This is a genomic window from Mesorhizobium sp. M0062, assembly GCF_040323125.1.
Taxonomy (GTDB): domain Bacteria; phylum Pseudomonadota; class Alphaproteobacteria; order Rhizobiales; family Rhizobiaceae; genus Mesorhizobium.
The window spans coordinates 1-46,281 of sequence record NZ_JAMYUO010000036.1; the positions used below are offsets into that span (position 1 = coordinate 1).

At 64.4% G+C, this 46,281-nt stretch carries 47 protein-coding genes; 24 read left to right on the forward strand and 23 right to left on the reverse strand.

The window, feature by feature from the left end:
- Nucleotides 1–749: 749 nt before the first annotated feature.
- The 4 genes from NKJ64_RS28060 to NKJ64_RS28075 all read right to left on the reverse strand — a co-directional run bounded on the left by NKJ64_RS28060 (nt 750) and on the right by NKJ64_RS28075 (nt 2,611).
- Entirely contained in the window at nt 750–1,298 is a 549-nt protein-coding gene (locus tag NKJ64_RS28060; protein WP_352463698.1) for a dihydrofolate reductase family protein, read from the reverse strand.
- Nucleotides 1,299–1,484: 186 nt separating this feature from the next.
- Nucleotides 1,485–1,754 (reverse strand): PilZ domain-containing protein, encoded by a 270-nt coding sequence (locus NKJ64_RS28065; protein WP_023726509.1) that lies wholly within the window; start codon nt 1,752–1,754, stop codon nt 1,485–1,487.
- A gap of 59 nt (nt 1,755–1,813) precedes the next feature.
- Nucleotides 1,814–2,023, reverse strand: a complete 210-nt coding sequence (locus NKJ64_RS28070) for a hypothetical protein (protein WP_023671091.1) — start codon at nt 2,021–2,023, stop codon at nt 1,814–1,816.
- A 201-nt stretch (nt 2,024–2,224) separates the two neighbouring features.
- A complete protein-coding gene (locus NKJ64_RS28075) occupies nt 2,225–2,611 on the reverse strand; it encodes a hypothetical protein (protein ID WP_352463699.1) in 387 nt (128 codons plus the stop codon).
- Nucleotides 2,612–2,741: 130 nt separating this feature from the next.
- On the opposite strand from NKJ64_RS28075, the gene NKJ64_RS28080 reads away from it, so the two are divergent.
- The 4 genes from NKJ64_RS28080 to NKJ64_RS28095 all read left to right on the forward strand — a co-directional run bounded on the left by NKJ64_RS28080 (nt 2,742) and on the right by NKJ64_RS28095 (nt 5,383).
- The gene (locus NKJ64_RS28080; protein ID WP_023671089.1) at nt 2,742–2,930 is read left to right on the forward strand and encodes a hypothetical protein; all 189 of its coding nucleotides are present in this window, start codon (nt 2,742–2,744) and stop codon (nt 2,928–2,930) included.
- A 259-nt stretch (nt 2,931–3,189) separates the two neighbouring features.
- The gene (locus tag NKJ64_RS28085; protein ID WP_352463700.1) at nt 3,190–3,942 is read left to right on the forward strand and encodes a DUF4142 domain-containing protein; all 753 of its coding nucleotides are present in this window, start codon (nt 3,190–3,192) and stop codon (nt 3,940–3,942) included.
- A gap of 32 nt (nt 3,943–3,974) precedes the next feature.
- Entirely contained in the window at nt 3,975–4,580 is a 606-nt protein-coding gene (locus tag NKJ64_RS28090) for a general stress protein (protein ID WP_023825510.1), read from the forward strand.
- A gap of 182 nt (nt 4,581–4,762) precedes the next feature.
- Complete coding sequence (locus NKJ64_RS28095; RefSeq protein ID WP_352463701.1) at nt 4,763–5,383, forward strand: hypothetical protein; 621 nt, start codon at nt 4,763–4,765, stop codon at nt 5,381–5,383.
- 47 nt (nt 5,384–5,430) lie between these two features.
- On the opposite strand, the gene NKJ64_RS28100 is transcribed toward NKJ64_RS28095, so the two are convergent.
- From NKJ64_RS28100 to NKJ64_RS28110, 3 genes are all read right to left on the reverse strand, one after another.
- Entirely contained in the window at nt 5,431–6,579 is a 1,149-nt protein-coding gene (locus NKJ64_RS28100; RefSeq protein WP_352463702.1) for an extracellular catalytic domain type 1 short-chain-length polyhydroxyalkanoate depolymerase, read from the reverse strand.
- Nucleotides 6,580–6,787: 208 nt separating this feature from the next.
- A complete protein-coding gene (locus tag NKJ64_RS28105) occupies nt 6,788–7,774 on the reverse strand; it encodes an aldo/keto reductase (protein WP_352463703.1) in 987 nt (328 codons plus the stop codon).
- Nucleotides 7,775–7,999: 225 nt separating this feature from the next.
- The gene (locus NKJ64_RS28110; protein ID WP_352463704.1) at nt 8,000–8,740 is read right to left on the reverse strand and encodes a FadR/GntR family transcriptional regulator; all 741 of its coding nucleotides are present in this window, start codon (nt 8,738–8,740) and stop codon (nt 8,000–8,002) included.
- A 2-nt stretch (nt 8,741–8,742) separates the two neighbouring features.
- Here NKJ64_RS28110 and NKJ64_RS28115 point away from each other — a divergent pair, with 2 nt between their 5' ends.
- From NKJ64_RS28115 to NKJ64_RS28135, 5 genes are all read left to right on the forward strand, one after another.
- Nucleotides 8,743–9,768: an NAD(P)-dependent oxidoreductase gene (locus NKJ64_RS28115; RefSeq protein ID WP_352463705.1), complete on the forward strand. Its 1,026-nt coding sequence runs from the start codon at nt 8,743–8,745 to the stop codon at nt 9,766–9,768.
- Between the two features lie 110 nt (nt 9,769–9,878).
- Nucleotides 9,879–10,286 (forward strand): hypothetical protein, encoded by a 408-nt coding sequence (locus NKJ64_RS28120; RefSeq protein ID WP_352463706.1) that lies wholly within the window; start codon nt 9,879–9,881, stop codon nt 10,284–10,286.
- 12 nt (nt 10,287–10,298) lie between these two features.
- Nucleotides 10,299–10,979 carry a hypothetical protein gene (locus NKJ64_RS28125; protein WP_352463707.1) on the forward strand — a complete coding sequence of 227 codons (681 nt, stop codon included), beginning with the start codon at nt 10,299–10,301 and terminating at the stop codon, nt 10,977–10,979.
- 62 nt (nt 10,980–11,041) lie between these two features.
- Nucleotides 11,042–11,623, forward strand: a complete 582-nt coding sequence (locus tag NKJ64_RS28130) for a hypothetical protein (RefSeq protein ID WP_031242731.1) — start codon at nt 11,042–11,044, stop codon at nt 11,621–11,623.
- A gap of 281 nt (nt 11,624–11,904) precedes the next feature.
- Nucleotides 11,905–12,789 (forward strand): AraC family transcriptional regulator, encoded by an 885-nt coding sequence (locus NKJ64_RS28135; protein WP_502902894.1) that lies wholly within the window; start codon nt 11,905–11,907, stop codon nt 12,787–12,789.
- A 319-nt stretch (nt 12,790–13,108) separates the two neighbouring features.
- Here the strand turns inward: NKJ64_RS28135 and NKJ64_RS28140 are convergent, their stop codons facing one another.
- Nucleotides 13,109–13,903, reverse strand: coding sequence for a FadR/GntR family transcriptional regulator (locus NKJ64_RS28140; protein ID WP_023750112.1), 795 nt, complete (start codon nt 13,901–13,903; stop codon nt 13,109–13,111).
- A gap of 3 nt (nt 13,904–13,906) precedes the next feature.
- Complete coding sequence (locus NKJ64_RS28145; RefSeq protein ID WP_023828360.1) at nt 13,907–15,349, reverse strand: FAD-binding oxidoreductase; 1,443 nt, start codon at nt 15,347–15,349, stop codon at nt 13,907–13,909.
- Between the two features lie 161 nt (nt 15,350–15,510).
- Here NKJ64_RS28145 and gloA point away from each other — a divergent pair, with 161 nt between their 5' ends.
- The gene (gene gloA / locus NKJ64_RS28150; RefSeq protein ID WP_023691899.1) at nt 15,511–15,921 is read left to right on the forward strand and encodes a lactoylglutathione lyase; all 411 of its coding nucleotides are present in this window, start codon (nt 15,511–15,513) and stop codon (nt 15,919–15,921) included.
- A gap of 74 nt (nt 15,922–15,995) precedes the next feature.
- Here gloA and NKJ64_RS28155 read toward each other — a convergent pair whose 3' ends face one another.
- The 4 genes from NKJ64_RS28155 to NKJ64_RS28170 all read right to left on the reverse strand — a co-directional run bounded on the left by NKJ64_RS28155 (nt 15,996) and on the right by NKJ64_RS28170 (nt 20,690).
- Nucleotides 15,996–16,964: an ABC transporter permease gene (locus NKJ64_RS28155; RefSeq protein ID WP_023828359.1), complete on the reverse strand. Its 969-nt coding sequence runs from the start codon at nt 16,962–16,964 to the stop codon at nt 15,996–15,998.
- 4 nt (nt 16,965–16,968) lie between these two features.
- The gene (locus tag NKJ64_RS28160) at nt 16,969–18,471 is read right to left on the reverse strand and encodes a sugar ABC transporter ATP-binding protein (protein ID WP_023671076.1); all 1,503 of its coding nucleotides are present in this window, start codon (nt 18,469–18,471) and stop codon (nt 16,969–16,971) included.
- A 5-nt stretch (nt 18,472–18,476) separates the two neighbouring features.
- Nucleotides 18,477–19,460, reverse strand: a complete 984-nt coding sequence (locus NKJ64_RS28165; RefSeq protein ID WP_023733555.1) for an ABC transporter permease — start codon at nt 19,458–19,460, stop codon at nt 18,477–18,479.
- A gap of 159 nt (nt 19,461–19,619) precedes the next feature.
- On the reverse strand, nt 19,620–20,690 hold the full coding sequence (locus NKJ64_RS28170; RefSeq protein WP_352463709.1) for a sugar ABC transporter substrate-binding protein: 1,071 nt from the start codon (nt 20,688–20,690) through the stop codon (nt 19,620–19,622).
- A gap of 304 nt (nt 20,691–20,994) precedes the next feature.
- Between NKJ64_RS28170 and NKJ64_RS28175 the strand changes: the two genes are divergently transcribed.
- Nucleotides 20,995–22,590, forward strand: coding sequence for a GMC family oxidoreductase (locus NKJ64_RS28175; RefSeq protein WP_023740876.1), 1,596 nt, complete (start codon nt 20,995–20,997; stop codon nt 22,588–22,590).
- A gap of 459 nt (nt 22,591–23,049) precedes the next feature.
- On the opposite strand, the gene NKJ64_RS28180 is transcribed toward NKJ64_RS28175, so the two are convergent.
- On the reverse strand, nt 23,050–23,187 hold the full coding sequence (locus NKJ64_RS28180) for an endonuclease/exonuclease/phosphatase family protein (RefSeq protein ID WP_352463710.1): 138 nt from the start codon (nt 23,185–23,187) through the stop codon (nt 23,050–23,052).
- 186 nt (nt 23,188–23,373) lie between these two features.
- Here NKJ64_RS28180 and rsgA point away from each other — a divergent pair, with 186 nt between their 5' ends.
- A complete protein-coding gene (gene rsgA / locus NKJ64_RS28185) occupies nt 23,374–24,387 on the forward strand; it encodes a ribosome small subunit-dependent GTPase A (RefSeq protein ID WP_502902895.1) in 1,014 nt (337 codons plus the stop codon).
- 60 nt (nt 24,388–24,447) lie between these two features.
- Here the strand turns inward: rsgA and NKJ64_RS28190 are convergent, their stop codons facing one another.
- From NKJ64_RS28190 to NKJ64_RS28220, 7 genes are read right to left on the reverse strand one after another with little or no spacing between them, the layout of a single operon-like run.
- Nucleotides 24,448–25,239 carry a sugar isomerase domain-containing protein gene (locus NKJ64_RS28190; protein ID WP_352463711.1) on the reverse strand — a complete coding sequence of 264 codons (792 nt, stop codon included), beginning with the start codon at nt 25,237–25,239 and terminating at the stop codon, nt 24,448–24,450.
- Nucleotides 25,240–25,276: 37 nt separating this feature from the next.
- A complete protein-coding gene (locus tag NKJ64_RS28195) occupies nt 25,277–26,047 on the reverse strand; it encodes a GntR family transcriptional regulator (protein WP_023683130.1) in 771 nt (256 codons plus the stop codon).
- A complete protein-coding gene (locus NKJ64_RS28200; protein WP_023825523.1) occupies nt 26,044–26,919 on the reverse strand; it encodes an ROK family protein in 876 nt (291 codons plus the stop codon). The genes NKJ64_RS28195 and NKJ64_RS28200 overlap by 4 nt, the downstream gene beginning before the upstream one ends.
- Nucleotides 26,916–27,656 carry a PIG-L deacetylase family protein gene (locus tag NKJ64_RS28205; protein ID WP_023698618.1) on the reverse strand — a complete coding sequence of 247 codons (741 nt, stop codon included), beginning with the start codon at nt 27,654–27,656 and terminating at the stop codon, nt 26,916–26,918. Before NKJ64_RS28205 ends, NKJ64_RS28200 begins: the two co-directional genes overlap by 4 nt.
- Entirely contained in the window at nt 27,653–28,510 is an 858-nt protein-coding gene (locus tag NKJ64_RS28210; protein WP_023698619.1) for a carbohydrate ABC transporter permease, read from the reverse strand. The genes NKJ64_RS28205 and NKJ64_RS28210 overlap by 4 nt, the downstream gene beginning before the upstream one ends.
- A complete protein-coding gene (locus NKJ64_RS28215) occupies nt 28,507–29,439 on the reverse strand; it encodes a carbohydrate ABC transporter permease (protein ID WP_352463712.1) in 933 nt (310 codons plus the stop codon). Before NKJ64_RS28215 ends, NKJ64_RS28210 begins: the two co-directional genes overlap by 4 nt.
- A gap of 49 nt (nt 29,440–29,488) precedes the next feature.
- Nucleotides 29,489–30,763, reverse strand: coding sequence for an extracellular solute-binding protein (locus NKJ64_RS28220; RefSeq protein WP_023686514.1), 1,275 nt, complete (start codon nt 30,761–30,763; stop codon nt 29,489–29,491).
- 316 nt (nt 30,764–31,079) lie between these two features.
- On the opposite strand from NKJ64_RS28220, the gene NKJ64_RS28225 reads away from it, so the two are divergent.
- From NKJ64_RS28225 to NKJ64_RS28235, 3 genes are read left to right on the forward strand one after another with little or no spacing between them, the layout of a single operon-like run.
- Nucleotides 31,080–32,372 carry an ABC transporter substrate-binding protein gene (locus tag NKJ64_RS28225; RefSeq protein ID WP_023686515.1) on the forward strand — a complete coding sequence of 431 codons (1,293 nt, stop codon included), beginning with the start codon at nt 31,080–31,082 and terminating at the stop codon, nt 32,370–32,372.
- Nucleotides 32,372–33,262, forward strand: coding sequence for a carbohydrate ABC transporter permease (locus NKJ64_RS28230; RefSeq protein ID WP_352463713.1), 891 nt, complete (start codon nt 32,372–32,374; stop codon nt 33,260–33,262). The genes NKJ64_RS28225 and NKJ64_RS28230 overlap by 1 nt, the downstream gene beginning before the upstream one ends.
- The gene (locus NKJ64_RS28235; RefSeq protein ID WP_023671061.1) at nt 33,259–34,122 is read left to right on the forward strand and encodes a carbohydrate ABC transporter permease; all 864 of its coding nucleotides are present in this window, start codon (nt 33,259–33,261) and stop codon (nt 34,120–34,122) included. The genes NKJ64_RS28230 and NKJ64_RS28235 overlap by 4 nt, the downstream gene beginning before the upstream one ends.
- Before the next feature lie 6 nt (nt 34,123–34,128).
- Here the strand turns inward: NKJ64_RS28235 and NKJ64_RS28240 are convergent, their stop codons facing one another.
- A complete protein-coding gene (locus NKJ64_RS28240) occupies nt 34,129–35,313 on the reverse strand; it encodes a Gfo/Idh/MocA family protein (protein ID WP_352463714.1) in 1,185 nt (394 codons plus the stop codon).
- A 289-nt stretch (nt 35,314–35,602) separates the two neighbouring features.
- Here NKJ64_RS28240 and NKJ64_RS28245 point away from each other — a divergent pair, with 289 nt between their 5' ends.
- The 8 genes from NKJ64_RS28245 (at nt 35,603) to NKJ64_RS28280 (ending at nt 44,941) form a co-directional block, all read left to right on the forward strand.
- Nucleotides 35,603–36,490 carry a MurR/RpiR family transcriptional regulator gene (locus NKJ64_RS28245; protein WP_352463715.1) on the forward strand — a complete coding sequence of 296 codons (888 nt, stop codon included), beginning with the start codon at nt 35,603–35,605 and terminating at the stop codon, nt 36,488–36,490.
- A gap of 79 nt (nt 36,491–36,569) precedes the next feature.
- Nucleotides 36,570–37,352 (forward strand): SDR family oxidoreductase, encoded by a 783-nt coding sequence (locus NKJ64_RS28250; protein WP_352463716.1) that lies wholly within the window; start codon nt 36,570–36,572, stop codon nt 37,350–37,352.
- A complete protein-coding gene (locus NKJ64_RS28255; protein WP_023698627.1) occupies nt 37,349–38,884 on the forward strand; it encodes a mannitol dehydrogenase family protein in 1,536 nt (511 codons plus the stop codon). Before NKJ64_RS28250 ends, NKJ64_RS28255 begins: the two co-directional genes overlap by 4 nt.
- 22 nt (nt 38,885–38,906) lie before the next feature.
- Nucleotides 38,907–39,821, forward strand: a complete 915-nt coding sequence (locus NKJ64_RS28260) for a sugar phosphate isomerase/epimerase family protein (RefSeq protein ID WP_023807220.1) — start codon at nt 38,907–38,909, stop codon at nt 39,819–39,821.
- Between the two features lie 78 nt (nt 39,822–39,899).
- Nucleotides 39,900–40,934, forward strand: coding sequence for an ABC transporter substrate-binding protein (locus tag NKJ64_RS28265; protein WP_023704174.1), 1,035 nt, complete (start codon nt 39,900–39,902; stop codon nt 40,932–40,934).
- Between the two features lie 266 nt (nt 40,935–41,200).
- Complete coding sequence (locus NKJ64_RS28270) at nt 41,201–42,751, forward strand: sugar ABC transporter ATP-binding protein (protein WP_023714099.1); 1,551 nt, start codon at nt 41,201–41,203, stop codon at nt 42,749–42,751.
- Nucleotides 42,748–43,719: an ABC transporter permease gene (locus tag NKJ64_RS28275; RefSeq protein ID WP_023669686.1), complete on the forward strand. Its 972-nt coding sequence runs from the start codon at nt 42,748–42,750 to the stop codon at nt 43,717–43,719. The genes NKJ64_RS28270 and NKJ64_RS28275 overlap by 4 nt, the downstream gene beginning before the upstream one ends.
- Nucleotides 43,720–43,960: 241 nt before the next feature.
- Nucleotides 43,961–44,941 carry an ABC transporter permease gene (locus tag NKJ64_RS28280; protein ID WP_352463717.1) on the forward strand — a complete coding sequence of 327 codons (981 nt, stop codon included), beginning with the start codon at nt 43,961–43,963 and terminating at the stop codon, nt 44,939–44,941.
- 289 nt (nt 44,942–45,230) lie between these two features.
- Here the strand turns inward: NKJ64_RS28280 and NKJ64_RS28285 are convergent, their stop codons facing one another.
- Nucleotides 45,231–45,671, reverse strand: a complete 441-nt coding sequence (locus NKJ64_RS28285) for a lipid-binding SYLF domain-containing protein (RefSeq protein ID WP_023825535.1) — start codon at nt 45,669–45,671, stop codon at nt 45,231–45,233.
- Between the two features lie 476 nt (nt 45,672–46,147).
- On the opposite strand from NKJ64_RS28285, the gene NKJ64_RS28290 reads away from it, so the two are divergent.
- On the forward strand, nt 46,148–46,281 hold a 134-nt coding region (locus tag NKJ64_RS28290), incomplete at its 3' end, for a transposase (RefSeq protein ID WP_502902896.1).

Genomic DNA, 46,281 nt, shown 5'->3' on the forward strand with positions numbered 1-46,281 from the left:
GATAGTGGACTGATGTCCGCGACTGACTGGAGTTGATCGAGTGTCTGGTGCTTCATGACTGCCTCCTGTTGGTCGTTCCAATCCCAAGGCCTTTGCTGCAGGATTGGCTCACACGCTAAGCCGCCTCGTAAAGGAGCGGCGGCCGATCAGGTGTTGCCACCAATCGCCCACAGGCACCACGCGGCGGCATCTGCAGCGACCCCAACTGCATTCCTTCGCCAATGTTCCAGCGGGATGAAAAAAACTGTGCGGCCGGCCGACCCGACGGACCCGGCTGGCGCACGCAGGATCCTGAACTGCTGGACGATGATGACGCAGGCCTGGAAAGGCGGCTAGGTTGGACCTTGCTTTTCAGGCTTGACCATGATGTTTCACTACCCGCTCGGTCATCGCGGGAAGGCCAGGAGCAGAGCCGCTGGCAACGGTGAGTTGCGGACGAGGGCGGGCGGTGGAGGACGACGCCCTTGGGCCGCCAGGTCACTGAAGGACCAACCGAAGCGGCGCTTCGGGCGTAAAAGCGATGTCCTTGTAGGTCTGCAATGTCTGCTTATGGAGTAACGGCGGCAAGGCCTCTTTGACCGGCATGGGGCGCATTGCTGACCGGCAGATTTTCGGCCGACAGCAGACCCTCTGCTGCTTGGGTACCCAGCACGCAAGCTGACATGTGAGACCTCGGTGCGAAGGCCGGGACCAGGCCCACTGCGAACGTACGTGTTGGTTCGCATGTTGGCGCTGAAGCGCCTTATCGTTCAGCCTCGCGGCACATAGATCATATGAACCGTATCGTGATCGATCAATGTGCTCGACACCAGTTGCAGCGGAGGCCTTGCCTCGTGGAAGAAAGGCTTGCCCTTGCCGAGCACGAACGGCCTCACGTGCAGGTGATATTCCTCGATCAGGCCCAGCCCGGTCATAAGACCGGCCAGTTCCGGACCGGAAACGCTCAGGATACCCTCCGTGCGGGCCGCGATCTCGCGAATCTGCGTTTCAATATCGCCGGAGATGAGGGTGGCGTTCGGGCCGACCCGTGAAAGTGTGCGCGAAACGACCCATTTGGGCAGCTTGCGCCAGAGTGTCGCGAACTGGCGAAGCGAAGCATCCCATTCCGCGCGATCATCGTCCCAATAGCGCATGACCTCGTACATCCGGCGGCCATACACAGCGCCGGCATGGTTGCGAATCGTCTCGATCCAGTACTCGAAGTGCTTCTGGCTTGGTGCGCCCATGACCAGATTTCCGGCAAGGTCATCGACATAGCCATCGATGGAAACGTTCATTCCCAAGATAAGTTTGGCCATAAGCAGCGCCTTCACATAGTCGGTTCACGGATTAACCGCTTGTAATTTGCAAGCAGTGAGACGCTATAGCAACTGATTGCAAATCGCAAGCAGCATGGAAAGAAGCGTTCGTGCCGCAAACGCGCCCTGCCTTGTCCCATCAACCCTGGACTTGAACAGCTGGGTGATCCGTCCGGCTACCGCCATCTACGCCTGCCTTCCCGAATCAAGCTGCACCCCAAGTCGCTCGTTCCGTCTCCACCGCACCACGGCGCGATAGCTGGTATGATCGACCGGCACGTGAAGCACGAAACGGTCGGGGATTGCGATATCGGCCTTCACCCGCAGCTCCGCACCGTGGGCGTGCTGGTTGCAAACCAGACAATTGATACTGGCGTCGCCAACGCGGATTGTCGCTTCCTTCAGAACAAGATCACGGATATGCGACCGTCGCTCTATCGGTGGGTCAGCCGGCATTGCCTTATCCCTCTGATTTGACGACCTGAAACTCTTCTGAACCCGGAATGGAAAGCGCGCTACCGGCCCAGCGGTTGCCTCGAAAGACTGACGAGCTCGGCTTCGTCGACCACGCCGGCCATATAGTTCGCGATAATCCGGGATGCGATGGCGTCGCGTGCTTCGGGCGACTGACCGTCGCGCTTAAGCTGCTCGAATACACGGCCCAACAGCTCGAGTTCGGATGGCTGCAAAACGCCGGCCTCGGTGGCTTTGCGTCGAATGGGCATTTGTGATCCTCCACTGCGGTCAACAACATACGACCGCGGCAGGGAAACTCAACTCACCTGTCGAGGGCGCCGCGCGGGCGGCGCCGACCACAAATCCCGTTTACCCGAGCGGGGAGTTTTTCACTCAAAGCCACAGTGATCTGGCGTCCATGCAAAGCCCGCCAGCAAAGCCGGCGGGCGCAATATTCATAAGATACGCCGCTAGAACCAGCTTCGGTCGCGTTCCTGGCTTTGCCCGAGCAGCATGCCGATCAACAACCCGGCAATGCCGCCAAGCACGAAAGCGCTGCTGATGGTGCCGGGATTTTGCTGGACGGCTTCGGACACCGTCTGCGCCTGCGATCTCAGCTGCTGCGTTGCCCGTGCCGCGCGCTCGGTCGCGCTGCCATACCAGCCGCCGGCTTCGCCGACGGCATCTTCTGCACGGTCGGCAAGCGTCCGGTTGATCTTGCTGATCTCGCGCTTCAGCGATGCAACCTGCTTCTCCAGGGCCTCCTGGGCCTCTCGGGCGGACATCTTCGGGGTGTCCTTCGGGGTGTCCTTCGGGGTTTCCTTCGCGGTATCCTTCGGGGTGTCGTTGTCGGCCATGGCTGTTCCTCTCGTTGAGGCAGGGGGAACGGCCAACGGACAAGGATGGTTCCGCCCCCTGCGCTCACAGTCATTCACCCGGCCGGCCGCCAACTTTGGGAACACTCTCCCGATCCAACGGTTGTGGCTGATGGAGGGCACGCATTTGTCGAATCGATCGAGCCATGCTGAAACGCTGCGGACGGTCTCCGATCTGCTACACCGCGCCCGCCGTGTCATTCGCGACGGCGGCCATGCGGCGGCGATGTTCGAAATAGACACGCTGCTCCAGGTCGCCCAGACAGAGGTGGCGCGCCGCCTCGAACGCAACGATCGCTGAACCTCGATAGGTCACCGCGGGCGGTGTTCACTTGCCGGCGGCGAAGGGCCTCGTTTCCCTTTTTGATCGACTTGCAAGGCGCCCATCGAGCGGGTCGCCGTCCTCAGCGTCGGCATGGCATAGGCGCAAAAAGCCGCTGACGAGGGGCCATGATCGCGGCATCGACCCTCCCGGCTATAACGCTTGGGCGGCGGAACAAAGCTTGGCCGCACTGGTTAGGCTCACAGCACGATGTGTGCCCCAACGAGGATTTCTGTCCATGAAAACACGTGTTCCTCTAGCTTCGCTGGCCACCGCCACAGCCATGGTCTTCGCCCTGCCCGCCTTCGCCGCCGACAGTGCTCAGGACTTTGTCGACAAGGCTGCCATCGGCGGCCTGTTCGAAGTGGACTCCAGCAAGATCGCAGAAGGCAAGGCCCAGGATCAAGGCGTCAAGGATTTCGCCAAGAAGATGATCGACGATCACGGCGCCGCCAACGCCAAGCTTGCGACCATCGCCGGCGAACAGAAGCTGAAAGTGCCGACGGAGCTGGACGCCAAGCACAAGGCCGATCTGGAGGCTCTGCAGAATGCCAACGATGCCGTCGACAAGCCCTATGTCCAGATGCAGCGCGATGCGCATTCGGAGGCGGTCACGCTGTTCGAGAGCTATGCCAAGGACGGCGACAACGCGCAGTTGAAGACCTTCGCCTCCGAGACCTTGCCGACGCTCAAAATGCATCAGGAAATGGTCGAGAAGATCGCTTCCACCGACAATGCATCGTCGACCACCAGCTCCACCACCCCGGCCGTGAGCACGACCGACACCACCAATCCGGCCGCCCCGGTCCCGGGTGCCAACAGCTTCACCGAGGATCAGGCGAAGAGCCGCATTCAGGATGCCGGCTTCTCCGGCGTGTCCAAGCTGACCAAAGACGACCAGGGCATCTGGCGCGGTCAGGCCACCAAGGATGGCAAGACCACGACCGTGGCGCTCGATTATCAGGGCAACGTCGTTGCCGGCGCGAACTGAACCCTCTGAACCAGAACGAGGAGATCAAGACCATGAAAACCGTAACCGGACTTTTCGACAACTACGATGATGCCTCCGATGCCGTCGGCGAACTGGAGGCAATCGGCGTGCCGCAGGCCGACATCAGCATCGTCGCCAACAATTCGGATGACTGGTACGACGACGGCGACACTTCCAACGCCGCCGAGGATGCAGCCGGCGGCGCCGGTCTCGGAGCCGTCATTGGCGGCGCCGGCGGGCTTCTGACAGGGCTCGGCATCATGGCCATTCCGGGCGTCGGTCCTGTCGTGGCCGCAGGATGGCTGGCCGCCACCGCGGTCGGCGCCGTTGGCGGCGCGGTCGTCGGTGGCGCTGCCGGTGGCATCGTCGGGGCGCTGACCGAGTCAGGCGTCCCCGAAAGGGATGCGCATGTCTATGCGGAGGGCGTTCGCCGCGGTGGCACGATGGTGACCGCCAGGGTCAGTGACGAACTCGCCGATGAGGCCGAGCGTATTCTTGGCGAGTCCAACTCGGTCGATCTGCAAGACCGCCGACGCGCCTATGAAGCCGGTGGCTGGACCGGCTTCGATGCCGATGCCGACCCCTACACCGACATCGAGGCCGAGCGCGACAGAACGCGCAACGCCAGCCCACTCTGATCATCGAGCCCCGTCGCCGTACGGCGGCGGGGCCGAAGGTGCTGTCGGCGCGCTGCAAGCGACGTTCAGATTCGGCCATAAGGGGCGGGTTCTCATCGGACCTGCCCCTTTTCGCTGTTGCCTTGGCTTGACCGGCTCTCGCCGTGTTAACGTCGAACCAACGAACCCAGCCCCAGGAAAGCATGAGCCCGTCCCCGCAACTGATTGCCGAATGGCCGTTGTCGCCGTCAGCGACACTCGGGTCCGCCGTGCGCTCCAAGGGGATCGAACGTGAAATCAGAGCCCGCCTGCCATGGGCAGTCAGGAAGCACGTCAAGGCCGAGACGGGCCGCATCGCATTGCGAATGTCGAGATCCGAAGCGGAAGCGTTCAAGGCCGCCTCTGCCAGTATCTCCAAAACATTGGAGGGAGTGGAAGCGCTGCCTGTGCTTCCACGCGAGGTCGAGGATATCCTTACGATCTCTTCGCGCGAACGCCACAAATGGCTCAAGGACGGTCGGCTGCAAAGCACCGGCACACGCACGGTCAAGATGCGTGGTCGATCAAAGTCTGTCACCTTCCACGTTTTCGACCCGCGGCACATCGAGGACGTCCTGGACCGCGATTTGGCAACCGTGTGGAGAGAGCAGGATGTCCAGGAAGCCGCCGAGAACAGGCGGCGCGGCGCGGGCAAGGCCGCGCTGACGCGCGCGGGAAAGGGCACCGGCCAAGCGCGCACTGCGAGGAACGCCCGGGACACGGAGGGCCCGCCGCCCGGACTGAAGGGCTGGGATGCGTTCGAGGACGAAGGCCTGCTGCGATAATGATGCTGGTGCTTGCCCTTGTCCTTCGTGCGGGGCGAGCCTCCGCCTCAGCGCATCAATCCCGCTGCCCGCAGCGCGTCCTCGATGACCTTGGTAATCCCGCCCGCCGGACCGCCTGGCGGATTGACAGGCTCCGGGGCCGGATCGACACGGACAGCTCGCGGTTTTTCCTTCGGCGAGAAAGGCTGCAATGCAGTGCCTGAAGCGGCCTTGGCTTTCGCCGTGCGTCGTACCTCTGGCTTCGTCAGCCCCCAGAAACGGGCGATGTGGCGCGTCGAGGAAATCCCGACATCCAGCATGAACGGCCCTGCTTTGCCGAGAGCATTGTCGCCGCTCGCCTGCAATGGTGTGCCATGGCCCATGCCGGCAATGCTGTATGCCTCGACCACGTCGCGGCCTTTGCCATCGGACCAGACTTTTCGGCTCTGACCGTCGACCTTTTCCTTGCGTGTCGGGGCTTGAGCGAGGCCGTGCACGCCATGCCATTGCGCCAGCACCGCGTCGGCATTGGAAGGCACCACGGTCGTGTCGGCCGAGCCCTGCCAGATCGAAATCCTCGGCCACGGCCCCTTGTGCGGCGAAGCCTCCCGCAACAGACGCTGCAGGTCGGTTCTGGACGGGCCGCCATGGCCACGCATGCGGTCGAAGGCTTCGGGGATGGTCGAGGCGCTGCCATAGGCAAGCCCGGCAATGATCGCGCCGCCGGCAAACACGTCCGGGTAGGTCGCCAGCATCACCGCCGCCATGGCGCCGCCGGCGGAAAGACCGGTGACGAAGATCCGCTTGCGGTCGAGACCGTGGGTGACCACCGCCGCCTCGATCATCTGGCGGATGGACAGCGCCTCGCCGCTGTCGCGGCTTATATCGCCCGGCACGAACCAGTTGAAGCAAAGATTGGCGTTGTTGGCGCGCTGCTGCTCGGGGAAAAGCACGGCAAAACCCTGCTCGTCGGCAAGTTCGGTCCAGCCGGAGCCATGATCGTACGCGGCGGCAGTCTGGGTACAGCCATGCAGCACCACGACCAGCGCTGCCTCCTTCGGCAGGTTTTCAGGGAGATAAAACCGCGCGCGCAAGGCGCCGGGATTGGACCCGAACCCTGTCATCTCGGACAGGTGGTCGTCCTTGCTCAGCCCTGCACCGGCTGGCCGGCCGCGCATCGCGCTCAGCCGGGCGATCGTATCGGATATGTCTCGCAAATCGCTATCCTTGCGCGCCGGAATGGGCAGACTCGTGCACACAACGCACACGCAGCAATATCGTTGCTGCACTGCACAATAACAAGCGGCGCGACCGATTAAATGACCCGGTGGATCACAGGATCCGCTGCACAGCTTGTAACGACGAGCGCAATTTGCGCCCGGCCGACCTCTTGTCAGTCAGCCGGTCGAGGCCGGCAGGCGCTGGTTACCAGCGCTGATGCACGTAGGGCTTGATGTTCTCGTCGTAAACCGCCTTCACCTTGGCCATCAACTCGGAGGACAACGGCGCAAGCTCCGCCGCTTCCGCATTGGAAACCGCCTGCGCCGGATTGCGGGCGCCGGGGATGACAACCGTCACAGCGTCGAACATCAGGATCCAGCGCAGAGCGAATTTCGCCATCGTGGTGTCGCCTGACACCAGCGGCCGCACCTTCTCGACGGCCGCCAGGCCGACCTCATAGGGCACGCCCGAAAACGTCTCGCCGACATCGAAGGCTTCGCCATTCCTGTTGAACAGGCGATGATCGGTGCTCTCGAACTTGGTGTCCGCCTTGAACTTGCCTGACAGCAGGCCGCTGGCCAGCGGCACGCGGGCGATGATGGCGACATCGTTCTTCTTCGCCTGGTCGAAGAACAGCTCGGCCGGGCGCTGGCGGAAGGCGTTGAAGATGATCTGCACGCTGACGACACCGGGATATTGCATCGCCTTCAGCGCCTCTTCGACGCGCTCGACGCTGACGCCGTAATTGCGGATCTTGCCCTGCTCGGTGAGCTTGTCGAGACGCTCGAACACCTCCGGATGATAGTAGAGATCCGTCGAGGGGCAATGCAGTTGCACCAGGTCCAGCGTGTCGGTCTCGAGGTATTTCAGGCTGCGGTCGATCCAGCCGGTGAGGTTCTCGACGCTGTAGCCCTCGACCGTCTGCTTCGGCAGCCGCCGTCCGGCCTTGGTGGCGATGAACGGGCGCGCGCCACCGCGTTCCTTCATCACCCGTGCGATCAGCTTTTCCGAACGGCCGTCGCCATAGACGTCGGCGGTGTCGAGGAAGCTGACGCCGGCATCGAGCGCGGCATGCAGGGCGGCGACCGCATCGTCGTCATTGACCTCGCCCCAGGCGGCGCCGATCGCCCAGGCGCCGAAGCCGATCTCGCTGACTGATCTGCCGGTACGGCCAAATTTCCGTGACTGCATTTTGCTTCCTGACTTGCGGCTTTGATGACGGTTCTGATTTCGGGAGCCTCATACCGCATGGCAACGCGATTGACATCCCTCTTCCTGGGATTTACCAGATTACAGGGTTGTATGACAACGGGGTAAGACTGCAACGATTTGAGGCCGGGAGGAACATGTCGTCGATGCGCGAACTTTATCTCGGCGGGGTCGCCGGATGAGCAGTCCGTCAACCGTGGTCGGCTCCTAATCGTGAACAGCCTTGTCGCGCAGATCCTCGAAGCGGGCATAGCTTTTGGTCAGATGGCTGCGCATGGCGCGGCGCGCGGCGTTGACGTCCCTGGCTTCGATGGCCCCGAGAATGGCGCGGTGCTCGCGCTGCATGCGGTCGAGATATTTTTCCCGCTCGGCCTCCGTCATCCGGTCGAGCCGCGTCCACTGGCGCGGGACCATGGCGCTGCCGAACGTGTCGAACAGCCGGGTGAAATTCGGGTTCTGCGTCGCGGCGAGAATGGCGCGGTGGAAGCCGAAATCCTCTTCCGAGCCGGAGCCGCCGGCACGCACCGCCGCCTCCAGCGCGTCGAGCCGAGCGCTCATCTGTTGAAGCGCCGCCTCGCTGCGCCGTTCGGCGGCGAGACCGGTCGCCTCCACCTCGATGCCCATGCGCAGTTCGAGCACGCGCAGCACCTCGTCGATCGATTCGAGATCGTCGGGCAGCACGGAAAAAATCTTCGGCGGCGGATCCTTGGCGACGAAGGCGCCGAGCCCCTGGCGCGTGGTAATCAGCCCGCGCGCACGCAGCGCCGCCAGCGCCTCGCGCACCACGGTGCGGCTGACGCCTGTGGCAGCAACAATCTCCTGCTCGGTCGGCAGCCGCTGCCCCGGCGCAAGGTCACCGGATTCGATCTGCGCAATCAGCGTGTTGACCAGACCCGTCCGCAGGTTGGGCGCCTGCGGTATGGCGTCGAAAGTCATGGGCTCCGCCATCGGTGGCACTCCGGTTCGATTCTTGTTCGAAGGCCGAATCTTATTCAAAGAATTGCATCGACGGGTGCCCGCCGCAAGGTGACGAAAGTTCGGCCCGCTGGCACGAGCCATGGGAGGATTGCATGAAAGAACGCATCGGCTTCATCGGCCTGGGCAGCATGGGCGCCGGCATGGCCGACAATCTGCTGCGCAAGGGCTGGCCGCTGACGGTGCATGTCCACCGCAGCCGCACGGCCGCCGACCGGCTGATCGCGTCCGGCGCCACCGAAGCGCCAAGCCCGCGCGCGCTCGCCACCGCGAGCGACATCGTCATCCTGTGCGTCACCGGCTCGCACGAGGTCGAAGCGCTGGTCAAAGGCCAAGATGGCCTTGCTGCGGCAGCTAAGCCGTTGCTGATCATCGACTGCTCGACCTCCAACCCGTCATCGACGACGGCGCTTGCCGCCGATCTCGCCCAGCAAGACATAACGCTGATCGACGCGCCGCTGGCGCGCACGCCCAAAGAAGCCACGGAAGGCAAGCTCGACGTCATGGTCGGCGGTGCGGCCGAGATCGTCGCCCGCGCACGGCCGGTGCTGGAAGCCTTCACTGCTCGAATCGTCCACACCGGCCCAACCGGCAGCGGCCACACCATGAAGCTGCTCAACAATTTCATCTCGATGGGCTATTCCGCGATCTATTCGGAAGCGCTTAGCCTCGGCGCCAAGGCCGGCCTGACGCCGCAGGTCTTCAACAGCGTCATCTCCGGCAGCCGAATGGATTGCGGCTTCTACCAGGCCTTCTTCGATTTCGTCTTGAACCGCAACGAAAACGCCCAGCGCTTCGCCATCGGCAACGCGCTCAAGGACATGACCTACCTCGCCTCCTTCGCGCAAGCAGCCGGCATCGCCAACCCGATCGGCGCTGCGGTGCGCAATGGCTTTGCCACGGCGGTCACCACCGGCCACGGCGAGAAATTCGTGCCGGCGCTGTCGGATATTGTTGCGGGGTTGAACGGGGTGTCGCTGGTGGAGCCGTCAGCTGGGTGAGGGGGCGGATCGATAAGGCGCGGCAAACGCGTATTCGAGCGTAAGTCAACTGTAGCGTACGCTGGTCGAGCGCGGCGGCTCCGTTCGGAGCGCGCCGAAGACTGCTTCGCATGGCTCACGACAAGCGCCTTACATATCGGCGGATTGGTGAAGCCAGTCTCGCCCAAGCAGAAGGTGAAGCGACTCCTAAACAAGCGAAAAAAGAAGTAGGGTCTCGGCTGGGAGGACTACTAATGGCGCAAGAAACTTTCACTAAGGAATCGTTTTGGGCCGAGCTGGATAAACTTGGCGAGAGTGAAGTGCGGACACGTGTCGTCACCAAGCGATATGGCGAAGTTGGACACAAGCGAGCCCTTGCAGAAGACTGGCTTCAAGATTTGGACCGCAATCGTGCGTCGCTCTCCAATTTGGAACAGATACGCATTGCCCGAAGCGCAAAAAACGCCGCATGGGCGGCAGCTGTTGCAGCAATAATCGCTGCGGTTTGCGCCATTGTGGCTATTGTTGTTGTCCTTTAGCCAGAAGCCTTTTTGGCAAGCTTCCTTTTCTTCGCAGCGGTCAAGGGTTTTGGCTTCTGCGGCATCTTCGGCAAGCGGCGCAACACCTCGTCGCGCTTTTCCTGGTCTTTGTTTTTGGGGGTATCAGGCATGGAAGATAAATTTCGCAATTTAAATTTCGATCCGAGAAGTATCCCGCTTCGTCACCTACAAACAATCGGCCTCGCCTGTGCGGCCTACGCGCAGACCGAAGACCATTTGCAAATGGCGATAGCCGGATGCCTTGGCGTTGACGCTGAGCTTGGCTGGGCTGTTACAAGCCATATGACAGCGCCTCTCCGGGAGAACGTTTTAAAATCCGTCGCAGAAATCAAGCTCGACGATCTAGATGACTTAGACAAGCTCGACGAGCTGATCGAACTGGTAGGTAAGGCGGCCGAAAAGCGAAACAATATCGCGCATAACCTTTGGTGCACCGATGAGCGCACGCGTGAAGTCTTTGTCGTCAAAACGAGCGCAAGAGGTAGCGTTCGCGCTGACATGATCCCAATGCCGCTACCCAAGCTCAGGGAAGACGCGGACTTCATTTACGAAGCGGGAATAGAACTGTTCCGTTTTCTCATGGCCAAAAATCTTATTCCTGCGCTTCCGTCTGCTGACCGCCCGCGCTTCCATAAGACCAAGGCTGCGCGAAAGAAACGCATTAAAACGTAGATGCTCGTCGATGCCCGCCCTCGTTGAATTTGGTTCTATCCTCTTTTTGACTGGTGTCTCTCATGACCTCAAATCCTGACCCCTTGCGCAGCATAGGCGTCGCACTTTCAAATTGGTCGTTGGTAGAACTACAGATAGCCAATCTGTTCATGGCGGCGGCTGATATGAGAACCCAACAAAAAGCATATGCCGTTTTTGACGCGATCATCAGTTTCGATACACGACTGGCAATCTGCGACCGGCTGATGTCCTTAGAGGACATCGATGAGATTGAAGCTACCATGTGGGCGCAGCTCTCTGCGAAACTCTCTAAGTCTTACAGAAAACGACACGAGCTGGCGCATTTCTCGGCGAAGTTCGATGATACCGGTGACACCTGTATCGGCATAACGCCGTTTTTTAACTGGACCAAATTCGCAACCAGAACTGATAAAGTTCTTACTGTTTTAGATATTCGCGAGCGATCCAAGAAATTTATAGATCTGCATATGGCGGTGGGATGGTTCAAGGATCGAGCGTTTTTTCGCCACGCAGGATCGCCTCTGCCAGATCAGCCAGAACCCGCCCTCGTTCCTCTAATTCGGGCTTTAGCAATCCAGAGGATAGAAGCGAAGAAACACCAAAGCCCGCCATCTCTGGAGTAATCTGAATTTTCGGTGCCGACCTGGCCTATTATTTCGCGGCGACAGGCCGACACCAATGGCATAACTCCTATCCCTCGGTTTGCTTGCGGATAGCCTTCCTTGCCTTGAATGCCGCACCGGAGGTGCGACCTCCGGCACAGGCGCTGCCGCTTCACTCTCGAGCAGATCAGGCGCGCCTGTAGGCTGGCGAGCACCAACCCATCCTATCAAACCGCAAGATCGGTCGAGCGCGACATGTCCGGAACCGCCTATCTGGTGTCGCCACGCAGGACGAGACGTTGATGACGCCACTTGAAAACTACCAAGCCCGGATGCAGCGGGTGCTGGACCACATAGACCAGCATCTGGACGGAGATCTGGGCCTGGAAGCGTTGAGCGGCGTCGCGGCGTTCTCGAAATACCATTTCCACCGGCAGTTCACGTCAACCTTCGGCTTGTCCGTGCATCGCTATGTCCAGCTCGCCCGCCTGAAGCGCGCTTCGTACCGGCTTGCCGAGAGCGACGCCCAAAGCGTCACCGACATAGCGATGGATGCCGGCTACGACGCACCGGATGCCTTCGCCCGCGCCTTTCGGCAACGGTTCGGACAATCGCCTTCGTCGTTCCGGAAGTCTCCCGACTGGGGGGCGTGGCTCATGGCCTTCGGGCCGCTCGACAAAGCAAGGACCACGCTCATGCAGATAATCTTCGAACCCGACGACGTGATGATCCGCGATGTGCCGCCGACGCCGGTGGCGATCATGGAGCATCGCGGCGACCGGGCGACGCTCCAGGACACCATCCAGCGCTTCATCGCCTGGCGCAAGGCCGCCGGCCTGTCGCCCGAGACCAGTTCGACCTTCAACATCTTCCGTTCCGAAAGGGAGCCGGCGAACCCGGCCGATTACAGCATGGACATCTGTGCCGGAACCGAGCTGCCGGTAGAGGGTGGGCCGATCGAGGACGCGCAGATGAAGGCCGGCGTCATCCCCGGCGGACGCTGCGCGGTGCTGCGCTACCCCGGCAACACCAACAATCTCGAGCCGGCAGCACTTTACCTCTATCGCGAATGGCTTCCGGCCAGCGGCGAGGAGGCGCGCGACTTTCCGGTGTATTGCCAGCGACACTTTTCGTCGAACGGACCGGTGCGCGAAGTGGTGCTTGAGCTGTTTCTGCCGTTGAAATAGCGCGGTGGGGTGGCGACCTATCTCCGGCCCTGAGCTGGTGAGCCGACGACCGTGTGAAATCTGATATGGCGCTCCCCCACTCCGTCTCGGCTTCGCCGAGCCACCTCTACCCCCACATTCGTGGGGAGAGGAAACCCAAGCTTTTGAAGGGCTGCGATCTCGGAGATGGCATTTCCTCATCCCCATGAAATGGGGGGTCCGAAGGACGGGCGAGACCCGTGGCTCGCCCCGGCAAGGTGGCTCGGCGAAGCCGAGACGGAGTGGGGGTCAGCGCAGCCATAGGCGATTGGCCCAGCGCGCGGACAAGGCAAGGCTATCCCTAAGCCTGCCCGCGCACAGCCTTCCGCAACCGCGAATGCCGTACCGGAGACGCTGCCTCGGGCCCCGGCGCTATCTCCGCAGCTTCCCCCTCATGCAACCCCACCCGCAGCGCCGCGCCCGCCAGATGGTCGCGCATCGCGGCTTGCGCCCCTTCGGCGTCGCCGGCACGGATCGCTCTCAGGATGCGCTCGTGTTCGCCCAGCGTAATGCGGGCCATGTCGTCCGACTTCTGCTGGTTGCCGGCGGCGAGAATGCTTTCGCGGACGCGCTCGGAAACGAAGACCAGGAACTGGCCCATGTAGGAATTGCGCGTCGCCTCGGCGACGGTGCGGTGGAATTCGAGGTCGCTGCGCAGCCAGGCGACGCTGCCATAGGGTGCGGCGCGCATGCCGGATAGCGCATCGCCCATGGCTTTGAGATCGGCGTCGCTGCGCCGCTTCGCGGCAAGGGCTGCGGCCTGCACTTCGAGGATGCCGCGCAGTTCGAACAGGTTGCGGAAGGAATCGGCGCGCTGCAGCGTCTCATGGTCGATGGTCAGCACCGTCGGGTTGGTGGTCTCGACCACGAAGGCGCCGCGCCCCTGCTGCGACCAGATGCGGCCTTCCGAGCGCAGCCGCGCGATCGCCTCGCGCACGACGTTGCGGCTGACGCCGAATGTGGTCGCCAGCGCCTGTTCGGTCGGCAGTTGGTCACCCGGCTTCAGCCGGCCTTGCGCGATCTCGCGCGAGATGGAACTGGCCACCAGAGTGGAGAGGTGTGGGCCGCGATTGACCTTGTCGAGTTTCAGCGTCATCGCTCACCTATAGTCGACGGCGGGTGCGGACGCCAGAATGCGGCCGTTGCTGAGAATGTGGCGCGGGTCGAATGCGTCCTTGATGCCGGCGGCGAGGTCGAGCGTCACCGGATCGATGCGTTCGAGGAACGCCTTCTGCTTGACCCGGCCGATGCCGTGCTCGGCGCTGATCGAGCCGCCATAGCGATCGACGACGGTGAAGATCTCGGCTTCCGCCTGCTCGAACAGATGTTCCATCGCCTCGGTGCCCATGCCTTCCGGCGGCACGACGTTGAGGTGGATGTTGCCGTCGCCGACATGGCCGTAGGTGACAGCCAGGGCGTCGGGCCGGGCTTTCTCCAAGGCGGCCAGCGCATCGGTGACGAAATCGGCAAGCCTGGAGATCGGCACCGACACATCGGTGCGCAGGTAGCGCCCGCCCCTGCCTTGCCGCTCGACCATGATCTCGCGGTAGAGCCACAACCGCTCACCTTGAGCCCTGGTCGAAGCGATGACGCCGTCCTCGACGATGTCCTCGACGCTGCCGAGAAACCCCAGCAGCATATCGGAGAGGTCGATCAGCCCGCCCGACGACACCTCGATCAGCACATAGACGGGATAGGGCTGGCTGAGCGGATCGGGAAAATCCTGGCCTTCGCGCATGGTGATCTCGATGCCGCCGCGCAGGATCAGTTCGAAGGCGGTGAGCAAATCGCTGCAATCGCGCCGCGCCCTTGCATAGAGTGCCATCGCGTCCTCGACGGAGCGCAGGCCAACCAGCGCGGTTTCGATCTGCGTCGGCTTGGGGAATAGTTTCAGCGCCGCCGCGGTGACGATGCCGAGCGTGCCCTCCGAGCCGATGAAGATCTGCTTCAGATCATAGCCGCGATTGTCCTTGCGCAGCACTTTCAGCCCGTTCCAGATGCGGCCGTCGGCCAGCACCACTTCGAGGCCAAGCACCAGGTCGCGCGTCATGCCGTAGCGCAGCACGTTGAAGCCGCCGGCATTGGTGGCGACATTGCCGCCGATGCGGCAGCTGCCCTGCGCGCCGAAAGTGATCGGCAGCAGGCAGTCGCTCGCTTCGGCGGCGCGCTTGGCGTCCTCGAGAATGCAGCCGGCCTCGACCACCATGGCGAAGTCGGTCGGGCTGATCGAGCGAATCTTGTTCATGCGCTCCAGCGAGATGACGATCTCGCCGCCATCCGCCGCCACTGCGGCGCCGACGAGCCCGGTCAACCCGCCTTGCGGCACGACCGGAATGCGCTCGGCATGGCAGAACCGCATCAGCGCCGACATTTCCTCCACCGAAGAGGGCCGCGCCACGGCCAGCGGCCGGCCGAAATGATCGCCCGACCAATCGCGGCTGTAGCGCGCCAGATCCTCTTCGTCGGTCAGCAGCCCGCCATTCGGCAGCAGGCCGGCCAGGGCTGCGATCTGCGATGCGGAGGTTGGCGGCACGGCATTCATGGATTGGCTCTGGGCCCCTCGGCAAAACGACTGGACAAATACCGGCGTTGTCGTGTTATCATACAACCCTGATTGAGAACATCAAGCGAGGCCATCTTGCCGCCAAGCGTTCGATGTGGATGATCAGACTCGCAAATCACAGAATTCGGAGGACTTCCCCAATGAGCGACGCCCCGGGCTTTCGCTATATGCACACCATGATCAGGGTGCTCGACCTCGACAAGTCGATCGCCTTCTACACCGAGGTGCTCGGCATGACCCTGCTGCGTCGCGACGACTACCCCGGCGGCAAGTTCACCAACGCCTTTGTCGGCTATGGCCCCGAGGACAAGGAAGCCGTCGTCGAGCTGACGCTGAACTGGGGCCGCGACGAACCCTACGAGATCGGCACCGGCTTCGGCCATCTGGCGCTCGGCGTCAACGACATCTACGCCGTCTGCGCCGAACTGGAAAAGCGCGGCGCCAAGATCCCGCGCAAGCCCGGCCCGATGCAGCACGGCACCACCCACATCGCTTTCGTCGAAGACCCCGACGGCTACAAGATCGAGCTGATCGGCCTCGACACAATGTGATCCGATGGGGCCGGACCGCATCGGCCTCGCGCCGATGCGGTCCCGTCCTGTCCGCGCTTGCCTGGGAGGCGGGATCACTTGATGACCGCGATCTTGCTGCGGTCGATGGTAATGGCGACGGCAGCGATCAGCACCGCGCCGAACACCATGTTTTCCAGGAAAATGTTGACGCCGACAAAGGTCATGCCGATGCGCACGATCGAGATGATCAGCGCGCCGACCGCCGTGCGGGCAACGCCGCCGAGCCCGCCGGTGATCGCCGTGCCGCCGACGATGACGGCGGCGATGGCCGGCAGCAGCAGCTGGTTGGCCAGCACCGGCGAACCGCTCGACAGCCTGGCTGCCAGCACGATGCCGGCGATGGCCGCGAGCATACCCGACGCGGCAAAGGCGATGATCTTGGTGCGGTCGACATTGATGCCCGCCGCCCACGCCGCCGGTTCGCCGGCGCCGACCGCAATCGCCTGGCGGCCGAAGCGCGTGTAGCGCAGCGCCAGAAAGGCGGCGATGCCGATCACCGTCGAAATCAGCACCACCACGGGAATGCCGGCGACAGTGGCGTTGATCCAGGCGGTGTTTTCGCGACCAGCCTCCTCGATGGTGATGGCGCGGCCATTGGAGACCCACAGCGCCAGGCCGGTGACCACGCCGCCGGTGGCGAGCGTCGCGACGAAGGACGGCACGCGCAGCTTGACGTGAACGACGCCGCTCAACACGCCGAAGGCGAGCCCCGACAGGATCGCCACCGGAAAGGCGGCAAGGCCGAGCGAAGGCAGCAATTGCGCCAGGATGACGCTGGCCAGCGATGCCACCGCCTGGATCGACAAATCGATGCCGCCAAGTAGGATGGCGAAGGTGACGCCGGTCGCCAGGATGAACAGCACGGCGGTGTTGGCAAACAAAAGCGCCACGGTCTCGCCGGTCAGGAAGCCGGGCGCGGCGATCTCGATGATCAAAAGCAGGCCGACAAGCAGCACCAGCGGAATAGCGCCTTGCGTCCACTTGCCTCCGAAAACCCGCCTGATGGAGAACGCTTCATTCATCGGCTCACACCATTGCCCTGAGAAGATCGACCTGGTTCGGCTTGTTGCCCGGACTGGCATCGAAGCGCGCGGTGATTGCACCATCGCGCATCACCAGCACCTGGTGCGACAGGCCGATCGTTTCCTCCAGCGTGTCGGAAATCAAAAGGATCGCCACGCCTTGCGCGGAGAGGTCGCGCACCAATTCGTAGACCTCCTCCTTGGCGCCGACATCGAGGCCGCGTGTGGGATGGTCGAGCACCAGGATGCGCGAGCCCGCCGTCATCCAGCGCGCCAGCACCACCTTCTGCTGGTTGCCGCCGCTGAGCTTGCGGCAGGCGGCATCGGGACCGGGCGCCTTGATGCGCAGCCGCTTGATCCAGTCGGCGGCAAGCCGGCGCTCCTTGCCATAGTCGATGGCGCCATGGCGCATGACGCTGGAGAGATCGGCCAGCGAAATGTTCTCCGCGATCGACAGGAACATCACCAGCCCTTCGAGCCGGCGCTCGCGCGGGACATAGCCGATGCCCTTGCGCACAGCCGGCTCCGGCGAGGAGAAGCGCACGGCATCGCCGGCGATTTTCATCTCGCCGGCATCATGCTGGACGAAGCCGCCAACGGTGCGCGTCACCTCCTCGCGGCCGGAGCCGACGACGCCGGCAATGCCGACAATCTCGCCGGCCCGGATCGAGAGATCGACGCCGTGATAGTAACCGTTGGCGCCAAGCCCCTTGGCCTCGACCATCACGATATCGCGCGGCGCGAGCTGGCGGGCCTCGCGGTAATATTCGGCCTGCAGGCCGCGCCCGACCATGATCTCGTGCAGCTCCGGCGCGGTGACTTCAGCTGCGCGGTGCTCGGCGACGACCGCGCCGTCCTTCATCGTGTAGACACGGTCGGAGATGTTGAGCACCTCGTCGAGGCGGTGCGAGACGAACACAAAACTGGCGCGGGATTTAAGCGAGCGCACCCGCGCGAACAGCACCTCGATATCAGCGGCGTTGAGCACCGAGGTCGGCTCGTCGAGCAGGATGAGCAACTGCCGCTCGACCACTTCCTCCAAGGTCAGCGCCTTGGCGAGCTCGACCATCTGGCGTGCGGCGAAGGTGAGTTCGGAGGTGCGCGCGGTGACGTCGATGTCGATGCCGATCTTGGCCAGTTGCCGCCGCGCCGCCGCGTTCATGGCGCGCCAATTGACGAGGCCGAAGCGGGTGAAGCGGTCCTCTTCGCCGAGATAGATGTTTTCGGCAACCGTCAGGTTCAGCACCAGCGACTGCTCCTGGAACACCATGCCGATGCCATGCCTGGCCGCATCACGGGCGTTGCGCATGCGCAGCTGTTCGCCATCCAGCGTGAGCGAGCCGCCATCCGGCCGGTAGCCGCCGGCCAGCACCCGCATCAGCGTCGACTTGCCGGCGCCGTTCTCGCCGATCAGCCCGACAACTTCATTGGGCCGCACCTCGATGGAGACGTCGCGCAGCGCCTGGACGCCGGGGAAATTCTTGATGATGTTGGACGCCTGCAGCATGGCGTTCACTTGACGATTTTCAGGCGGACACGGTCGAGCGACAGCGCCACCGCGGCGATGATCATCAGACCCTGCACCGTCTGCTGGATGTAGGGCGAGATGCCGAGCAGGATCATGCCATTGGCAAGCACGGTGACGATCAGCACACCGATCAGCGTGTTGACGACGCCGCCCTCGCCGCCGGTCAAAGCGGTGCCGCCGACGACCACTGCGGTGACCGCTGCAAACAGCCTGCCGTCGCCGATGACGGCGTGCGACTGGCCGAGCTGTGCGGCGGCAAGCACACCGGCAATGCCGAAGAAGAAACCGGCCAGCGCAAAAGCGGTGATGCGCACGCGCACGACATTGACGCCCGAGAGCTTGGCGACATCCTCGTCGCCGCCGATCGCCAATATGTGGCGGCCGAGCTTGGTGTGATACTGGATGACGGTGGCGAGCAGGAACGCGCCGAACGCAACCCAGACCGCCACCGGCAGGCCGAGGAAACGGTGCAAGGCCAGGTCGCGGATCGAGGCGTCGTTCAGCTTGATCGCCGTGCCGCCCAGCATATAGACCGACAGGCCGAGGCCGATGAACCACATGCCGAGCGTGCCCATGAAGGACGGGATGCGCAGCATGGCCTGGACGAGACCGCTGACGAAGCCCATGGCGGTGCCGGCGGCGATGGCAGCGAGCACCGCCCACCAGCCATAGTCGTTGCCGTTGCCGTCATTGGCGGCGAGCAGCACAAGCACCATCGCCGCCACCGAAAGCGTGCCTTCGACTGCGAGGTCGATGCTGCCCATCAGGATGATGAAGGTCAGCCCCATCGCCAGCGTCAGCGGCACGGCGGCGGAATTCGCAAGCCGCACCAGATTGCGCAGCTCGATGAAATTGGGGTTGGCAATGGCGATGAGTACGCAGAGTACAATCAGCACCGCCAGCGGCGCCAGGCTGCGCCAGCGCCTGCCGCCCAGGAATGTCGCGATCCGGCCGGGGAACGGTGTCATGGGCGTCGTCCGCTCGATGTCCGAAACGGACTTCAGGGGTTCTGTATGGATTGTCAAGAAACCGCTTCCCGTCTGCTGGTGACAGCCGTCGCGACAAGGGGATCGCGACGGCTGCGGGAGGAAGCGGGCCGCCAGGGAGGTGCAGCCCACTCCGATGGATCAGGTACGGATTGCTCCGGTGACCCGGGCCCACAGATCGTTCCAGTCGATCTCGGGCTTCGCATCGACATTGGTCTTGTAATACTCCTCGACATTGTCGTGCGAGATCAGCACCGCCTTGCCGTAGAACTCACGGTGCTCCGGCGGCTCCTTGGTCGGGTCGAACTTGCCGATCTTGGCGTTGTAGCCGATGGCTAGACCCATGCCGCCCTGCCAGAACGGATCCGAAGTGACCGTGCAGGCGAACTCGCCGGTGCGCACCGCATCGACCGCCGTCTTGATGCCGTCGACGCCGACGATCGGCACCTTGCCGGCGAGATTTTCGGCACGCAGCGCTTCCAGTGCGCCGGAGCCCATATCGTCATTGGCCGCCCAGATGCCCTTGATGTCGTCGCCGAAGCGGGTGAGCAGATTGCCCATCAGGTCGAAGGCTTCGGTCGACTTCCAGTTGGCGACCTGAAAGTCGAGCAGCTTGATGTCCGGGTTGGCGGCGAGCGCCGCATCGAGGCCCTTCTTGCGTTCGATCGCCGCCGTGGTCGAGATCAGGCCGCCGAGTGCGACGATGCCGCCCTTGCCGCCAATGGTCTTGAACAGGATCTCGGCGATGGTCTTGCCGCTGTCGATGCCGTCGAACTCGATATGCGAGACATAGTTCGGGTTGAAATCCTTCGGGTGCAGATCCCCAGGCTTGTTCCACTGCGTCACCACATAGGCGCCGGCCTTGGCGCAGGCCTCGACGATCGGGCGCGCATCGGGCGTGTCGTTGGGATCGGAATTCAGCACCATGTTGCCGCCGGTCTTGGCCAGCATCGCCTTGATGTCGGCAATGCCCTTCTCGCTGTTGCCTTCCGAAACCAGCGTGACGTGTTCCAGCCCGGCCCATTTGGCATACGCTTCGGCGCCGGTCTTCCACACCGCGTGATAGGGGTTGGACAGCGAGCGGATCGACGTCACCAGAGTCGGCTTGTCCTGCGCGCGCAGCACGCTCGGCATGGCGAGTGCCGCCACGCCGGCGGTGGCGCCCATCATCAGCGTGCGCCGGTTGACCGCAAAATTCTTCGTGTCGTTCATACCTCGAAACCTCCCGATTGAATTCTGTTCCGCCCGGCATCTTGCGCAGGGAGCGCGGCCGGGACCTCCTGGTGAGGATCGTCAAGCTCCTCCACTTGTACGACAACCCTTCAACACGATAACCATACCCTTTCTCTTGACGCGGCACAAGCGACTTGAGATCGTCGCGCGCAAGAGGAGGGCGGTGATTTTCATCGCCCGCCGGAGCATGATCCCTAGAAGTGGGAACCGGTTTTCTCGGACAAATCGGGAAACCGTTTTGTCCGGGAGATCATGCTCCAACAAAGAGAACCCGGGAGTGGAAATGACGGATTACATCATTGTCGGCGGCGGTTCGGCTGGCTGCATTCTGGCCGCCCGGCTGAGCGAGGACCCGGACGTGTCCGTCGTGCTGCTCGAGGCCGGTCCGCCCGACACCGATCGCTACATCCATCTGCCGGTCGGCTTCTTCAAGATGACGTCGGGGCCGCTGATCTGGGGCTATGACACCGCGCCCGGCAAGGAAATCGACGGCCGCACCATGGTCTATCCGCAGGCCCGCGTGCTGGGCGGGGGCTCCTCGATCAACGCCCAGGTGTTCACCCGCGGTTGCCCGCAGGATTATGACGGCTGGGCGGCTGACGCCGGCTGTGCCGGCTGGAGCTATGCCGACGTGCTGCCCTACTTCGTCCGCTCCGAGGGCAACGACACTTTTGCCGATGCGCAGCATGGCATTGACGGCCCGCTCGGCGTCTCCAGCGGCGCGCCGCATCCGCTGACCCGCATCTTCGTCAAGGCGGCGCAGCAGGCGGGCCTTCCTTTCCGCGCCGACTTCAACGCCGGTGAGCAGGCGGGCGCCGGCTTCTACCAGACGACGACGCGTCGGGGGAAACGCTCGAGCACGGCGGTCGCCTATCTGAAGCCGGCGCTCGGCCGCAAGAATCTGACGCTACGCACCGACGCCTCCGTCAGCCGCATCGTGGTCGAGAACGGCCGCGCCATCGGTGTCGAGATCATCGTCAATGGCCGCACCGAACTGCTCCGCGCCGAGCGCGAAGTCATCGTCGCCGCCGGCGCCATCGGCTCGCCGAAATTGCTGATGCTGTCCGGCATCGGCCCGGCCGTGCATCTCGGCCATCACGGCATCGAGGTGGTCCACGATTCCAAAAACGTCGGCCAGAATCTGCACGATCACATGGACGTCGATGTCGTCGCCGAGCTCAACGGACCGCACGGCATCGACCGTTACAAGAAGAAGCGCTGGCAAGCGGTCGCCGGTCTTGAATATGCGCTGTTCGGCAAGGGGCCGGTGGCCTCCAACATCGTCGAGGCCGGCGGCTTCTGGTGGGGCGACCGCGCGGAGAAGACGCCGGACATCCAGTTCCATTTCCTGCCCGGCGCCGGCGTTGAGGAAGGCATCGGCTCGGTTCCCGGCGGCAATGGCTGCACGCTGAACTCCTACCATGTGCGCCCGCGTTCGCGCGGCAGCGTCACGCTCAAGTCCGCGGACCTGCGCGATGCGCCCATCATCGACCCCAACCCGTTCGCCGAGCGCTATGATCTCGAACGCGCCATCGACGGCATCGAGATCAGCCGCGAAATCCTGTCGCAGCCAGCCTTCGCCAGATACATCAGCCGCGAGCATCTGCCCGGCAAGGCGATGCAGGGGCGCTCAGCACTCGAAGCCTTCGCCCGAGAACATGGCCGCAGCGCCTATCACCCAGTCGGCACCTGCCGGATGGGCGGCGATGCCGACAGCGTCGTCGATCCCGAGCTGCGCGTGCGCGGTCTGCAAGGCCTGCGTGTCTGCGACAGCTCGGTCATGCCAAGCATCGTGTCGTCGAACACCAACGCCGCCGTGGTCATGATTGCGGAGAAGGCTGCGGATCTGATTGCGGGGCGAACGCTGCCGGTGGCGTAAGCAGGACAATCGCATGTGGTGGCGCCACGCGATTGCCCTGCCTTGAGCACCTGTCGCTGAGCGCATAGCACTCGAACCGCACTAAAAACGACAGCCTCACGCAGCGCCTTCAACCGACGCTTGCGCAATCCACCAACCGACCGGAAACCCCCGGTTGCGGGCTCGTTGCCGACGGCTGCGCGGGGATGTGAAAGCGCTTTTGCGCCAGTTCCGCGATCACACCATATGAACCGATCCAAGCTCTGCTAGCTTGTGGGCGTGGGACTTGTCCCGCTTTGGCCGGTGCTTCAGGCAACCCCATCCCAACCCCCCGCCCCCTGCGGTACCGGCCATCCCCCTCCCCCTTTTGGCAGGCTTCTCGACCTGCCATCCTCAGCCGTCGCTGCCAACTTCGAGGTCGACGACGAGGCCTGATGCGTGGCATGCAAATCAAGACCATCGGCAGCGTATCGAGGGATTTCACATCGGCTGTCTGGACGACGTCCTGGAGAGCGACAGATCGGGGTCGAGCCGCCTCAGCTCCCGGTTGATGGCCGCCAGGCGCGCCGGTTCGCCTTCCGTGTTGCAGACATTGAGAGTAACGACGCGTAAGCGCATCAGCGAACCACCGCCGCGATGCGTTCCAACGTGGTGCGCGAAACGGCTCGGCCATCGGCGCGGTTCGGCTTGCCAAATGCCGCCATGCCGCCCATACACGGCTTGAACAACCGCCCCGAGGGTCCGCGCCCATTTTGCCAAAGGATACTCTCCGATGTCTGTGACGCCGTCCCCCTGGTCAAAGCCGTGACGGCCTCCCTCGCAAGCCTGGGCTGGACGGATTTCTTCGGCGACCAGCTTGAAGCCGATGAGGCAGACCTCGTGCCGACGCGCATCGCCTCGGTGCACCGCGACCGCCTGGCCGGCCTGTCCCGGGCAGGGCCAGTGGATCTGACGCTGCCGGCCAATGCCAACACCGGCGACTATGCCGTCGGCGACTGGGTGCTGGTCGAGCCGCATACGCATCTGCTGCGCCGCCGCCTGACCCGCAAGACGGTGCTGGAGCGCCGCACACAGGGCGGCAGGGTGCCGCAGCTGGCCGCGGCCAATGTCGACACGCTGTTTATCGTGACGTCCTGCAATGCCGATTTCAACATCGCCCGGCTCGAGCGCTATCTGGCGCTGGCCAACGAGGCCGGAACGACGCCGGTGATCCTGCTGACCAAGGCCGACACCGCTGACGATGCCGAGGCTTACCAAAGCCAGGCCGCCGCCCTGCAGCGTGGACTGGCCGTGGTGATGCTGAACCCGCGCGTCGCCGATGCCGCAGCGGCGCTTGCTCCCTGGTGTGGCGCAGGGCAGACGGTGGCGCTGGTCGGCTCCTCCGGGGTCGGCAAATCGACGCTGGTCAACACGCTGGCCGGATCGGCGCAGCAATCGCCGCAACAGACGGCGGGCATCCGCGAACACGATGCCAAGGGTCGCCACACCACCACGGCGCGGTCGCTGCACCCCATTGCCGGTGGCGGCTGGGTAATCGACACGCCGGGCATGCGCACGCTGCATGTCAGCGACGTCGCCTCCGGCATCGACACGCTGTTTGCCGAAATCACCGAGCTCGCACCGCTGTGCAAATTCCGCGACTGCACCCATGTCCACGAACCGGGCTGCGCGGTGCAGGCTGCGTTGAAGGCGGGTACGCTCGACCCTGAGCGCCTTGCCCGCTGGCGCAAGCTGTCGGAGGAAAACCAGGGCAACACGCCGGTTCAGAGCGGCCCGCGCGGCAACAAATCGCCTGCCGGGCGCCCGAAGCGGCGTTGAGAGGATAGGAATTGCGGAACGAGACGTCGGAGGCCCGGCATGTGCCGGGCCTCCCTTTTTTCACTCTCCGCGCATCGTTGCCTGGAAGGTCGGCAGGTGCTTCTTCTGCGCGTCAAGCATGCGCTCGCGGTAGACGCCGTAGATGACGTCGGTGTCGTGCAGCGTCACGCCGGCAATGGTCGGCGAGGCGAAGACCGGCAGTTCGATGCCGCGCTTGGCGAGCTGCTCGGCGGTGCGCGCGATCAGCTCATGCGCCAGGATCATGGCAAGCACCGTCGATGAGCCCGACACCGGCCGGCTCCAGCCCTCGACCGGCACGATAGCGTCCTCGATCGGCGAACAGGTGTCGATGACGAGGTCGGCGGCATCCGCCAGCCGCTTGCCGGACGAGTGCGTCGCCGGCTTGTCCAGATTGTTCTTGCTGGTGACAGCGACGACGAAGATGCCGCGCTTCCTGGCGTAGAGCGCGGTGTCGATGCCCGACGAGTTGCGGCCGCTATGGCCGAAGATGATGATCGAATCGCCCTTGTTGAGCGGCTGGTGGTCGAGGAATTTTTCGGCGTATCTTTCCGTACGCTCCAGCCACAAAAGCTCGCGCACGCCGCCGGCGCCGAGCACATTGTGCCACATCACGCGCGGGTCGGTCAGGGGGTTGAAGCCGACATAGCTGCCATAGCGCGGAAACACTTCCTGCACCGGCAGCACCGAATGGCCGGAGCCATAGAGATGCACCAGCCCGCCGCCCTCGAGGGAGTCGGCAAAGTGGCTGGCGGCCTGGTCAAAGGCCTCTTCATTGGCTTTCGCAGCCTGGTCAATGAGGGCGGCGAGACGGTGGATGTAGAGATCGGACACGTGGGTACTCCTGTTTGCTGTGTCGGTCTGGAATGGATCAGCTTCTCGGGTTCAGCGGCACGCGTCCGGCGCGCAGCGTCGAGCGGATTTCGTAGCGGTCGCCGCGCATGATCGAGACGGTGAATTCGAACGGGCCGCGCTCGTCGGTGGTGATGCGTTCGACGACGAAGGCCGGGCTGCCGACAGCGAGGTCGAGCAGTTCGGCGTCCGCCGCGCCGACCGCGCCGACCCGGTAGTTCTCCCGCGCGGCCACCGGCACGATGCCGTAATGGCGCTCCAGCGCCTCGTAGAGCGAGCCCTGCAGCAGGCCGGCATCGAGGAAGCCCGGCACGCGCACCGCCGACAGCTGCGCCGTCTGGATGCCGATCGGCTCGTTGTTGCCGAGCCGCAGCCTGCGAATGCGCACCACCGGATCGCCCTCCTCGATCTCCAGCGCGCCGGCAGCCGCCGCATTGGCGGTGGTCAGGCTGCAGTCGAGCAGGCGCGAGCCCGCGACCACGCCCATATTGCCCATCTCCTGGGTAAAGCTGGTCAGCTCGCGCGTGCCGGCGACCAGCGTGGTCGAGCGCACGAACGTGCCGCGGCCATGTTCGCGCCTGAGCAGTCCTGCCTCCTCGAGATTGCGCAAGGCGTGGCGCAGCGTGATGCGGCTGACGCCGAACAGGGCGCACAGCCTGTCCTCCGCCGGGATCTGGTCGCCCGTTGCCCATTCGCCGCTCTTGACGATGGCTCGGATCGCCTCTTCGACCTGGTACCAGAGCGGCTCCGGCCGTCTGCGGTCCGGTTGCTGAAAGCTTGCTTCGCTCATCGCACCTGCCTCCACCCTTGCCCAACGGCGCCGGCCAGCGCCGCGCCGACCAGACTGGCGCAGGGACCGAACTTTCCAGCCTTGACGTCGATGCCGCGCAGATGCGGCGGCAGTTGACGTCGCAGCGCCGCAAGCAGCGGCGGCCGGATCACATCCAGCGCGTCCGCCAAACCACCCGAAATCAGCACCGCTTGCGGATCGAGCAGCGCGACAGCGCCTGCAAACGCGGTGCCGAGCTGTCGCGCCGGCAGTTCAAGCAAGGTGAGTGCAGCCAGCTCGCCGGCCTGGGCAGCGGCGATCAGTTGGCGGCCGTCGGCAAGGCCGATCTGTCCGGCAAGGGCATCGAGCGCCCGGCCCGACGCGACGCGCTCCAGCCAGCCGCTGCGCTCCTCGCCATGATCTTTGACGTCGGCGCAGGCCCAGCCGAACGAGCAGGCGCCGCCATGCGCGCCGGCAACGATGCGGCCATTGGCCAGCACCGCCGAACCGATGCCGGTGCCGATGGCGAGCAGGATCGCATCCGACATGTTTTTCGCACTGCCTTCGACAGCCTCCGCCAGCAGCGCAATCTGTGCGTCATTGCCGAGCGCTACGCGCAATTTGGGAAACAGCGTCTGGATGTCGACGCCGTCGAGGAACGGCAGGTTGGGGATCCAGCGGCAGATTGAGCCCTCGACCAGACCCGGCACCGCGATGCCAAGCGCTGAGACCGGCCCGGCCTCCACGCACAGCGCGTCGATGCGCGCAATGAAGGCATCAAGGGTTGCCGGCGCCGGCTCGCTGCCCCGCGTCTCCAACGCACCGACATCGCCCGTAGATACGCCGGCGCGCAGATTGGTGGCGCCGAGATCGATGGCGAGTACCCGCGTCATCGACCGGACCCTTTGCCGAAGGGGAGCGAGAACAGGCCGCTGCCGGCATTCCACGAATGCGATGCCGCCGCGAAGGCCTGCGCATGGCGCGTGCCGCGCAGGCAGCCGCGCAGCCGGTAGAGCGAACTGTAATAGTCGACATAGGGGAAGCTGCTCAGGCCGCGCGCCAGCTCATACTCCATGACCGCGTCGCGCCAGGCCTCGAACCCGTCGCTGACATCGACGAGATGCTCGGGCCGGAAGCCGTCATCGTCCTCCCAGTTCTCGCCGAACAGCAGCAGTTGCGGCGTGTGCGCCGGATGGTCGCTGGCAACGGTCGGCAGTCCGGCGAAGAAGATACCGGTCTTCGTCAAATGCGCGGCGGCGCGATGGTCCTTGTGCCAGCTGCCATGCCAATGGGTGATGACGATCTCGGGTTTCAGCTCGCGAATGATGTCGCCCACTTCGAGCGCCGTCTGATCGTCTGTGGGCAGGAAGCCGTCGCGCAGGCCAAAGCTACGCATGGCGACGCCGAGCCGCTCCGCCGCGCTGCCCGCTTCCTCTTCCTTCTGCACGCAATAATGCGCGGGAACCAGGTACGGATGGCCCTGCTCACCCATGGTCAGATGCAGGAAGGTCACCGTGGCGCCGCGCTTGACGGCAGCGGCCGCCAGCGGCCCGGCCATCACCTCGGCATCGAAGGCGTGTGCGCCGACCACCAGGATGGATTTCGCCGCATAAATCCTGTCTTCGATCATTTCATGCCCCCTCCGGTGCCGACGCCTTCGCGAATCTGCCGCGCCAGCAGACAATACATGATCAGGATGGGCGCCATGGATATCGCCAGCGAGGCGAACACCAGGCCCCAGTCGGTGCGGAACTGGCCGACGAAGACGCTGATCGCCAGCGGCACCGTCTTGTAGCGGTCGTCGAAGATGAAGATCAGCGGGAAGAAGAAATCGTTCCACACCGCGATCGCGGTGAAGATTGCCACGATCGACACCGCCGGCTTGACCATCGGCAGGATGATCTGGAACAGGATGCGGACCTCGCCGGCGCCGTCCATGCGCGCCGCCTCGTCCAACTCGGAGGGCAAGACGCGCATGAAATTGGCGAAGATGAAGACGGCGAAGGGAATGCGGATCGCCGAATAGACCAGGATCAGCCCGGTCAGCGAATCCAGCAGGCCGAGATTGCGCATCAGCGTGAACAGTTCGACCGAGGCCAACCGGATGGGCAGCATGATGCCGGACAGGAACAGGCCGAGCATGATGGCATTCCAGCCAAGCTTGTAGCGGCTGAGCGGATAGGCGGCCATCGCCGAGACGACGATGGTGAGGATGACGGCGCCGCCCGTGACGATCAGGCTGTTGATGAAATTCTGGCCGAGATCGGCGCGCGTCCAGGCGTTGATGAAATTGTCGAAGGCAAAGCTTTGCGGCAGGCCGAGCCTGTTGTCGTAGATCTCGGCCGTGGTCTTGAAACAGGAGACGATGAGGATGTAGAGCGGCAACAGCACGGCCGCCGTCCAAACGACCAGCACCGTCCAGCCGGGCAGCCGCGCCAGCTGCCGAGAGATGGCCGGTCTTTGTGAAATCGCCAGCGCGCTCATAGCTGCACCGTGCGGCGGTCGAAGAAGCGCAGCATCATGAGCGTGCCGATGCTGAGGATCAAAAACAGCACGGTGCCGAGCGCCAAAGCCAGACCGATATCGGTGATGCCGACAGCACCTTCCGCGCCGAAGGCCAGCCGGTAGAAGTACGTCACCAGCGTGTCGGTCGAATAGCTCGGATTGCCCTGCACGCCCTGCATGACATAGACGATGTCGAACTGGTTGAAGGTGTTGATGAACGACAAAGTCGTCAGCGTGCCCAGCGCCGGCATCAGCAGCGGCAGCGCGATCGAGAACAGCATGCGCGCATTGCCGGCGCCGTCAAGTTTTGCCGCCTCGAAAATCTGGCCGGAAATCTGCCGCAGACCTGCCGTGTAGATCAGCACCGGCAGGCCCATCCAGTTCCAGGCATCGACGGCGATCAGCATGGCGAGCGCGGTGTGGCTGTTGCCGAGCACAGTCAGGCTGCCCTGGTGCAGGCCGAGCCCGTTCAGCGCCCATTCGACGACGCCGCCCGGTGCCAAAAGCAACCGCCACAGCGCGCCGACGATGACCGGGCTCAGCACGGCCGGAAAGAAGAACACCGACTGGAAGAAGGCCGCACCCTTGTCGCGCAGGAACAGCAGCCAGGCGAACAACAGGCCGAGGCCATTTTGGAAGACCATGATGCCGAAGAACCAGGCGGTGTTGTGCCACAGCGCGCCGTAGATCCGCGCGCCGCTGGGGAAAACGAACAGCCTTGAGAAATTCGACGGGCCGGCGAACTCGACCATGCGCAGCCCCTTCCAGACGAAGAAGCTGCCCCACAGCGACATCCCCAGGGGATAGAGGACGAACAGCGCATAGACCGCCAGCGCCGGCAGGATGAACAGCACGGCCATGCGCTGCTGCGTGCGGCGAAGGCTGCTGGTGCGGCGAAGGGTGCTCATGCGCTTTTCTGGTCCGTGAGAGGCCGGCCGCTTTTGCGACCGGCCGCGCCTACTGCTTCGGCTTGAACCAGGTGGCGACCGCGGCATGCATGTCGGCCGCCAGCTTCTCCGGCGCGATGTTGCCTTCGACCATGTCGATGATCTCCGACTGCAGCACCGAAGACGCCGTCGGCGACTGCCAGCGGAAGCCGACCAGCGTCAGATACGGCGTCGAATTCTTCGCCATCTCCATCATCGCGGCCAGCACTGGATCCTTCACCGTCACATCCGTGCGGGCCGGCGGCCAGCCGAGCTCGTCGGCGAACATCTGCGCGAACTCTGCCGAAGCGATGAAGCCCAGCACCTTGGTCGCGGCCTCCTTGTTCTGGCTCTCAGAGACCAGGCCATAGGAGCCGTCGGAGAAGGCCGAGGTGTAGAGTTTTGCACCGGCATCGTCGGCGGGGAACGGGAAGATCGAGAATTTCAGCTTCGGGTTCTGCGCCTTGAAGCTGCCGTTCTCGAACGAACCGCCGAGGAACATCGCCGCCTTGCCGCCGATGAACTGCTGCGTGGCGGTGGTGTAGTCGATGCCGGCGAAGCCGTCGGGGAAATACGGCTTCAGCTCGGCGAAGCGCTTCAGCGCCGCCACATAGCGCGGATCCTGGAAGGTCGCCTTGCCGCTCATCATCTCGTCGTAGAAATCAGGACCATAGATGGTCGGGCCGACGACGCCGACGGCGATCTCCAGCTCCCAGCCCGAGCCGTTGGCGCCGCCGGTGGCGATCGGCGTGATGCCGGCCGCCTTCAGCTTCTCGCAGACGGCGGTGAAATCCTTGTAGGTCTTGGGGATCTCGATGCCCTGGGCGGCGAAGATATCCTGGTTGTAGAAGACGCCCATCATCGGCACCGAGTAGGGCACGCCGTAGAGCTTGCCGTCAGCGCGGCCACGCACGCCGCCAAGCGCTGCGTCCTCCATGTTCTTCAGCTCCGGCACGTTGTCGTCCAGCGCGTCGAGATAGCCCGCCTCGACGAAGGGCTGCAATTCGCCATAGGCCTTGAGCTGGGCGATGTCGGGCCCGCGCCCGCCGCGCAGCGCCGTGCTCAGCCGGTTCTGGTAGTCGGCATCGGGCGTGAACTGGATGGCGACCTTGATGCCGGGATTCTTCACCTCGAAGGCATCGAAGATGCGGCGCATCGCGGCCTCGTCCTCGGTGCGCCAGCTCCACAGCGTCACCGTGCTGTCGGCGGCTCGCGCCGGCAATGAGGCGAAGACGCCGGCGCAGGCGGCGGCAAGGCCGCCGATCAGCCCAAGTGCTGCGCGCCGGTGAAGTGAAAGCATGCTCATTGCCAGTCTCCCATTGTTCTCTGTCCTTGGCGTCCCGCGGCGTTTCCGTGCCGTGAGAAGTCATTGGTTCAGCAAAAGTCATTATAACGACATAGCGGTATTCGCAAGAGGTCTGCTGCGCCTCAGGAATGGCGGCGTTGGCCCCCTCACGACATTGCAGTACCTGTATCCGTTTGTTACCTAACGATAAATATCCACATTCCAGCGCCGCAAAGAAATCTGTGACCGTACCATGTGAGACTTTTTCGCCAGCAAGCCCTTGCGTCGCCGCGCTGACTTGTCATAACCTCATGTGAACCGATAGGGAGGATGAGGAATGTCGTTTGCCTGGACGTCGAAACTGGCACTGGCCGCAGGCCTCGCCATCCTGCCCGCCACGGCCTGGGCGCAATCGGTCAACATCTCCTATCTCACCCACTGGTCGCCGGAGACGGTGGCGCTGCTGGAAGCGGCGGCCAAGGATTATGCCAAGACCAATCCGGATGTCAGCGTCACCGTGCGCGCCGTCCCCTTCGGCGACCTCCTGACCACGCTGCGCTCGCAAGGCGGCGGCGCGGACGGCCCAACCATCGGCGGCATCTACGATCTCTGGTTGCCGGAACTGGCGCGCGACAAGCTGGTCGCGCCCGCTCCCGATGCGGTGGCCAGCGAGGTCAAGGCCGCCTGGCCGGCGGGCATCACCAACGCCGCCTCGGTCGGCGGCACGCTTTATGGCATCCCCAACGAAATCGATGTTTATGCGCTGAACTACAACAAGGCGCTGTTCAAGCAGGCCGGCATCGCGGCGCCACCCAAGACCTGGGACGAATTCAAGGATGCGGCCAAGAAGCTGACCAACAAGGATGCGGGACAGCAAGGCTTCGGCATGATCAATTCATGGGCCGCCGGCGTCGTCCACCCCTTCGCCTCGCTGCTGGTGTCCAATGGCGGCGACCTGGTCAAGGACGGCAAGCCGGTGCTGGACAGCCCGCAGGCGACCGAGACCTTCCAGTTCTATGAGGACCTGATCAAGTCGGGCGCCAGCGTGCCGGCGATGGCGACCGCAGACGCCAACACCACCGGCCCCTTCCTCGACAATTTCGTCTCCGGCAAGACCGGCATGATCATCATGGCCAATTGGTGGGAGAGCGCGCTGAAGGCCGGCATGGGCGACAGATTCGCCGACATTGCAACGGCGCCGATTCCCGTCGGCCCGAGCGGCGACAAGCCGCATTCGATCTCCTATTCCTGGATGACCGTGGTCAACGCCAATGCAGGTGCGGCCGAGCAGAAGGCGGCATGGGACTTCCTCGCCTGGCTGAACAATCCAAAGTCCGGCAAGAGCGGCGCTTCCGCGATGTCGGATATCCTCATGTCGATGGGCATCCTGCCCTCACGCCTCTCCGACATCGAGGCGCACAAGGACAAGCTCGGCTCGGAATTCCTCTCCGGCTATGTCAGCGTGCTCACCGGCGCCAAGCCGTTCCCGGTGGTGCCGGGCGGCCAGGAATTCTCGGAATCGCTGCAGCAGACGCTCGAGGCGTTGCAGTATGGCCAGGTCTCGGCCAAGGATGCGCAGGCGACGGCGCAGGCCGACGCCATTTCGATCCTGGAGCGCGCCGCCAAATAATGATTCAGAGGTACCGTGCCTCGGCGGGCATCATGCTGGCGCCCGCCGTGACGCTGATCGGCATCTTCGTCCTGTTGCCGATGCTGCTCACCGTCTGGCTGTCGTTCCAGGACTGGTCGACGCAGACACCGTTTTCCAGCGCCAGCTTCATCGGCCTCGACAATTTCCGCGAGATTTTCGGGGCCACCTCGGTCGGCCGCGATTTCAAGGCCGCGCTCGTCAACACAGCCGTCTACACCGCGCTCTCCGTCATCCTCATCCTGCCGCTGTCGGTGGCCTTTGGGCTGATGGTCTACCAGCGCGATGTCGCCGGCGGCACGGCGCTGCGCACGGTGCTGTTTGCCACCTACATGGTGCCGATGATCGCCGTGGCGCTGGTGTGGTCGAAACTCTATTCGCCGAGCGAAGGCCCTCTCAACCAGATGCTCGGCCTTATCGGCATCGGCCCGCAGCCTTTCCTGTCGTCGCCGCGCTCGGCGCTGATCTCGATCGTCTTCCTCAATGTCTGGCAGCAGGTCGGCTATTTCACCGTGCTGGCGATCGCCGGACTGACGCAAATCCCCGGCAGCCTGTATGAAGCAGCAAAGCTCGACGGCGCCAACCGTCTCGAGCAGTTCCGCTTCATCACGCTGCCGCTGATGCGGCGCACGCTGCTGTTCAGCGCCGTCATCGCCATCATCAACGCCGTGCAGGTGTTCGAGCCGGTTGCCCTGATCACGCAGGGCGGGCCGGTCGGCTCGACCAATGTGCTGACCTACCACATCCGCCGCGTCGGCATCGAGCGTGCGCAGGGTGGACTGGGTTCGGCCATGGCGGTGATGCTGATGCTTTCGCTGATTGTCGTCGTCTGCGCGCTGTTTGCCTTCGCCAACCGGAAGAACGACGAATGAGCGCGGGATCGTCGAGCCGGCTGTCGCGCCGGCGCCCGTCCGGCCGCAAGGCGCTGCTGGCGACGCTGATGCTGCTGGTCGCCGTCGCCTCGGCCTTCCCGCTGGTCTGGATGGCGCTGTCGAGCCTCAAGACGCCGGCCGAGAGCATGCAGGTGCCGCCGGTGTGGATCCCCCTTACGCCGAGCCTCGACGCCTATGAGAAGGTGTCGGGCGTGATCAATGTCGGCCGCTCGATGTGGAATTCTCTGGTCATCGCCTCGATCACCACCGCCGGCATCCTGCTGACCAGCATGATGGCCGGCTACGCCTTCGCCAAATACCACTTCCCCGGGAAGTCGCTGCTGTTTTCTCTGCTGATCGCCACCATGTTCCTGCCGCCGATCGTGACGTTGATCCCGCTCTATCGCCTGGTCGGCTCGATCGGCCTCAACGCCAGCCTCGCCGGCATCATCGTGCCCAATCTCGCCAATGCTTTCGGCATCTTCCTGATGCGCCAGTTCATCTCCGGCGTGCCCGACGAGCTCATCGACGCCGCGCGCATGGACGGCGCCTCGGAGTTCTTGATCCTCTACAAGATCGTCGCGCCGAGCGTCGCCCCCGCAATCGCGGCTCTGGCCCTCTTCGCCTTCGTCTATCACTGGAACAGCTATCTGTGGCCGCTGACCGTGCTGCAGGGCAATGCCGACGCCTATCCGATCGTCATCAGCCTGAGCCGGTTGCTGAGCTACAACAGGGGCGCGGTCAACACCGGCCTGGTGATGGCCGGCGCGACGCTGGCCGTGCTGCCGCCGCTCATCCTGTTCGTCTTCCTGCAGCGCTTCTTCGTCGATTCCATCGTCGGCTCGGCCATCAAGGGATAGCTCGCCTCACCCGAACCGTGCCGCCGTCCATGTCCCACCCGCCGCATTCGACTCCACCGCCGCAGCAACAAACTTCACCCCGCGCGCGCCATCCACAACGTCGGGCACCTGCGCCGCACGCGCCGGATCGACCACCCCACCAGAGCGATGGGCGCGAATGATATCGGCGGCGTCGCGGTAGAAATTGGCGAAGGCCTCGATATATCCCTCCGGATGCGCCGCCGGCATGCGCGACACGCGCTGGCTCTCAGTGGTCGAGCCATGGCCGCCGCGCACCAGCGTGCGGGTCTCCTCGCCGTAGATGGAGAAGCGCAGTTCTTCCGGCCGGCCGCCCGACCATTCGAGCCCGGCTTTGTCGCCATAGATGCGCACGGAGAGATCGTTGTAGTGGCCGGGCGAGGTCTGGCTGGCCAGGATCGTGCCGCGCGCCGCGCCGGTCCAGCGCACCAGCACATGCGCATTGTCGTCGAGCCGCCGTCCCGGCACGGCAGTGAACAGATCCGCCGACACCGCCTCGGCCTCATAGCCGGAGATATAGCTTGCCAGGTTGAAGGCATGCACGCCGATATCGGCCAGCACCGCCGACTGCCCGGCGCGCGCCGGATCGGTGCGCCACTCCGCCTGCTTCTGGCCCTCGGCGTCGATCGGCTTGGTCAGCCAGTCCTGGATGTAGGCGCCATGCACGGACACGATGCGGCCAAGCGCGCCCGCCGCCACCATCTCGCGCGCCTGGCGGACCATGGCGTAGCCGGTGTTGTTGAGGGTGACGACAAAGCGGCGCTTCTTCGCCTTCGCCAGCGCCACCAGCGCCTCAGCGTCGGCCAGCGTCGTCGACAGCGGCTTGTCGCAGATCACGTCGATGCCGGCCTCGAGAAAGGCCGTGGCAATCGGCGCGTGCAGATGGTTGGGCGTGACGATGACAACCGCCTCGATGCCGTCCGGCCGCGCGGCTTCGGCCTGCGCCATCTCGCGATAGTCGGCGTAGCTGCGCTCGGGCGCGATGCCGATCTCGGCGGCCGATGCGGCGGCGTTCTCCGGGTCCGACGACAGCGCGCCGGCGACCAGTACGATCTGGTCGTCCAGGCGCATGGCGAGCCGATGCACGGCGCCGATAAAGGCATTGCGCCCGCCGCCGACCATGCCGACCCTGAGCCGCTTGCCCGCCGATCCGTCCGATGTTGCGTAGACCATTTCAAACTCCTCCACCTGTGGCTTCGTCATCCTGGGGCGTAGCAAGGAGCGCAGCGACGCAGCGCAGACCCCAGGATCCATGCCGTGACATCAGAGCGATGCTACGGTGCAGAACCTTCTCGTCCGCTGCATTCCTCGACCATCGTCACGGCATGGATCCTAGGGTCTCCGCGACGGAGCTTCGCTCCTGCTTCGCCCTAGGATGACGACGTTGGGAAACCGCACCCCTTTCGAATACGATTTCCAATTTTCATATTGTAAAACGATCGTATCGCGCTAGCCTGAAATCATGAGTGGGGCAAGCAAGGCATCCGGACGGTCCAGCACCGACGAGGCGGCGACGCGCAAGCGCGGACGCTCGCTGGCAGCACTCGGCTACATCCAGCCGCAGACCTATGAGGAGCTACGCGCGGTGCTGTCGTCGGGCACGGTGCATTTCCCCAAGCGGCTGCGCCAGGTGGCAATCTTCCTGTGGCAGCATCCGAGCGACGTCGCGCTCGGCACCATCGCGCAGGTTGCGGCACAGGCCGGCGTGCAGCCCTCGACGCTGGTGCGCTTTGCCCAGATCTTCGGCTATTCCGGCTTTTCCGATTTCCAGGGCCTGTTCAAGGAGCACATCAAGGGCTCATGGCCGGAAGGGCGCGGCGAACCGCGCACCGAGACCGAGCCGAATCTGCATTTCCTGCACGGCATGGTCGGCGCATCGCAGGCCTCGCTGGGCCGCATCGAGACCGGCTTCGACGTCGAGAGTTTCGACAAGATGGTGGCGCTGCTGGCGGCGGCCGAGCTGATCTATGTCATCGGCTCCAAGCGCGCCTTTCCCGTCACCGCCTATCTCTCGCTGACGCTCTCGCAGCAAGGCGTGCGCAACGTGCTGGTCGACAATGTCGGGTCCTCCGCACTCGACCAGATCGGCTGCATCGGCGCACGGGACGCCGTGCTTGCGGTCTCCTTCAGCCCCTACAATTCGATCACGCCCGATCTCGTCGCGGTGGCGCATGAGCGCAAGGCCCGCATCGTCACCGTCACCGACAGCACTTTCAGCCCGCTGGTTCGGCTCTCGGACGCTTGGCTGGAAGTGGTGGAATCCGACTTTGCCGGCTTCCGCTCGCTGGCGGCGTCACTCGCTGTCGGCATGGCGCTGGTCCATGGGGTGGCGGCGCGGCGCGGCGAATGAGCCGCCGCTGGCACAATTGACTATCCAGAATTGCCGTTCCATATTTAAAAAAATAGAAACTTTATTCCCGGGAGGAGGAATGGAGATCCGGCTTGACGGCAAGGTGGCTCTGGTCACCGGGTCGACGCAAGGCATTGGCCGCGCCATTGCCGAGACGCTGGCGCGTTCCGGTGCCGCCGGGCTGTTGGTCACCGGGCGCGAGAGGGCGCGTGGCGAGGCCGTGGCGGCCGAGCTTTCGCAATTGGGCACGCCGACCATCTTCGTCGCCGCCGACCTTGCCGATCCTGACGCCCCCACCCTTCTGGCGCAGGCCTGCATCGAGCGCTTCGGCCGCATCGATGCGCTGGTCAACGCCGCCGGCCTGACCGATCGCGCCTCTTTCCTCAACGCCAGCCTCGACGACTGGGCGTCACTGTTTGCCGTCAATGCGCGCGCGCCGTTCTTCCTGATGCAGGCGGCGATTGCCGACATGAAGCAGCGCGGCCAAGGTGGCGCCATTCTCAACATTCTGTCGATCAATGCCCATTGCGGCTCGCCGGAGCTTGCCGTCTATTCCGCCACCAAGGGCGCGCTGGCGACGCTGACCAGGAACGCCGCCAACGCCCACCGCTTCGACCGCATCCGCGTCAACGGCATCAATGTCGGCTGGACCGACACGCCGGCCGAACGCATCATGCAGGCGGAGACATTGGGCAACGGCCCCGGCTGGCTCGACAAGGCCAATGCCGCGCAGCCTTTCGGGCGGCTGCTGACCCCGAACGACATCGCCAGCCTCGCCGTCTTCCTGCTGTCCGACGCCGCCGGCCCGATGACCGGCGCGGTTGTCGACCAAGAGCAGGCGGTGATCGGGGCGAACCGGTGAGCGCTTCCATCGAAACGCTTGGGCCGGCGCTGCTCGATCGCTTGCCGGCATCGGTGCAGACACCTTCCTATGACCGTACGCTCCTCTCGCCCGGCATGGCGCATCTCGGCGTCGGCGCCTTCCACCGCTGCCATCAGGCCGAATACACCGACGATCTCATCTCGCTGCGCTTCGACCGCTGGGGCATCGTCGGCATCAACATCCGCCCGCCCAGCCTTGCCGACACGCTGGGACGGCAGGGCGGGCTGTACACAAGGCTGATCCGCGAGAACAGCCACATCGAGGCGCGCGTCATCGGCAGCATCGTCCGGGTGGTCGACAGCCAGGAGAGTGCGGCACCGGCGCTCGGCGTGCTGATCTCACCCGATATCGAGTTGGTGACGATGACAGTGACGGAAAAAGGCTATTGCCACGTCCCGTCCAGCGGCGAACTCGACCTTGGCCATCCTGATATCGTCCACGACCTCGCCAACCCCGAGACGCCGCGCAGCGTGCCCGGCCTGTTGGTGCGGGCGCTGGAGCAGCGCCGGGCCACGCATGGGCGGCCGCTGACGCTGCTGTCCTGCGACAACATTCCGGCCAATGGCATCATCCTCGGCAACGTCGTGCGCAGCTTTGCAGAACGGCGCGGCAATGGGCTGGCCGATTGGATCGCGGCCAACGTCGCATTCCCCTCGGCCATGGTCGACCGCATTGCGCCGGCGGTGACGCAGGACGATCTCGACAGCGTCGAAAATTGGTTCGGCTACCGCGATGGCGCTGTCGCTGTCGGCGAGCCGTTCCGGCAGTGGGTGATCGAGGAAAAGTTTGCCGGCCGCATGCCGCGCTGGGACCTGGTCGGAGCCACTTTCGTCGACGATGTCACGCCGTTCGAGCATCTCAAGATGCGGGTGCTGAACGGCGCCCAGACGACGCTCGCCACGCTCGGCGTGCTGGCCGGGCTCGAGCACACATCGGATGCCATGGCCGACCCGCTGCTGTCGGACTTCATCCGGCGCATGCTGGTCGAAGAGACTGTGCCGACGCTGATGCCGGTGCCGGGCATCCTGCCGCTCGCCTATGTCGAGCAGAGCCTTGCCCGGCTGAAGAACACCGCGATCCGCCACCGCAACCACCAGGTCGCAACCGACGGTTCGCAGAAGATCGTCCAGCGCCTGCTCAACCCGATCCGCGACCGGCTTGCGATGGGCCAGAGCATCGGCCTGCTGTCGGTGCCGGTCGCCGGCTGGATGGCCTATCTGATCCAGGCCTCGGAATGTTTCGGCAGACGCTGGCCGGTGTCGGATCCCTATGCCGGCAAGGTCGCCGCAATCGCCGACGCGACGGGTCCCGATGCCAGCGCGCTGGTGTCCGCCATCCTTGCCATCGACGGGATATTCGACCCCGGCCTTGCCGCCGACGATACGTTCCGCGCGGCCGTCACATCGGCGCTGGGCGACCTGCTGTCGGACGATCCGATGGCGGCTGTCCGGCACAGTCTTGAACAAGATGAGGTCGCGAGGTTGAAGCGATCCAAACAATCGGCATTATAGTCGTCGGGTCTAGGGAGGCAGAATGAAACTAGGAGTGCTTACAGCACCGTTTGCGGAGACGCCGCTTGGCGAGGTCGCCGGCTGGGCGCACTCGGCCGGCTTCGAGGCGCTGGAAATCGCCTGCTGGCCGAAGACCTCCGGCGCGACGCGGCGCTATGCCGGCACCAGCCATATCGACGCCGCCTCCACCTCGCCCGCGCAGGCCAAGGAGATCGTCGCCTCGCTGACGGAAAAGAAGCTGACGGTCTCCGGCCTCGGCTACTACCCCAACCCACTGCATCCGGACCCTGCCCATCGCGAGGCCGTCATCGGCCATCTGAAGAAGGTCATCGTGCTGGCCGCCAATATGGGCGTGCCGGTGGTCAACACCTTCTGCGGTGGCGATGCCTCGAAGACCGTCGACGTCAACTGGCAGGACGCGCTGAAAGTCTGGCCCGAGACCGTCGCCTATGCGCGCGATCACGGGGTAAAACTCGCCTTCGAGAACTGCCCGATGATCTTCAGCTATGACGAATGGCCGGGCGGGCACAACATCGCCTATTCGCCGCTGGTCTGGCGGCGCATCCTCGAAACCTGGGGCGGCGAGGTCGGCATGAATTTCGACCCCTCGCACCTGGTCTGGCAAATGATCGACCAGGGCCGTTTCATCCGGGAGTTCGGCCCCTACATGCTGCATGTCCACGCCAAGGATTTGATGATCGATCATGATGGTTTGTATGAGCGCGGAATCCTTTCCGCCGGGATAGGCTGGCAGGTGCCGCGCATGCCGGGATTGGGCGATGTCGACTGGAGCGGCTTCTTCTCCGGCCTCTACCGCGCCGGCTATGACGGCTCGGTCATCATCGAACATGAGGACAGGCGGTTCGAAGGCAACGACGATGCGGTGAAGCGGGGCTTCCTGCTCGCCCGCGACGTGCTGCGCCCCTTCGTCAAATGACGAGGTGAATGACTTGGTCTGAACCTGCCGAAGGGTCTGACCCTGAGACGAAAAACAACAATGTGGAGGAGTACTGACATGAAGAAAATACTGACCATGGTCCCGTTGCTTGCGGGCGCTGCCTTGCTGGCATCGATGGGCGTGTCGTCGGCCGAAGCCAAATATACGATCGGCATTTCCAACACCGTGCAGGGCAATGGCTGGCGCGAGGAAATGGTCTGCGCCATGAAGGCGCAGGCGCTGGCTTCGGGCGAAGTGACGAAGCTCAACATCGCCCACCGCAACACCGATGCCGCCGGCCAGCTCGAAGACATCCGCAATCTGATCAGCGCCAAGGTCGACGCCATCGTCGTCAACCCCGCTGATCCCGCCGGCATCAAGGCGGGCCTGGAAGAAGCCACCAAGGCCGGCATCGTCGTCGTTGCCGTCGACCAGGCGGTGACCGAACCGTCGGCCTACATCATCTCCAACAACCAGGAACAGTATGCCTATCTCGGCGCCAAATGGCTGTTCCAGCAGATGGGCGGCAAGGGCGAAGTGTTCTACATGCGCGGCGCCGCCGGCGCCTCGGCCGATAGCGATCGCGACAAAGGCTTCAAGAAGGCGCTGGCTGAAAACCCCGGCGTGAAGGTGGCTCAGGAAGTCTTCACCGGCTGGCAGCAGGATCAGGCCAAGCAGCAGATGCTGTCGTTCCTGGCCACCGGCACGCCGTTCAACGGTGTGTGGACCTCCGGCATCGACAACGTCATCGTCGACGCGCTGGTCGAATCGCAGGCGCCGCTGGTGCCGGTGGTCGGCGCCGACAATGCCGGCTTCGTCGGCCAGCTGAGCTCGGTGAAAGGTCTCGTCGGTGCAGCCGTCACCAACCCCGGCTCGATCGGCGGCGCGGGCGTGACGCTCGCGCTGCAGATCCTCGACGGCAAGAAGCCGGCGCAGCAGACCGTGCTGGTCGACCCGCAGCTGTGGGACAACGCCACCGACGAAGGCAAGGCCAAGCTGAAGGCAGCCGCCGACCCGTCGCTCAGCCCGGAATGGCCGGTCTCGATCTCGATCCCGGAGTGGACGACCTACACGAAGGAGCAGATCGTGGCCTGCAAGGGGCCGGGGGAGTAAGCCTGGTTTGAATGAACTGGCGAGGACGGCGAACGGCCGTCCTCGTCACACAGACTAGCGCTCTACGGCGCCCCCTCTGTCCTGCCGGACATCTCCCCCACAGGTGGGGAGATTGGCTGTCATCTCGGCTTTCGCTAATTTTCTACGTCGCAAGACGAGGGGCGGCGCCGGAACTGCCAATCTCCCCCCTTGTGGGGGAGATGTCCGGCAGGACAGAGGGGGGCGCCGTAGAGTGCCAGCAAGAGAATTTCTGAGCGGACATCGATTTGACCACCAGCCCCCTCCTCGACGCCACCGGCGTCGCCAAGAACTACGGCGCGGTTGCAGCGCTTCGCAACGCGTCGCTCTCCGTGCTGCCGGGCGAGGTCCACGCGCTGATGGGCGCCAACGGCGCCGGCAAGTCGACGCTGGTGAAGATCCTGACAGGCGCCATTCCGGCGAACGCCGGCCGCATCCTGATCCGCGGCGAGGCGCGCGACATTCGCTCGCCGGCCGCCGCGCGCCGCGCCGGGCTGCTGCCCGTCTACCAGGAACCGTCGCTGATCCCCGATCTCGACGTTCTCTCCAACCTCAGGCTCACCGGCACGCCGGTCGAGCTATTCCGCGCCTGGGTGCGCGAGCTCGGCATTCTTGACCTCGATCTGCGCGACACCGCGCGCGACATCCCGCTCGCCGTGCTGCGCGTGCTCGACCTGGCGCGGGCGCTCGCCGTCGAGCCCGACGTGCTGCTGCTTGACGAGATGACGGCGGCCCTGCCCGCCAACCTTGCCGAAAAGGTGCTGGAAGTGGTGCGCCGCCAGGGCGATTCGGGCCGCGCCGTGATCTTCATCTCGCACCGCTTCGTCGAGATCTCGGCGCTGTGCGACCGCGCCACCGTGCTGCGCGACGGCGAGACCGTCGGCGTCGTCGACATCGTGCCGGGCGTGGAAGAAAAGATCGTCGAGCTGATGCTCGGCACCCGCATCGTCAAAACCCATGTCGCTGCCCGCAGCGCTGCCGAGAAGGCCGCGCCGGCGACCACCCGGCCGCGCATTTCGGTGCGAAACCTGCGCGTCGGCGCCAAGCTCAGCGATGTCTCCTTCGATCTCGCCGACGGCGAAGTCGCCGGCGTCGTCGCGCTCGAAGGCCAGGGCCAGGACGAGTTGTTCGCAGCGCTTGCCGGCTCGATCCGGCCCTCCGGCGGCACCATCGAAGTCGATGGCCAGCCCGTGAAATTTTCCCACCCGATCGACGCCATCCGCGCCGGCATTGCCTATGTGCCGGGCGACCGCTCCGAGGCGCTCGCCATGCAGCGCTCGGTCCGTGAAAACATCGCCCTGCCCTTCAGTGCCGCGCTGCGCAACTGGGGGCCGATCAACATGCGCCGCGAGCGCGCGACCGTGCTCAGCGCCATCGAGCGGCTGCAGATCGACACCCGCGCCCAGGGCGAAGTGCAGCGCCTGTCCGGGGGCAATCAGCAGAAGGTGACCATCGCCCGCTGGATCGCGGCGGATGCCCGCACCATCCTGTGCTTCGACCCGACGCGCGGCATCGATGTCGGCACCAAGCAGGAGATCTACAAGCTGCTGCGCGAACTCGCCGGCAACGGCAAGTCGGTGCTGTTCTACACCTCCGAACTGGAAGAGGTGCAGCGCGTCTGCGACCGTGTCATCGTCATCTTCGGCGGCCGCCTCGTCGACATTTTTCCGGTCGAGGAGGCCGACGAGCCGGCGCTGATGCGCGCCGCCTACGGCCTGCCGCGCGGCGCCAAGGCCGATATCGGCATATTGGCTGATCCGACCGCGAACACTTCGGCTTCGCCGGAGGCCGCGCCATGAGCCATTTCCTGCGCCGCCAAGGCTGGGTCGTCGGCCTGTTCGCCCTGCTCATCGTCCTGTTCATCGCCACCAGGATCATCCAGCCGGCCTATGGCAGCAATGATTTCGGCTCGCTCGCCCGAGCCGTTCTGCCCTATGCCTTCGCAGTCGCCGCGCAGACCGTCGTCGTCATCGCCGGCGGCATTGACCTGTCGGTCGCCGCCATGATGGCGCTGACCAGCGTCACCGCGGCGTCGATGATGAATGGCGCGAGCGAGGAATACGCGCTGTTCGTGGTGCCCTTCGTGCTGGCCATGGGTTTCGTGCTCGGCGCACTCAACGGCCTGCTCATCGTCGTCACCCGCGTGCCCGACATTGTCGTGACGCTGGCCATGCTGTTCGTGCTGCAGGGTGCAGCCCTGCTGGTACTCGACGCGCCGGGCGGCGGCATCGCCGAATGGCTGAAGGCGCTGATCTCCGGCACCGTACCGATCCCCGGCCTGCCCGACGCCATAGACGCCTGGCTGCCCAAGGCGCTGCTGGTGCTGATCGTGTGCCTCTGCGTCATCTGGATACCGCTGCGGCGCTCGCGCCTCGGCCTCTCCATCTACGCCATCGGCTCCAGCGAACTGGCGGCGTTCCGCTCCGGCGTGCCGGTCAAGCGCACTCGCATCATCGCCTATGCGCTGTCCGGCCTGTTCGCCGCCTTTGGCGGCCTGGCGCTGACCATGAGCACCGGCATCGGCGCCCCCATCCCCGGCCCCTATCTGCTCGCCAGCGTCGCCGCCGTGGTGCTGGGCGGCGTCGCGCTCGGCGGCGGCAAGGGCGGCCTGCTCGGCCCGATCGTCGCCGTCTTCGTGTTGCGCCTGGTGCGCACGGATTTGACGCTGCTTGCCATCGACCCGAATGTCACCGCCATCATCGAGGGGCTGATCATGGTGGCGGTGGTGATGTTCGGGGCGTTTATCACGATGCGGGGGCGGCAATGATGGGTGTGCTGTCGCAGAGAGACGTCGGCGTTCCTTCGCGCCCCCCTCTGTCCTGCCGGACATCTCCCCCACGAGGGGGGAGATCAGCTGTCATCGCTGCTTTCGCCAGCCTTCAACGTTGCAAAAAGGAGCGAGGCGCTGAAGCTGCCAATCTCCCCACAAGTGGGGGAGATGGCCGGCAGGCCAGAGGGGGGCGCCGTAGAGCGCCATCCTCGCAGCACACAACACCAAGAGCCGCCACATGAGCACCGCCGCCATCACCCCCGTCCCCTTCGGCCGCCGCATAAAACGCTTCATGGCCGACCGCCCGCTCATCCCGCTGATCGTCCTGCTCGCCATCCTGGTTATAATCCTGCAGATCCTGCGCCCCGGCATCGTCAACGAGCGCTGGATCGCCAACACTATTAAATTCGCCATACCGCTGGCGATCCTGGCGGGATGCCAGACCATGACCATGCTGACCGGCGGCATCGACCTGTCGGTCGGCACGGTGGCAACGATGAGCGCCTTCATCATGGCGACGCAAGTGGTCAACCAGGACCCGGCGGTGGCGTTCCTTTTGGCGATAATGCCGGCGGTGCTGATCGGCCTCGTCAACGGCATCGGCGTCGGTGTGTTCCGCGTCCACCCGCTGATCATGACGCTGGGCACCAGCCTGATCGGCACCGGCTGCCTGCAGGTCTACCAGCGCACCGTGATCGCGTCGGGCGCAAAAATCCCCGACTTCCTGGCCTGGCTCGGCACCGGCGTGACATGGGGCTTCCCCAACGCGCTGCTTTTGTTCGTGCCGCTCGCCGCCCTCATCGTCTTCACGCTCGCCCGCACCGGCTTCGGCCGCCTGCTCTACGCCGTCGGCGACAATGAGCGCGCGACCCGCCTGTCGGGCGTGCAATACTGGCAGGTCATCACCGCGCTCTACGTCACCTCCAGCGTGCTCGCCGGCATCACCGGCCTGCTCTATATCGGCCTGATCAAGGCGCCGTCGCTGTCGCTCGCCGAACCGCTGGTGCTGCCCTCGGTCGCCGCCGCCGTCATCGGCGGCACCTCCATCTTCGGCGGCCGCGGCGGCTACACCGGCACCATCATCGGCGCCCTGATCCTAACCGTGCTGACAACACTGCTGACCATCCTGCAGATGCCGGAGGGGGCACGGCGAATCTTGTTCGGGCTGATCGTGCTGTTCGTGACGGCGGCATATTTGCGGATTGTGGAGGAGCGGTAGGGGCCGAGGCCAGCGCCAGCCCTCACTCCCTCTCGGCTTCGCCGAGCCCCCTCTACCCCCACGTCCGTGGGGAGAGGAAATGCCAAGCTTTTTGGCGTGGAGGAACCCAAGCTTTTCGAGAGAGAGGGACACCCAAACTTTTGAAGGCCGCGACCTCGGAGATTAGCGTTTCCTCTTCCCCCACGGATGTGGGGGAGAGGTGGCTCGGCGAAGCCGAGACGGAGTGGGGGAGCACCCTATGCGGTTGCCATCGCCCTGGGCGACCTTGCCCACCCAGACGCAACGCCCCTTACTTCAACGAAATCGCCAACCCGCTCAAATCCGCATTCACCTGCAGCCCCACCTGCCGGCCCGTAAGCTCGAGCTGGGCGCCCTTGTCATTGGTCATGACGATCACCTGCGCCCCCTTGCCGAGCGCGCCGCCACCGCCGGCCGCGCCATAAACCCCGGTCGCATCCCGCACCCTGCGGATATGGCGCACGGTGCCCCGGAAATAGGTCTTGGAAACCCCGAAGGCGAAGCCGCCCGAAACGCCGCCGATCGTGATGGGATAGGAGCGGCCATGGAAGGTCAGCGTGCCCTCACCGCCCGAGCCGCCGACGAAGAAGGCTGCCTTGTAGACGGCAAAGCGGATCGTACCGCTATCGGCATGAGCAGCGCTGGCAGCACCGACGGCAACGGTGGCGATGGCCGCGACCGCGAGCGAACGAAAGCTGGACGAGATGGTCATGGTGGGAGCTCCTCAGGATCGCCGCTTGCCCAACCGGCAGGGCTCGTCGGCGTCGTAACCAACTTGAACAGTTTAGGCTGGATTTGGTTCCAGGGAGAGCCCTCGGTGGGTCAAGGCGCAAAGCTGGTGGGGAGAGCGGAGGAGCGCTTCATACAGAGCTGGCAATGCCAATGCCTCGGGGCAAGGGCTATCGCATATGAGCTTTTACGAAGAGGACCGCCACTCTAACTTGCCGGGGCGAGCCAGGGTTTCGCCCGTCCTTCGGACCCTCACAAGGCGGAGGGAACGCTGCCGCACGCCCAGCCCTTTTTTAAGTCGACTTAGACGGTTTTGCGGAAATCAGCGCCAACCTAGTCTCCCTCCACCTTGTTGGGAGGGGGTAGTGTGCTGAGAGTTCTGCAAATTCGCTGAGAGAGGGCGGTCATGGCAGGCTGGTGATTGTTCACGTCACCTGATTCCCGCGAAGGAACGCCACCATGACCAAGACAGAAGGTAAATCGACCAGCGCTGCCGTCAAAGACATTCTGCTTTCGAACCCGGATGGATTGCACGAAGTGCTCCGTGCGGTGATGCAGGAGGTGCTTGAGGCCGAGATGGACGAGGCGCTGGG

Excerpts from the sequence above, each read along its gene's own strand:
- NKJ64_RS28060 (WP_352463698.1), bottom strand. The coding sequence starts at position 1,298 with ATGGCCAAACTTATCTTGGGAATGAACGTTTCCATCGATGGCTATGTC.
- NKJ64_RS28065 (WP_023726509.1), bottom strand. The coding sequence starts at position 1,754 with ATGCCGGCTGACCCACCGATAGAGCGACGGTCGCATATCCGTGATCTT.
- NKJ64_RS28070 (WP_023671091.1), bottom strand. The coding sequence starts at position 2,023 with ATGCCCATTCGACGCAAAGCCACCGAGGCCGGCGTTTTGCAGCCATCC.
- NKJ64_RS28075 (WP_352463699.1), bottom strand. The coding sequence starts at position 2,611 with ATGGCCGACAACGACACCCCGAAGGATACCGCGAAGGAAACCCCGAAG.
- NKJ64_RS28080 (WP_023671089.1), top strand. The coding sequence starts at position 2,742 with ATGGAGGGCACGCATTTGTCGAATCGATCGAGCCATGCTGAAACGCTG.
- NKJ64_RS28085 (WP_352463700.1), top strand. The coding sequence starts at position 3,190 with ATGAAAACACGTGTTCCTCTAGCTTCGCTGGCCACCGCCACAGCCATG.
- NKJ64_RS28090 (WP_023825510.1), top strand. The coding sequence starts at position 3,975 with ATGAAAACCGTAACCGGACTTTTCGACAACTACGATGATGCCTCCGAT.
- NKJ64_RS28095 (WP_352463701.1), top strand. The coding sequence starts at position 4,763 with ATGAGCCCGTCCCCGCAACTGATTGCCGAATGGCCGTTGTCGCCGTCA.
- NKJ64_RS28105 (WP_352463703.1), bottom strand. The coding sequence starts at position 7,774 with ATGCAGTCACGGAAATTTGGCCGTACCGGCAGATCAGTCAGCGAGATC.
- NKJ64_RS28110 (WP_352463704.1), bottom strand. The coding sequence starts at position 8,740 with ATGGCGGAGCCCATGACTTTCGACGCCATACCGCAGGCGCCCAACCTG.
- NKJ64_RS28120 (WP_352463706.1), top strand. The coding sequence starts at position 9,879 with ATGGCTCACGACAAGCGCCTTACATATCGGCGGATTGGTGAAGCCAGT.
- NKJ64_RS28130 (WP_031242731.1), top strand. The coding sequence starts at position 11,042 with ATGACCTCAAATCCTGACCCCTTGCGCAGCATAGGCGTCGCACTTTCA.
- NKJ64_RS28135 (WP_502902894.1), top strand. The coding sequence starts at position 11,905 with ATGACGCCACTTGAAAACTACCAAGCCCGGATGCAGCGGGTGCTGGAC.
- NKJ64_RS28140 (WP_023750112.1), bottom strand. The coding sequence starts at position 13,903 with ATGACGCTGAAACTCGACAAGGTCAATCGCGGCCCACACCTCTCCACT.
- NKJ64_RS28145 (WP_023828360.1), bottom strand. The coding sequence starts at position 15,349 with ATGAATGCCGTGCCGCCAACCTCCGCATCGCAGATCGCAGCCCTGGCC.
- gloA (WP_023691899.1), top strand. The coding sequence starts at position 15,511 with ATGAGCGACGCCCCGGGCTTTCGCTATATGCACACCATGATCAGGGTG.
- NKJ64_RS28155 (WP_023828359.1), bottom strand. The coding sequence starts at position 16,964 with ATGAATGAAGCGTTCTCCATCAGGCGGGTTTTCGGAGGCAAGTGGACG.
- NKJ64_RS28160 (WP_023671076.1), bottom strand. The coding sequence starts at position 18,471 with ATGCTGCAGGCGTCCAACATCATCAAGAATTTCCCCGGCGTCCAGGCG.
- NKJ64_RS28165 (WP_023733555.1), bottom strand. The coding sequence starts at position 19,460 with ATGACACCGTTCCCCGGCCGGATCGCGACATTCCTGGGCGGCAGGCGC.
- NKJ64_RS28170 (WP_352463709.1), bottom strand. The coding sequence starts at position 20,690 with ATGAACGACACGAAGAATTTTGCGGTCAACCGGCGCACGCTGATGATG.
- NKJ64_RS28175 (WP_023740876.1), top strand. The coding sequence starts at position 20,995 with ATGACGGATTACATCATTGTCGGCGGCGGTTCGGCTGGCTGCATTCTG.
- NKJ64_RS28180 (WP_352463710.1), bottom strand. The coding sequence starts at position 23,187 with ATGCGCTTACGCGTCGTTACTCTCAATGTCTGCAACACGGAAGGCGAA.
- NKJ64_RS28195 (WP_023683130.1), bottom strand. The coding sequence starts at position 26,047 with ATGAGCGAAGCAAGCTTTCAGCAACCGGACCGCAGACGGCCGGAGCCG.
- NKJ64_RS28200 (WP_023825523.1), bottom strand. The coding sequence starts at position 26,919 with ATGACGCGGGTACTCGCCATCGATCTCGGCGCCACCAATCTGCGCGCC.
- NKJ64_RS28205 (WP_023698618.1), bottom strand. The coding sequence starts at position 27,656 with ATGATCGAAGACAGGATTTATGCGGCGAAATCCATCCTGGTGGTCGGC.
- NKJ64_RS28210 (WP_023698619.1), bottom strand. The coding sequence starts at position 28,510 with ATGAGCGCGCTGGCGATTTCACAAAGACCGGCCATCTCTCGGCAGCTG.
- NKJ64_RS28215 (WP_352463712.1), bottom strand. The coding sequence starts at position 29,439 with ATGAGCACCCTTCGCCGCACCAGCAGCCTTCGCCGCACGCAGCAGCGC.
- NKJ64_RS28220 (WP_023686514.1), bottom strand. The coding sequence starts at position 30,763 with ATGAGCATGCTTTCACTTCACCGGCGCGCAGCACTTGGGCTGATCGGC.
- NKJ64_RS28225 (WP_023686515.1), top strand. The coding sequence starts at position 31,080 with ATGTCGTTTGCCTGGACGTCGAAACTGGCACTGGCCGCAGGCCTCGCC.
- NKJ64_RS28230 (WP_352463713.1), top strand. The coding sequence starts at position 32,372 with ATGATTCAGAGGTACCGTGCCTCGGCGGGCATCATGCTGGCGCCCGCC.
- NKJ64_RS28235 (WP_023671061.1), top strand. The coding sequence starts at position 33,259 with ATGAGCGCGGGATCGTCGAGCCGGCTGTCGCGCCGGCGCCCGTCCGGC.
- NKJ64_RS28240 (WP_352463714.1), bottom strand. The coding sequence starts at position 35,313 with ATGGTCTACGCAACATCGGACGGATCGGCGGGCAAGCGGCTCAGGGTC.
- NKJ64_RS28245 (WP_352463715.1), top strand. The coding sequence starts at position 35,603 with ATGAGTGGGGCAAGCAAGGCATCCGGACGGTCCAGCACCGACGAGGCG.
- NKJ64_RS28250 (WP_352463716.1), top strand. The coding sequence starts at position 36,570 with ATGGAGATCCGGCTTGACGGCAAGGTGGCTCTGGTCACCGGGTCGACG.
- NKJ64_RS28260 (WP_023807220.1), top strand. The coding sequence starts at position 38,907 with ATGAAACTAGGAGTGCTTACAGCACCGTTTGCGGAGACGCCGCTTGGC.
- NKJ64_RS28265 (WP_023704174.1), top strand. The coding sequence starts at position 39,900 with ATGAAGAAAATACTGACCATGGTCCCGTTGCTTGCGGGCGCTGCCTTG.
- NKJ64_RS28275 (WP_023669686.1), top strand. The coding sequence starts at position 42,748 with ATGAGCCATTTCCTGCGCCGCCAAGGCTGGGTCGTCGGCCTGTTCGCC.
- NKJ64_RS28280 (WP_352463717.1), top strand. The coding sequence starts at position 43,961 with ATGAGCACCGCCGCCATCACCCCCGTCCCCTTCGGCCGCCGCATAAAA.
- NKJ64_RS28285 (WP_023825535.1), bottom strand. The coding sequence starts at position 45,671 with ATGACCATCTCGTCCAGCTTTCGTTCGCTCGCGGTCGCGGCCATCGCC.